Source organism: Paraburkholderia bannensis (assembly GCF_014200455.1).
In the GTDB taxonomy this organism is placed as follows: domain Bacteria; phylum Pseudomonadota; class Gammaproteobacteria; order Burkholderiales; family Burkholderiaceae; genus Paraburkholderia; species Paraburkholderia bannensis_A.
Genome location: NZ_JACHBW010000015.1, coordinates 1 through 56,456, shown reverse-complemented (window position 1 = coordinate 56,456; position 56,456 = coordinate 1). Strand labels below are relative to the sequence as shown.

General features: G+C 64.3%; 53 protein-coding genes and 1 rRNA gene (1 of these 54 running past the window's edge). 23 read left to right on the top strand and 31 right to left on the bottom strand.

The window, feature by feature from the left end:
* A protein-coding gene (locus tag F4827_RS23890; protein ID WP_183728249.1) for a DNA/RNA non-specific endonuclease crosses the window boundary here: on the top strand, positions 1 to 51 show its end. The gene continues 726 nt to the left of window position 1, outside the view; only the last 51 of its 777 coding nucleotides appear in the window; its start codon lies beyond the left edge, outside the window; the stop codon is at positions 49 to 51.
* 71 nt (positions 52 to 122) lie between these two features.
* On the opposite strand, the gene F4827_RS23885 is transcribed toward F4827_RS23890, so the two are convergent.
* Both F4827_RS23885 and F4827_RS23880 read right to left on the bottom strand, forming a co-directional pair.
* Positions 123 to 707, bottom strand: a complete 585-nt coding sequence (locus tag F4827_RS23885) for a YSC84-related protein (RefSeq protein ID WP_183728246.1) — start codon at positions 705 to 707, stop codon at positions 123 to 125.
* A gap of 34 nt (positions 708 to 741) precedes the next feature.
* On the bottom strand, positions 742 to 1,692 hold the full coding sequence (locus F4827_RS23880) for a peptidoglycan DD-metalloendopeptidase family protein (RefSeq protein WP_183728243.1): 951 nt from the start codon (positions 1,690 to 1,692) through the stop codon (positions 742 to 744).
* Between the two features lie 294 nt (positions 1,693 to 1,986).
* On the opposite strand from F4827_RS23880, the gene F4827_RS23875 reads away from it, so the two are divergent.
* The gene (locus tag F4827_RS23875; RefSeq protein ID WP_183728240.1) at positions 1,987 to 2,247 is read left to right on the top strand and encodes a hypothetical protein; all 261 of its coding nucleotides are present in this window, start codon (positions 1,987 to 1,989) and stop codon (positions 2,245 to 2,247) included.
* 33 nt (positions 2,248 to 2,280) lie between these two features.
* Here the strand turns inward: F4827_RS23875 and F4827_RS23870 are convergent, their stop codons facing one another.
* The 3 genes from F4827_RS23870 to F4827_RS23860 all read right to left on the bottom strand — a co-directional run bounded on the left by F4827_RS23870 (position 2,281) and on the right by F4827_RS23860 (position 5,181).
* A complete protein-coding gene (locus F4827_RS23870) occupies positions 2,281 to 3,519 on the bottom strand; it encodes a dienelactone hydrolase family protein (protein ID WP_183728237.1) in 1,239 nt (412 codons plus the stop codon).
* Positions 3,520 to 3,563: 44 nt separating this feature from the next.
* Complete coding sequence (locus F4827_RS23865; protein WP_183728234.1) at positions 3,564 to 4,208, bottom strand: HAD family hydrolase; 645 nt, start codon at positions 4,206 to 4,208, stop codon at positions 3,564 to 3,566.
* 166 nt (positions 4,209 to 4,374) lie between these two features.
* A complete protein-coding gene (locus F4827_RS23860) occupies positions 4,375 to 5,181 on the bottom strand; it encodes a Crp/Fnr family transcriptional regulator (RefSeq protein WP_183728231.1) in 807 nt (268 codons plus the stop codon).
* 92 nt (positions 5,182 to 5,273) lie between these two features.
* Here F4827_RS23860 and F4827_RS23855 point away from each other — a divergent pair, with 92 nt between their 5' ends.
* Positions 5,274 to 5,840, top strand: a complete 567-nt coding sequence (locus tag F4827_RS23855) for a DUF962 domain-containing protein (RefSeq protein WP_183728229.1) — start codon at positions 5,274 to 5,276, stop codon at positions 5,838 to 5,840.
* A 9-nt stretch (positions 5,841 to 5,849) separates the two neighbouring features.
* On the opposite strand, the gene rarD is transcribed toward F4827_RS23855, so the two are convergent.
* Positions 5,850 to 6,743: an EamA family transporter RarD gene (rarD, locus tag F4827_RS23850; RefSeq protein WP_183728574.1), complete on the bottom strand. Its 894-nt coding sequence runs from the start codon at positions 6,741 to 6,743 to the stop codon at positions 5,850 to 5,852.
* A gap of 400 nt (positions 6,744 to 7,143) precedes the next feature.
* On the opposite strand from rarD, the gene egtD reads away from it, so the two are divergent.
* Positions 7,144 to 8,124, top strand: coding sequence for an L-histidine N(alpha)-methyltransferase (egtD, locus tag F4827_RS23845; RefSeq protein ID WP_183728226.1), 981 nt, complete (start codon positions 7,144 to 7,146; stop codon positions 8,122 to 8,124).
* A gap of 66 nt (positions 8,125 to 8,190) precedes the next feature.
* Here egtD and F4827_RS23840 read toward each other — a convergent pair whose 3' ends face one another.
* Entirely contained in the window at positions 8,191 to 8,487 is a 297-nt protein-coding gene (locus F4827_RS23840; RefSeq protein WP_183728222.1) for an acylphosphatase, read from the bottom strand.
* A 155-nt stretch (positions 8,488 to 8,642) separates the two neighbouring features.
* Between F4827_RS23840 and hpnA the strand changes: the two genes are divergently transcribed.
* Positions 8,643 to 9,674: a hopanoid-associated sugar epimerase gene (gene hpnA, locus F4827_RS23835; RefSeq protein WP_183728219.1), complete on the top strand. Its 1,032-nt coding sequence runs from the start codon at positions 8,643 to 8,645 to the stop codon at positions 9,672 to 9,674.
* Between the two features lie 142 nt (positions 9,675 to 9,816).
* Complete coding sequence (locus F4827_RS23830; protein WP_183728216.1) at positions 9,817 to 10,458, top strand: hypothetical protein; 642 nt, start codon at positions 9,817 to 9,819, stop codon at positions 10,456 to 10,458.
* A 100-nt stretch (positions 10,459 to 10,558) separates the two neighbouring features.
* On the opposite strand, the gene F4827_RS23825 is transcribed toward F4827_RS23830, so the two are convergent.
* Positions 10,559 to 11,737 carry a glycosyltransferase gene (locus F4827_RS23825; protein ID WP_183728213.1) on the bottom strand — a complete coding sequence of 393 codons (1,179 nt, stop codon included), beginning with the start codon at positions 11,735 to 11,737 and terminating at the stop codon, positions 10,559 to 10,561.
* Positions 11,734 to 12,603, bottom strand: a complete 870-nt coding sequence (hpnC, locus tag F4827_RS23820) for a squalene synthase HpnC (protein ID WP_183728210.1) — start codon at positions 12,601 to 12,603, stop codon at positions 11,734 to 11,736. Before hpnC ends, F4827_RS23825 begins: the two co-directional genes overlap by 4 nt.
* A 555-nt stretch (positions 12,604 to 13,158) precedes the next feature.
* Between hpnC and ispH the strand changes: the two genes are divergently transcribed.
* On the top strand, positions 13,159 to 14,103 hold the full coding sequence (gene ispH / locus F4827_RS23815) for a 4-hydroxy-3-methylbut-2-enyl diphosphate reductase (protein ID WP_183728207.1): 945 nt from the start codon (positions 13,159 to 13,161) through the stop codon (positions 14,101 to 14,103).
* A gap of 12 nt (positions 14,104 to 14,115) precedes the next feature.
* Complete coding sequence (gene hpnH / locus F4827_RS23810; protein WP_183728204.1) at positions 14,116 to 15,267, top strand: adenosyl-hopene transferase HpnH; 1,152 nt, start codon at positions 14,116 to 14,118, stop codon at positions 15,265 to 15,267.
* 127 nt (positions 15,268 to 15,394) lie between these two features.
* Here the strand turns inward: hpnH and F4827_RS23805 are convergent, their stop codons facing one another.
* The 3 genes from F4827_RS23805 to F4827_RS23795 form a co-directional block, all read right to left on the bottom strand.
* On the bottom strand, positions 15,395 to 15,601 hold the full coding sequence (locus F4827_RS23805; protein ID WP_027820406.1) for a YbdD/YjiX family protein: 207 nt from the start codon (positions 15,599 to 15,601) through the stop codon (positions 15,395 to 15,397).
* Positions 15,602 to 15,636: 35 nt separating this feature from the next.
* Positions 15,637 to 17,724 (bottom strand): carbon starvation CstA family protein, encoded by a 2,088-nt coding sequence (locus tag F4827_RS23800; protein ID WP_183728201.1) that lies wholly within the window; start codon positions 17,722 to 17,724, stop codon positions 15,637 to 15,639.
* Positions 17,725 to 17,898: 174 nt separating this feature from the next.
* A complete protein-coding gene (locus F4827_RS23795) occupies positions 17,899 to 18,828 on the bottom strand; it encodes a glycerophosphodiester phosphodiesterase family protein (RefSeq protein WP_183728198.1) in 930 nt (309 codons plus the stop codon).
* A gap of 139 nt (positions 18,829 to 18,967) precedes the next feature.
* Between F4827_RS23795 and F4827_RS23790 the strand changes: the two genes are divergently transcribed.
* Positions 18,968 to 20,410 (top strand): cache domain-containing protein, encoded by a 1,443-nt coding sequence (locus tag F4827_RS23790; RefSeq protein ID WP_183728195.1) that lies wholly within the window; start codon positions 18,968 to 18,970, stop codon positions 20,408 to 20,410.
* Between the two features lie 19 nt (positions 20,411 to 20,429).
* Entirely contained in the window at positions 20,430 to 21,068 is a 639-nt protein-coding gene (locus F4827_RS23785) for a response regulator transcription factor (RefSeq protein ID WP_183728192.1), read from the top strand.
* Positions 21,069 to 21,175: 107 nt separating this feature from the next.
* Here F4827_RS23785 and F4827_RS23780 read toward each other — a convergent pair whose 3' ends face one another.
* Complete coding sequence (locus F4827_RS23780; RefSeq protein WP_183728189.1) at positions 21,176 to 21,784, bottom strand: phospholipid-binding protein MlaC; 609 nt, start codon at positions 21,782 to 21,784, stop codon at positions 21,176 to 21,178.
* A 207-nt stretch (positions 21,785 to 21,991) separates the two neighbouring features.
* Between F4827_RS23780 and F4827_RS23775 the strand changes: the two genes are divergently transcribed.
* Positions 21,992 to 24,622, top strand: coding sequence for an MMPL family transporter (locus F4827_RS23775; RefSeq protein ID WP_183728185.1), 2,631 nt, complete (start codon positions 21,992 to 21,994; stop codon positions 24,620 to 24,622).
* Complete coding sequence (locus F4827_RS23770) at positions 24,619 to 25,701, top strand: VacJ family lipoprotein (protein ID WP_183728182.1); 1,083 nt, start codon at positions 24,619 to 24,621, stop codon at positions 25,699 to 25,701. The genes F4827_RS23775 and F4827_RS23770 overlap by 4 nt, the downstream gene beginning before the upstream one ends.
* A gap of 106 nt (positions 25,702 to 25,807) precedes the next feature.
* Here F4827_RS23770 and F4827_RS23765 read toward each other — a convergent pair whose 3' ends face one another.
* The 10 genes from F4827_RS23765 to F4827_RS23720 all read right to left on the bottom strand — a co-directional run bounded on the left by F4827_RS23765 (position 25,808) and on the right by F4827_RS23720 (position 34,394).
* Entirely contained in the window at positions 25,808 to 26,194 is a 387-nt protein-coding gene (locus F4827_RS23765) for a type II toxin-antitoxin system VapC family toxin (RefSeq protein WP_183728179.1), read from the bottom strand.
* The gene (locus F4827_RS23760; protein WP_183728176.1) at positions 26,191 to 26,439 is read right to left on the bottom strand and encodes a type II toxin-antitoxin system Phd/YefM family antitoxin; all 249 of its coding nucleotides are present in this window, start codon (positions 26,437 to 26,439) and stop codon (positions 26,191 to 26,193) included. The genes F4827_RS23765 and F4827_RS23760 overlap by 4 nt, the downstream gene beginning before the upstream one ends.
* Positions 26,440 to 26,602: 163 nt before the next feature.
* Positions 26,603 to 27,088, bottom strand: a complete 486-nt coding sequence (locus tag F4827_RS23755; protein WP_183728173.1) for an acyl-CoA thioesterase — start codon at positions 27,086 to 27,088, stop codon at positions 26,603 to 26,605.
* Between the two features lie 129 nt (positions 27,089 to 27,217).
* The gene (locus F4827_RS23750; RefSeq protein WP_260175409.1) at positions 27,218 to 27,928 is read right to left on the bottom strand and encodes a phosphorylase; all 711 of its coding nucleotides are present in this window, start codon (positions 27,926 to 27,928) and stop codon (positions 27,218 to 27,220) included.
* 17 nt (positions 27,929 to 27,945) lie between these two features.
* Positions 27,946 to 30,003: a squalene--hopene cyclase gene (gene shc / locus F4827_RS23745; protein ID WP_183728166.1), complete on the bottom strand. Its 2,058-nt coding sequence runs from the start codon at positions 30,001 to 30,003 to the stop codon at positions 27,946 to 27,948.
* A gap of 15 nt (positions 30,004 to 30,018) precedes the next feature.
* Positions 30,019 to 31,269 carry a hydroxysqualene dehydroxylase HpnE gene (gene hpnE, locus F4827_RS23740; protein ID WP_183728163.1) on the bottom strand — a complete coding sequence of 417 codons (1,251 nt, stop codon included), beginning with the start codon at positions 31,267 to 31,269 and terminating at the stop codon, positions 30,019 to 30,021.
* Positions 31,269 to 32,120, bottom strand: coding sequence for a presqualene diphosphate synthase HpnD (gene hpnD / locus F4827_RS23735; RefSeq protein WP_167070384.1), 852 nt, complete (start codon positions 32,118 to 32,120; stop codon positions 31,269 to 31,271). Before hpnD ends, hpnE begins: the two co-directional genes overlap by 1 nt.
* 336 nt (positions 32,121 to 32,456) lie before the next feature.
* Positions 32,457 to 33,413, bottom strand: coding sequence for a sensor domain-containing diguanylate cyclase (locus F4827_RS23730; RefSeq protein ID WP_183728160.1), 957 nt, complete (start codon positions 33,411 to 33,413; stop codon positions 32,457 to 32,459).
* The gene (locus tag F4827_RS23725; RefSeq protein ID WP_027820393.1) at positions 33,410 to 34,033 is read right to left on the bottom strand and encodes a chemotaxis protein CheC; all 624 of its coding nucleotides are present in this window, start codon (positions 34,031 to 34,033) and stop codon (positions 33,410 to 33,412) included. Before F4827_RS23725 ends, F4827_RS23730 begins: the two co-directional genes overlap by 4 nt.
* Positions 34,026 to 34,394 (bottom strand): response regulator, encoded by a 369-nt coding sequence (locus F4827_RS23720; protein WP_027820392.1) that lies wholly within the window; start codon positions 34,392 to 34,394, stop codon positions 34,026 to 34,028. Before F4827_RS23720 ends, F4827_RS23725 begins: the two co-directional genes overlap by 8 nt.
* Before the next feature lie 763 nt (positions 34,395 to 35,157).
* On the opposite strand from F4827_RS23720, the gene F4827_RS23715 reads away from it, so the two are divergent.
* Both F4827_RS23715 and F4827_RS23710 read left to right on the top strand, forming a co-directional pair.
* Complete coding sequence (locus F4827_RS23715) at positions 35,158 to 37,482, top strand: hybrid sensor histidine kinase/response regulator (RefSeq protein WP_183728157.1); 2,325 nt, start codon at positions 35,158 to 35,160, stop codon at positions 37,480 to 37,482.
* A 102-nt stretch (positions 37,483 to 37,584) separates the two neighbouring features.
* Positions 37,585 to 38,382, top strand: coding sequence for a hypothetical protein (locus F4827_RS23710; RefSeq protein ID WP_183728155.1), 798 nt, complete (start codon positions 37,585 to 37,587; stop codon positions 38,380 to 38,382).
* A 63-nt stretch (positions 38,383 to 38,445) separates the two neighbouring features.
* On the opposite strand, the gene F4827_RS23705 is transcribed toward F4827_RS23710, so the two are convergent.
* The 3 genes from F4827_RS23705 to arsC all read right to left on the bottom strand — a co-directional run bounded on the left by F4827_RS23705 (position 38,446) and on the right by arsC (position 41,164).
* Entirely contained in the window at positions 38,446 to 39,000 is a 555-nt protein-coding gene (locus F4827_RS23705) for an NADPH-dependent FMN reductase (protein WP_183728152.1), read from the bottom strand.
* 336 nt (positions 39,001 to 39,336) lie between these two features.
* Positions 39,337 to 40,713, bottom strand: coding sequence for a gluconate:H+ symporter (locus tag F4827_RS23700; protein WP_183728148.1), 1,377 nt, complete (start codon positions 40,711 to 40,713; stop codon positions 39,337 to 39,339).
* A 94-nt stretch (positions 40,714 to 40,807) separates the two neighbouring features.
* Positions 40,808 to 41,164 (bottom strand): arsenate reductase (glutaredoxin), encoded by a 357-nt coding sequence (gene arsC, locus F4827_RS23695; RefSeq protein ID WP_183728145.1) that lies wholly within the window; start codon positions 41,162 to 41,164, stop codon positions 40,808 to 40,810.
* Between the two features lie 593 nt (positions 41,165 to 41,757).
* Here arsC and parA point away from each other — a divergent pair.
* Positions 41,758 to 42,420: a ParA family partition ATPase gene (parA, locus tag F4827_RS23690; RefSeq protein WP_183728142.1), complete on the top strand. Its 663-nt coding sequence runs from the start codon at positions 41,758 to 41,760 to the stop codon at positions 42,418 to 42,420.
* A gap of 24 nt (positions 42,421 to 42,444) precedes the next feature.
* Entirely contained in the window at positions 42,445 to 43,506 is a 1,062-nt protein-coding gene (locus F4827_RS23685) for a ParB/RepB/Spo0J family partition protein (protein WP_183728139.1), read from the top strand.
* Between the two features lie 112 nt (positions 43,507 to 43,618).
* Here F4827_RS23685 and F4827_RS23680 read toward each other — a convergent pair whose 3' ends face one another.
* Entirely contained in the window at positions 43,619 to 44,974 is a 1,356-nt protein-coding gene (locus F4827_RS23680; protein WP_183728136.1) for a replication initiation protein, read from the bottom strand.
* 1,830 nt (positions 44,975 to 46,804) lie between these two features.
* Here F4827_RS23680 and F4827_RS23675 point away from each other — a divergent pair.
* Complete coding sequence (locus F4827_RS23675; protein WP_183728132.1) at positions 46,805 to 48,010, top strand: DNA-binding protein; 1,206 nt, start codon at positions 46,805 to 46,807, stop codon at positions 48,008 to 48,010.
* Between the two features lie 88 nt (positions 48,011 to 48,098).
* Here the strand turns inward: F4827_RS23675 and F4827_RS23670 are convergent, their stop codons facing one another.
* The 3 genes from F4827_RS23670 to F4827_RS23660 form a co-directional block, all read right to left on the bottom strand.
* Positions 48,099 to 49,091: a tyrosine-type recombinase/integrase gene (locus F4827_RS23670; RefSeq protein ID WP_183728129.1), complete on the bottom strand. Its 993-nt coding sequence runs from the start codon at positions 49,089 to 49,091 to the stop codon at positions 48,099 to 48,101.
* 94 nt (positions 49,092 to 49,185) lie between these two features.
* Positions 49,186 to 49,590, bottom strand: a complete 405-nt coding sequence (locus tag F4827_RS23665) for a DUF2471 family protein (RefSeq protein ID WP_183728126.1) — start codon at positions 49,588 to 49,590, stop codon at positions 49,186 to 49,188.
* 130 nt (positions 49,591 to 49,720) lie between these two features.
* Positions 49,721 to 50,443 carry a helix-turn-helix domain-containing protein gene (locus F4827_RS23660; protein WP_183728123.1) on the bottom strand — a complete coding sequence of 241 codons (723 nt, stop codon included), beginning with the start codon at positions 50,441 to 50,443 and terminating at the stop codon, positions 49,721 to 49,723.
* Between the two features lie 124 nt (positions 50,444 to 50,567).
* Here F4827_RS23660 and F4827_RS23655 point away from each other — a divergent pair, with 124 nt between their 5' ends.
* Both F4827_RS23655 and tdh read left to right on the top strand, forming a co-directional pair.
* The gene (locus F4827_RS23655; protein ID WP_183728120.1) at positions 50,568 to 51,767 is read left to right on the top strand and encodes a glycine C-acetyltransferase; all 1,200 of its coding nucleotides are present in this window, start codon (positions 50,568 to 50,570) and stop codon (positions 51,765 to 51,767) included.
* A gap of 17 nt (positions 51,768 to 51,784) precedes the next feature.
* Complete coding sequence (gene tdh, locus F4827_RS23650; protein ID WP_183728117.1) at positions 51,785 to 52,816, top strand: L-threonine 3-dehydrogenase; 1,032 nt, start codon at positions 51,785 to 51,787, stop codon at positions 52,814 to 52,816.
* Positions 52,817 to 52,829: 13 nt separating this feature from the next.
* On the opposite strand, the gene F4827_RS23645 is transcribed toward tdh, so the two are convergent.
* Positions 52,830 to 53,486, bottom strand: coding sequence for a YceI family protein (locus tag F4827_RS23645; RefSeq protein WP_183728114.1), 657 nt, complete (start codon positions 53,484 to 53,486; stop codon positions 52,830 to 52,832).
* A gap of 194 nt (positions 53,487 to 53,680) precedes the next feature.
* Here F4827_RS23645 and F4827_RS23640 point away from each other — a divergent pair, with 194 nt between their 5' ends.
* The 4 genes from F4827_RS23640 to F4827_RS23625 form a co-directional block, all read left to right on the top strand.
* A complete protein-coding gene (locus tag F4827_RS23640) occupies positions 53,681 to 54,319 on the top strand; it encodes a TetR/AcrR family transcriptional regulator (RefSeq protein WP_183728111.1) in 639 nt (212 codons plus the stop codon).
* Positions 54,320 to 54,398: 79 nt separating this feature from the next.
* On the top strand, positions 54,399 to 54,896 hold the full coding sequence (locus tag F4827_RS23635) for a nuclear transport factor 2 family protein (RefSeq protein WP_183728107.1): 498 nt from the start codon (positions 54,399 to 54,401) through the stop codon (positions 54,894 to 54,896).
* 291 nt (positions 54,897 to 55,187) lie between these two features.
* A complete protein-coding gene (locus F4827_RS23630) occupies positions 55,188 to 55,652 on the top strand; it encodes a hypothetical protein (RefSeq protein ID WP_233178527.1) in 465 nt (154 codons plus the stop codon).
* Between the two features lie 353 nt (positions 55,653 to 56,005).
* Positions 56,006 to 56,456: ribosomal RNA gene (locus F4827_RS23625) — 16S ribosomal RNA — on the top strand; the annotation flags it as partial.

The window sequence follows — 56,456 nt, the reverse complement described above, 5'->3', positions numbered from 1 at the left end:
AACGTGGCTTTCAACGGCTACGCGTTTTCCGTGCGCAAATGGGGCTGGTAAACGCGACGCAATAAAAAAGGGCGCAGCGCGGGAACGGTGCGCCACGCCCTTCGCCGCAGAGCGACTCTGGCTCAGATGTCGAGTCGCGAAACCTTCGAGCCTTCCAGGGAGACGCCTGCCATCAGCCCGGCGTTGGTCAGCACGATGGCTTCGATGGGATTGACAGCTGTTGTCGTGTCGATGGTGCCGTTCGCGCCCATCTTCACGAGCGCGACGGTGCCGTCCGCGCCCGCCGCCCAACCGCTGCTGTTACGGAAGCGGTCATACGCGCCTTGAGTCATGAAGGCGTAGAAAACCGCGCGCGACTGTGCGCCAAGCTGGAAACCCAGCGAACCGGCGGTGGTGCTGAAATAGCCCACCGACCGGCCTCCCGCGCGCAACGCGCCCTTGCCATACTGGCCGCCGACCCCAATGCCCGCGCCGATGACCTCCGGGAACACCAGTACGGCGCGCGCTTTCGAAAGCAGTTCGCGCGAGCCCTTCACGGTGCTATAGAGACGGGTGAGCGCCCCGTCCACGCTGGCGTCGATCTCGCGGCGCGCATGCAGATTTTCCTCGGACGATCCGGCGGTCGTCGGCGTCATGGTGCAGGCAGCGAGGCCCGTGAACGTGACGACGCCAGCGGCGCCGGCTGCGAGAAATTGTCTTCGATTCATCTTTTCCACTTTCATTTGCACTCCAGAACAAACGTTACGATTGTGATCGCGGCAGCCAGTCTTGCGGGTCGACAGGCTTGCCGTTTTCTCGGACTTCGAATAGCAGCGTGCCGACACCGGCTGAATCGGCACCACTCGTGGCGATCGTCTGGCCAAGCTTCACCGCGTCGCCTTGCTTGACCAGCAGGCGGCCATTGCGTCCGTAGGCGGTAAGCAGGTGCGTGTCGTGCTTGACGATGATGAGCTTGCCGTAGCCCTGAATGCCGCTGCCGGCGTACATCACGCGTCCGGCCGCGGCGGCTTTGACCGGCTGTCCGGGTGCGCCCGCGATGACGATGCCGCGCGATTTGCCGGGAGCGAAGCGGGTGGCGACGTTGCCGTTCATCGGCCAGGCGAGCCGGGCGGCGGCCGCGTGGGGAGGTTTGGCCGCAGCCGGTTTCGCCGCAGGCGGCCTGGCGGCGGGTTCGGAGGCCGCTGAACCCACAGAGGCCGCTGAACCCACAGAGGCAGCAGGCGCCGCTGGCGCAGCGGCGACAGGCGCGGGCGGCGACGAAGCCCCCGCACCCTTCGCAGGCGGCTTGACGCGCAGCATCTGCCCCACTTTCACCTGGGCCGATGCAGGCAACTTGTTCCAGGCGGCGATATCGGCGGCACGCTGGCCATGCGCGGCGGCGATGTGATAGAGCGTGTCGCCGGCCTTCACGCGATACATGTCGCTGGCCGCACGCGCCCCAGGCACTTCGGCCACGACTTTGGATGCAGGCACGACGATGGGCGCGGAAAACGGCGCAGCGGATGCGCTCGCACCGGTCGGCGCAGCCTCCGCCGTATCCGCGCCCCCTTCATCGCCGGGACGGCCCAGCGTCTGCCAAGGCGTGAACGTGCAGGCCGCCAGCAGCGTCACGCAAGCGGCCAGCACCGCCGTCGCGGCGAGCCATTGCGCCCGCGCCCGCGCAACACGCGAGATCCAATGCGAAATTCGCATGCTCAGACCGGCCACGATGTTTGCGCAGCCGCGCTCGCGATGGCGGCAACCTTGTCTAGAATTCCCATGACGCACTCCTCGTTCAAACTCAGGTGCGTCATCATCATCGGTTTGCCGCGAAGTGCAGCGGTTTCGCGATTCGGTCTTGATCTGCGTCAGCGTTGACGCAAAACGGCCTCGCAGACATGACCGTGGGGCCACATGCGCTTCAGGTTCGCTTCACATTTGATGGCGGCGCGCAGCGCTTCTTATAATGCGAGCCCAACGTGCATCGCGCTCAAGGAGGAATAGAAGGTGTTCGACGCATACGCAAACGACGACGATGTCCTGAACGTGCAGGGCGACGCGCTCACGCTCACCAACGGCACCACGCGCGTGACGCTGGCCGGTACGCTCGAATTCACGCGCGACAAGCGCGGGCTCGCCGCCGCGCTCGCGCTGAAGGCGGCGCTGGACAACGTGGTGGCGAAATTGCAGGCCGATCCGCATCTGCCCGCGCAGGTGAAGGTCGAGCCGGACGCGAAGCCCGGCGTCATCGACAATCCGTTCCAGTAAGACGGGTTACGCAATCACATCACGAAGGCAAGCTCAGTACGGCTTGCCTTCGCTGCTTTTCCACGCCGCCATGAGCGTGTTCGACGGCAGGGTTTCGTCGAGCAGTTTCTTTGCGCTTGCGATGCCCGCAATCGGCAGCCCGGTCGGGTCGATCGCGCCGATCTGCGCGAGCACCGAAGCCTGGTCCCAGTAGATGTGCTCGTTGTAGAGCTTCGCGCCGCGAAAGCAGATCACGGCGAGCATCGGCACTTCGAAGTATTTGCCCGTGGGCGCGAGGCCCGGCAGCAGCCAGTCGATCTCGCGATCGTGCGTGCAGCAGAAGATGAACTCGTCGACCACGCGATCCGAGCCGATGGTGCGCGAGATCGGGATCAGGCGCGTGTCCTCGGGGTTCGAATGCACGAAGTGGTGCGTGTAGAAGCGCTTGAGTTCGTCGTAGCCCACGCCGCCCGTCATGGTCGGAATGTGGTTGACGTAGGGCTGCGCGACCATGGTCGGCATCACGTCATCGGGATTGCGTGCGACGAACTCGTGGTAGCAATGCGCTTCCCAGAGCGCGTTGAAATCGTAGATCGGGCCCATCACGCGGCGCAGCATCGCGAGCGAGCGCGAATACGCCATCATCGCGGCGGCCTTGTCGAATTGCGGGCGCGCGGGCGAGGCGAAAGCGTGATCGCAGCCCGCATAGGTGTACAGCTCGACGCCCGGCTTGGCCGCCAGCGCCGCTTCGATACGCGCACGCGTGGCGGCGTCGCACGATTTGTCGTCCGCGCCGAAGTGCAGCATCAGCGGGCAGCGGATCGTGCGCGCTTCGTCCAGATAGTGTTCGAGCCCAACCGCGTAATAGCCGATCGCGCAATCGACATCGGTGCGCGCGGCCGCCAGGTACGCCAGCTTGCCGCCCAGGCAGAAACCCAGCGCTCCAACCTTGCCGCGCTGCGACGGGTGCGCGCGCAGCGCCGCGAGTGTCTGCGCGATGTCGTCGAGCGCGAGATCGACGTCGAAGCGCTCATACAGCGCGAGCGCCTTGGTCATATCCGCGCCGTCGTAGCCCAGATCGACGCCCGGCTCCAGACGCCAGAACAGGTCGGGCACCATGACGACGTAACCCTCTTCGGCGTAACGGTCAGCGGTTGCGCGCATGTTCGCGTTCACGCCGAAGATCTCCTGCAGCAGCACGAGACCGGGGCCACTGCCCTCGGGCGGCAGTGCCGTGTAGGCGCGGAATTCGCCGCCGTCGCCCGACTTCACCGTGGTCCATTGTCCGTTCATGGGGTCGTCTCCTTGGGTCTTCGTGGGGTCGGGCCGAGCGTTCTTTATGCCGTTGCGCCGAATCCGCCCGTTGGCAGGAGCGGCGGCAACGGCGCTTCGCCGCGTATCCAGGCGTAGTTGGCGAGCTGCGCCATTTCGCGGTCGCCACGGCTGTCGCCATAGGCATAGAGCGTGGCGGGCGCCTTCTCGCCCCACCAGGCGCGCAGCCGCGCGACCTTTTCCGGGCCCCAGCAGTTGCGGCCCGCAAGGTGGCCAGTGTAGACGCCATCGCGCCATTCCAGCTCGCTCGCCAGCACCGTTTCGATACCCACCGTCGGCGCCCATTGGCGCAGATACACCGAAGGCGACGCGCTCACCAGCACGACTTCGTGGCCCAGCGCCTGATGCTCGCGGATGCGCACCAGCATCTCCGGGCGCAGCAGATCGAGCAGACGCGTTTGCGCGAAACGTTGCGCGGCGGCTTCCAGCTTCTCGCGGCGCACCGCGCCCAAGGCCGCGAGCAGAAAGCGCGCCTTGGTCGGCCCGCGCTGCGACCAGCCTGGCGCAATGCCAATCAGCCAGGGCAGGCAACGCAGCGCGGCCAGCGCGAAGCGCGTGGCGCCGGCGGCGTCGAGCATGAAGGCGCGAAAGCTGTCGGACGTGGTGATGGTGCCGTCGAAATCGAAGGCGACAATGACGCGGTCGGTCATGAAGCGGTATCGGAAAGCGCCACGCTCAGGCGGCAGGTTGATCGAAGCAGACGGGACAAGCCCGCTGTAAGCCCGCGCCATTGTCGGGGCAAACGGCGCACGGCTGCAATGGCGCGCGCTATTACGTGAATCGCGTGCGTCGTGTACAGGGCGCACTCACGTGAAATCAGCGCGCCTGCTGCTCCAGACGAGCCGCATCGACGATTTCGATCTCACCGTAACGCAGCGCCAGCAGTCCGTCGCGCTCGAACTGGCGCAGGATCTGGTTCACGGTCTGACGCGACAGCGCCAGCATCAGCGCGAGGTCTTCCTGCGGCACGTGCACGATGGGCCGCGCCGTGTGCGCGTTTTCGGTCACGCTCGCGGCCGCGCTTTTCGCCACGTCGCTGGCTGAATCGCGGCCCGCTTCGCCGTAGCCCGCCGCCAGCAGCAATAAACGCCGCGCGACGCGCGGTGCGGCGGGCAGCAGCGCGCTCTCCTCGATGGCGTCGAAAGCAAGGCGCAGCTTCTGCGCCAGCAGCAGGCCGAACTCGTGCCAGTACGCGGGCGTCTCGTCGAGCAGCGCGCCCAACGCGGCGCGCGGCACGTGAAAGAGCGAGGTGTCGCGCTCGGCATAGGCATCGTGGGTGCGCACGCCCGAATCGAACAGCGCGATCTCGCCGAACCAGCTCGCCGGGCCCATCAGCGCGAGCAGCGCCTCGCGCCCGCACAGGCTCGCCGCGCCCACGCGCACCGCTCCTTTCAGCACGCAATAGACGCCGTCGGCGGGATCGCCGCGCAGGAACAAGCGCTCGCCCGCACGCAACGCGCGCACGCGACCCGCCGCGCGCAGGCTGTCGCGCAGCGGCGCGGGCAGGCCGACGAACCAGCTGCTGCGTTCCAGCGCCGCTGCCAGCGCGGGAACGGCACGCAGGGCAGGCGCGGCGGCGTGAACCGGTTGGCCGGAGGCGGAGGCGTCGGAATGCGAAGTCATCGATACATCGTCAATTCGAGATTGTCGGCTAGCCGAAGGTCTGGGGCGGTGCGCCCGACGATCATAATGACTTTGGAGACAAGGGGACATCCATGAGAAACCTGACCGATCAGCTCGCCCAATACGCTGAATACCATCGCGACACACGCAACATCGCCACGCATTTCGTCGGCATTCCGATGATCGTGCTGGCGCTCGCCGTGCTGCTTTCGCGGCCGGTGCTATGGGGTGCGGGCGGTGCGGGAGGTGCGGGCTGGCCGCTCGCCGCCGTGCCGCTGTCGCCCGCGTGGCTGCTGTTCGGCGCTTCGACACTCTATTACCTCGTGCTCGACGTGCCGCTGGGGATCATGATGGCCGTGGTTGCGGCGCTGTGCCTGACGTTCGGCGCGTGGCTCGCGCAGCAGGGCGCGGCCGCCTGGCTTGCGGGCGGCATCGGCCTGTTCGTGGTGGGCTGGGTGTTCCAGTTCATCGGCCACGCGGCTTACGAGCATCGCAAACCCGCTTTCGTGGACGATCTGGCGGGCCTCGTCATCGGGCCGATTTTCGTGCTCGCCGAGGCGCTGTTCGCGATCGGCTGGCGGCCCGCGCTGCTCGCCGCCATCGAGGCCAAGGCCGGTCCCACGCGCATCAATCCGCCGCGCGGGCACGCGGCGCGATAAAGGTGCGGATCAGCCCGAGTGGCGCACGAGCCGCGCGCCATGCAGCGCCGTCAGCGCCACGGCAATCCAGATCGGCACGTAAGTCGCGAGCTGGCGCAGCCCCAGATGCTCGCCGAGCAGCGTGACGGAGACGATCACGAGCAGCACCGGCTCCACATAGCCCAGGATGCCGAACAACGCCATCGGCAGCAGGCGGCTGGACTTCAGATAGGTCGCGAGCGCGATCGTGCTGATCACGCCCAGGCCCGGCAGCAGCGCCCACGCGAGAAAAGCATGCTGGCCAAGCAGCGCCAGCGAGCCGCCCGCGTGCACTTCCAGAAACGCGACCGGCAACAGCAGCACCATTTCGACGGCGAAAGTGACGAGCGAATCCGCGTGGATCTTGCGGCGCAGCACGAAGTAAGGCGGGTAACCCAGCGCCGTCAGCAGCGTCGGCCACGAAAACGCGTGCGTGGCCCACAGTTCGTGCGCCACGCCCACCGCCGCGCAGGCCACCGCGGCCCATTGCAGCGGCTCCAGACGCTCGTGATAGTAGTAGCGCCCGACCAGCACCATCACCAGCGGCAGCATGAAGTAACCCAGCGACACTTCGAGCATGCGCCCGTGCAGCGGCGCCCACAGAAACACCCATAACTGCACGCCCAGCAGCGCGGCGCTTGCCACCAGCATCAAGCCGACGCGCGGCTCGCGAAGCGCGCGCGCGACCAGCTCCAGCAATTGCGGCAAGCGCTTGCGCAGCACCAGCAGCGCCAGCGCGCCTGGCGCGGTCCAGATCACGCGCCACGCGAAGATGTCGAGGCCGCCAAGCGGCGCAAGCAACAAGGTATAGGCAGACAGACACGCGAACAGCGCCGAAGCACCAACGGAAAGCGTGATGCCGCGCCCGGGGTCGTAGGTGTTCACCGGCTTCATCGGCGGATCACGGCGCGTGCCGTTGGCAAACGGGAGAAAAATCGGGACGAAACGTCCCCGCGCGCGGCCTTCGTGAAGACAGGCGGCACGAGAAAAAGCGTTGTCATGTGAATCGGCTATTGAATTAGGCGTGCTGTCGGGGCACGCGCGCCAGCCGGCATTCTAATGCCGCGCAAGCCCCGCCGCTGCGGCGGGCACGGCCGATGCGAGCGCTGCTATAGCAGCGAAACCCGCGATTTAGTCCGTGAATTGCCCCGCGCGATGGACTAGAACGAAAGTCTTTGCTGGAGAACTGCCCTTCGTCCGGCGCGTGGATTCATCGGAACTTTGACAGACGCACCCACCGAGAACACGCCCCGGCCGCCTGCCGTCCCATGCATCAGGAGCCCGCATGACCCTGCCCGCCTCCCGCCCCGAACCGCTCAATCCCGCCCACGCCGCTTTCGCCGCCGATGTCCGCAACGGCCTCATGCACGCGCCGCAAAAGGAATTGCCATCGATGTACCTGTACGACGAGGTCGGCTCGGCGTTGTTCGAAGTGATCACCGTGCTGCCCGAATACGGCGTCACGCGCTCGGAAGAGCGCCTGCTCACACGCTACGCCAACGAGATCGTCGAGGCATTGCCCGCCGATGTCACCGTCGCCGAACTCGGCAGCGGCAGCGGCCGCAAGACGCGCCGCATCCTCGAAGCACTGTGCCGCAAGCGCCCCACTTCGTATTGTCCGATCGAGATCTCGCGCACCGCCTTGCAGCTCTGCCGTCGCGAACTGGCCGATATCGAGCGCATTTCCATCGTCGGTTACGAGCGCGACTATCTGGCCGGTCTCGCCGAAGTGAGCCGCCAGCGCAAGAACGGCGAGCGGCTGCTGGTGCTGTTTCTCGGCAGCACGATTGGCAACTTCGCGCGCCTCGCGGCCACACGTTTTCTGCGCGAGATCCGCGCGATGCTGCGTCCCGGCGACACGCTGCTGCTCGGCACCGATCTCGTGAAGCCCGTCGATACGCTGATCGCCGCCTACGACGATTCGATCGGCGCGACCGCCGCCTTCAACCTGAACCTGCTCTCTCGCATCAACCGCGAACTGGATGCCGATTTCGATCTGCGCGACTTCGAACACGTCGCGCGTTTCAATCCCGACGCGCGCAGCGTCGAAATGCATCTGCGCGCGAAGCGTCAGGTCCACGCGCATGTGGGCGCGGCGCGCATCGATATCGACATGGCGGCCGGCGAGACCATCTGGACCGAGAGCAGCCACAAATACCACGCCGACGAAATCCCGGCGATTGCCGCCGATGCGGGCTTCACCTGCGCGCGGCAATGGGTCGAGAAGGAATGGGGATTTGCGGAGAGCCTGCTGGCAGTCGCGTGAGCTCACGCTGACCGCAACGAAGAAGCGGTGCGCTTTGCAGGGCGCACCGCTTTTTTTCGGAGTATTTCAGTGCTGCTCGAAACGCTCGTAACGCTTTTCGGTGTTGCGCTCTTCGCTCTCCACCGATTTCACGCGCGCGGCGGGCGGCCCGTGACGCAGCCACGAGAGCATGCGGTCCACCTGGTTCGCCGAGCCCTGAATCACGGCTTCGACCGAGCCGTCTTCCAGATTGGCGACATAGCCGCGAATACGCAGCGCGTGCGCCTGACGCACCGTCGCGTGACGAAAACCCACGCCCTGCACCGTTCCGCGCACGCGCACGTAATACGTTTCAACACGCGCATCCAGATCCGGTTCGCTCATGTTTCGATCTCCTGATTCCATTGCCTGCGGCATACGGTCGGCATTGTAGACGCCTGCGCGCGCACGCGCCGCACCCGCGCCACGTACAATCCGTGCCACTACGGCGTGCGGCCATCGGCCCGGCGCCCATCATCGAACCCGAATGCGAAAACAGAATGACCGACACATCCCGCGCTAACCAGGACCTCGTGCTGATCACCGGCGCGTCCGGCTTCGTCGGCTCGGCCGTCGCCCGTATCGCGCTGGAAAAAGGCTTTGCCGTGCGTCTGCTGGCGCGCGCGACCAGCCCGCGCAAGAATCTCGAAGCTCTCGAAGCCCTCGGCGCACAGACCGTCACCGGCGACATGCGCGACGCAGCCTCGATGCGCCGCGCGCTCGACGGCGTGCGCTATCTCTTTCACGTGGCCGCCGACTATCGCCTGTGGGCGCCCGATCCGCTCGAAATCGAGCGCGCCAATCTCGAAGGCGCCGAGGCCACCATGCGCGCCGCGCTCGCCGCGGGCGTGGAGCGCATCGTCTACACCAGCAGCGTGGCGACGCTCAAGGTCACGAGTTCGGGCGATTCCGCCGACGAAACCTCGCCGCTCAAGGCCGATCAGGCGATCGGCGTGTACAAGCGCAGCAAGGTGATCGCCGAGCGCGCCGTCGAGCGCATGATCGCGCAGGACGGTCTGCCCGCCGTGATCGTCAACCCGTCCACGCCAATCGGCCCGCGCGACGTCAAGCCCACGCCCACGGGCCGCATCATCGTCGAGGCGGCGACCGGCAAGATGCCCGCGTTCGTCGATACGGGCCTGAACCTCGTGCACGTCGACGACGTGGCGAACGGCCACTTTCTGGCGCTGGAGCATGGCCGCATTGGCGAGCGCTACATCCTGGGCGGCGAGAACCTGCCGCTGCAGCAGATGCTCGCCGATATCGCCGGGATGGTCGGGCGCAAACCGCCGACCATCGCGCTGCCGCGCTGGCCGCTCTACCCGCTCGCGATGGGCGCGGAAGCCGTCGCGCGCATCACGAAGCGCGAGCCGTTCGTGACCGTCGATGCGCTGAAGATGTCGAAGAACAAGATGTACTTCACGTCGGCGAAGGCGCAGCGCGAGCTGGGTTATCGCGCGCGGCCCTATCGCGAGGGCCTGAAAGATGCGCTCGCGTGGTTCGGCGAAGCGGGCTATCTGGGCAGGAAATAAGTCTGGAACAAGGGCTTCTGGCCAGTCAAAAGCAGCTCGCAGCATCAATTGTTACAACTTTTGTTGCGACCTCCTTACAACGACCTCCGACCGGTTCCCGCGCTCTGTGGGTAAAATCGCGGGTCTTACCAGAGAAGCTCGCATGAATCTTCAAGACCAGATCGGCGCGATCGACGTGGGCGTCGATCAACTCATTCAGGCCGTCAGCGCCGCGCACGCGCCCGGCGCGACCGACGCAACGGCCCCGCATTCGACGGCTTCGACCGCATCTATCGACGCGGCAGCAAACCCGGCAACCCACGCGCCGGAGACCGCCGCGCATGCCGAACCGCAAGCGTCCGCCCAGGCCGACGCCGCCGTGGAACAGACGCAGCCCGACGCACCGGAAGCCGCAAGCGAAGTTGCAAGCGAGGTTGCAAGCGAAGTCGCCGCGGCCGCCGAAGCACCGGCCGCCGACGCCCGCGGCACGCTGGAAGTCGGTCGTCCCGGCCAGAACGAGATCACGATGACGATCAACGGCCAGACCGTCTCGTTGCATCCGATGCAGGTGAGCCAGCTGATCGAGGAACTCGCGAACGTGCGCGCCTCGATGCAGCCCGAGCCGCCGGCCGCGATTCCGCCAGGCTGGCGCTTTGCCTCGACGAAGAACCCGATGATGGCGGTGCAGAAGCAGTCGAACGGCGACCGTCTGCTGGTGATGCGCCACACCGGCCACGGCTGGGTTCCGTTCACGTTCTCGCCCGACATGGTCGTGCAGATGTACATGATGCTGACGCAGCGCTAGTCCCCTGGTCCGTCGTCAATTAAAAAGCCGCCGCGTGCACAGCACGCGACGGCTTTTTTGCATCTGAGGCGCGAGGATGTGCGCGCCGCAGGCAACGGGTTCAGCGCCCTTGCGCCGGCGCCTGCACGCGCGCCTTCCACTGGCCGCCCTTGCCGCGCCAGAAGCGCCACGCCGAGGCAAACGTCGCGCCGACGTAAAACAGCGCGACCAGCGGCAGGAACGGCGCCCATAGCGGCGAGCGGCGATAGTAAGCCAGCATCGGCGAGTACGCGATACACATCAGCGCCCAGGCCAGCCACGCCGGCCAGCCCTTCGCGCCCAGCGCGAGCGCCACGACCGGCGGCGCGAGATAGATCACCGTCATGCCGACGAGCGTGCCCGCCAGCTGCCACGCCGAGTAATGCAGCTGCGTAAACGCGGTGCGCGCGATCATGTTCCAGATGTCCTTCCACGAATCGTAAGGACGCAGCGACACGCTCTTCGCGGCCACGTCCAGACGAATCGGGTGATGACCTTCGCCGCGATGCTTGATGCGCGCCGCGAGACTGCAATCGTCGATGAGTTCGGCGCGGATCGATTCGATGCCGCCCGCTTCTTCCAGCGCCTTGCGGCGCACGAGCATGGTGCCGCCCGCCGCCGCCGCCGTCTTGTTGCGCGGATTGTTGACCCACGAGAACGGGTAGAGCTTGGCGAAGAAGAACACGAAGGCCGGGATCAGCGCCTTTTCCCAGAACGAATCGCAGCGCAGTCGCACCATCAGCGAAACCAGATCGCGCTTTTCGGCTTGCGCGCGCACCACGAGTTGCGCGAGCGCGTCTTCCGGATGGCCGATATCGGCGTCGGTGAGCAGCAGGTAGTCGGCGTCCAGACCGAGCGTGCGCACGGCTTCGATGCCCTGCGACTGCGCCCACACCTTGCCCGACCAGCCCGCCGGCAGCGGCTTCGCGGTGACGACGGTGAGCTTTTCGGGACACTGCAGCGCGAGTGCGGCGGCGCGCGCGGCTTCGGCGGTGCCGTCGGTGCTGTGGTCGTCGATCACGATCACATGGAAGTCGCCGCCGTATTGCTGGCGCAAGAGCGACGTCACCGCCTCGCCGATCGCATCGGCCTCATTGCGCGCGGGCACCACGGCGCACGCCGACGGCCAGCCCGAAGCAGGCTCGATCACGGGCAGCGGATCGGCGGGACGCGCGCGCCAGAAGCCGCCGCGGCCAAGCAGCAGCACCAGCCAGATCAGCAGCGAAAGACAGGAAACGGCGAACAGAATCGTGGTCATCATGCGTTATTACTCTTGATCGAAGGCGTGCGCACGCCAATGCGGCGCGACAGCCACATGGCCGCCGTGCGCATCAGCACCACGGTCCAGTCGGAAACGCGCAGCGCGGGCCGCGCGCGAAATACGTCGTAGTCGGCACGCTCGATCACGTCGAGCATGCGCAGGCCGCCGTGCACCACGCTGCACAGTTCGAGGCTGAAGCGTTCCGGCACGCGCAGCGCCAGCGGCGCGCCGCTCAACATCAGCGCACGCACGTGGGCGATTTCGTGCCGCATCAGCGCGCGCCAGGCGTCGTCCACCACGCCCGCGGCGATCTGCGCCTCGGTCACGTTCAGGCGCTCGCGGTCGGCGCGCGGCAGATAGATGCGCCCGCGCCGCCAGTCGGCCGGCACGTCCTGCAAAAAGGTGATGAGCTGCAAGGCGGTGCAGATGGCATCGGAATCGGCGAGATTCGCGGGCGTCGCTTCGTCGATCAGATGCAGCATCAGGTGCCCGACCGGGTTGGCCGAGCGCCGGCAGAAGTCCATCAGTTCCAGACGGTCGGCGTAGCGCGTGGTGTCGATGTCCTGGTCGAACGCCGACACCAGATCGTAGAACGGCTGCAGCGGCAAACGGCAGCGGCGCACCACGTCCGCGAGCTTTGCGAACAGCGTCGGATGCACTGGCGCGGCGCGCCCTTCGGCCACGGCGTCGAGTCCGTCGCGAAAATCGGCCAGCCGCTGGTGGCGCTCCTCGCGGCTCCAGTCACCTTCGTCGGCGATGTCGTCGAGCGTGCGCGCGACGTGGTAGATCACGCCGACAGGCGCTCGGAGCGCCTTCGGCAGCAACAGGCTCGCTACCGGAAAATCGTCGTAGTGGTCGGGTTCCATCCAGGCATCCTGATTGGGGTCGGGCCTGATTGGGGTCGGGCCCGCGTCGCGCCGAGCGCTCCGGCAGCGGGGACGTTAGTTTAAGGGTTCCCGCGCCATGTTGCACCGCGCCATCGCCGCCGCCGATCTTTTTGTCCCTTGTTTCGGAAAATTGCAAACGGATTGCTTTCATTAATCTTTCACATCGCCACACGGCGGCGCGCTTGCCCCATCGCCGTCATGCGCCGCTCACCCGCTTGGCGCGGGACTGTCATCGCGTTCCCATCCCGCCGCGCGGGCTTGCGGGCGGGGTCAATACGACGTCGAATCCGGGGCAATAACAGGATTTCGAAAGGGTCGAACCACGATTCATGCCGATTATCGTCGCGTGCGCGCCGCACCTTCTCGCGCGCCACACAGCAAAGGTGCGGCGATGGGGTTAAAATGCGCGTCTGGTTTTTCCGCCCACCCCCAGGCGGATGCATGCATTCATTAGCACCTTATTAATATGATCGCCGCGGCGAGCAAGTCCGTTAGGGCTTTTCGTCATGCGCGGCAGTCGGAGTTCGCCACCCTATGCGAGTGATCCTTGCCCAACCCCGCGGCTTTTGTGCGGGGGTTGTCCGCGCAATCGAAATTGTCGATCGCGCACTGCAGAAGCACGGCGCGCCGGTCTACGTGCGCCATGAAATCGTCCACAACCGTCACGTGGTCGAGAACCTGCGTAACAAGGGCGCGCGTTTCGTGGAAGAACTCGACGAAGTGCCCGAAGGCGCCGTCGCGATCTTCAGCGCGCACGGTGTTGCCAAGACCGTCGAGCGCGCTGCCGAAGAACGTGAGCTCGACGTGCTGGACGCAACCTGCCCGCTCGTCACCAAGGTTCACGTGCAGGGCCGCCAGTACGTTGCGGCGGGCCGCACGCTGATCCTGATCGGCCATGCCGGTCACCCCGAAGTCGAAGGCACGATCGGCCAGATTCCCGGCACCGTGCTGCTGGTGCAAAGCGAAGCCGATGTGCAAAAGCTGGACCTGCCGCTCGACGCGCCGCTCGCCTACGTGACGCAAACCACGCTGTCGGTGGACGACACGCGCGGCATCATCGATGCGCTGGTCAAGCGGTTCTCCGACATCGTCGGTCCGGACACGCGCGACATCTGCTACGCCACGCAAAACCGTCAGGCCGCCGTACGCGATCTGTCGTCGCAAGTGGACGTGCTGCTGGTAGTGGGCGCAACGAATAGCTCGAACTCGAACCGGCTGCGCGAAATCGGCAGCGAATCGGGTCTGCCGAGCTACCTCGTGGCGGACGGTTCGGAAGTGAAGCCGGAGTGGTTTGCCGGTGTCACGACGGTCGGTCTGACGGCCGGTGCGTCGGCACCCGAAGAAATGGTGGAAAACGTGATCGACGCGCTGCGCGCGTTGGGGCCTGTCGAGGTGTCGACGATGGCGGGCCGTGAAGAAAAAGTCGAATTCAAGCTGCCGTCGAAGCTCTTGCAACCGCTCGTCGCACGCGAAGTTTAAGGAGGACACCTCTTGTCTATTCCGCTGCTCCAAAAAGTCCGCGTTGGCGCCTATATCTTCCGCCAGCATTTCGGCGGCAATAAGCGTTATCCGCTCGCGCTCATGCTCGAGCCGCTGTTCCGCTGCAACCTGGCCTGTAACGGTTGCGGCAAGATCGACTATCCGGATCCCATCCTGAACCAGCGTCTGTCGCTTGAGGAATGCCTCGGCGCGGTGGACGAATGCGGCGCGCCGGTGGTGTCGATCGCCGGCGGCGAACCGCTGCTGCACAAGGAAATGCCCCAGATCGTCAAGGGCATCATGGCGCGCAAGAAGTTCGTGTATCTCTGCACGAACGCGCTGCTCATGGAAAAGAAGATGGACGACTACGAGCCGAGCCCGTACTTCGTCTGGTCGGTCCACCTGGACGGCGACCGCGAAGCGCACGATCACTCGGTGTCGCAGGAAGGCGTGTACGACAAGGCCGTCGCGGCCATCAAGGAAGCCAAGCGCCGCGGCTTCCGCGTGAACATCAACTGCACGCTGTTCAACGACGCGCAGCCGGACCGCGTGGCGAAGTTCTTCGACACGGCTCACGCCATCGGCGTGGACGGCATCACGGTGTCGCCGGGCTATGCGTATGAGCGCGCGCCGGACCAGCAGCACTTCCTGAACCGCGACAAGACCAAGAACCTGTTCCGCGAGATCTTCAAGCGCGGCAACAACGGCAAGAAGTGGTCGTTCAGCCAGTCGAGCCTGTTCCTCGACTTCCTGGCCGGCAACCAGACCTACGAATGCACGCCCTGGGGCAACCCGGCGCGCACGGTGTTCGGCTGGCAAAAGCCGTGCTATCTGGTCGGCGAAGGTTATGTGAAGACCTTCAAGGAACTGATGGAAACCACCGACTGGGACAAGTACGGTACGGGCAAGTACGAGAAGTGCGCGGACTGCATGGTCCACTGCGGCTTCGAGGCCACCGCCGTGATGGACACGGTCGCGCATCCGCTCAAGGCGCTGAAGGTCGCGATCAGCGGCCCGAAGACCGAAGGCGCGTTCGTGAAGGACATCCCGCTCGAAGGCGCGCGTCCGGCTGAATACGTGTTCTCGCGTCACGTCGAAATCAAGCTCGAAGAGATCAAGAACTCGGCGAAGACGAAGAAGCCGGTGACGGTCGCGGCTAGCTAAGTTTTTCTTCGGCGCTATTACGGCGCTGAAGTAGAAAAGGGCGCAACGGTGAAAGCCGTTGCGCCCTTTGTGTTTTGGTTGCCGCGAAAAAAAGCACGATGACTCTTGCCATCGCGCTTTCGCTATTTCAGCAGCATTTCCCCGCGCCCGAACCATAGCGCGCGTTCTGCCGCTCGCGGAAAAACTCCTCGTAGGTCATGACCGGACGATCCGGATGCGTCGCGCGCATATGCGCGACGTAGCCGTCGTAGTCCGGCAGGCCGACCATCAGGCGCATGGCCTGGCCGAGATAGCGCCCGGCGGTCTGCACGTTGTCGCGAAGTTCCGAGAACATGATGCGCTCCGAAATAGCGTGGCTTTGCGGTGGACTTAGTGTGCGCCTTGACGCGCCGCGATGGTCGCGCCCGCAGGCAACGCCTCGTAGGGCGTCTCGTGCACGGTCGGACGATCGGCGCGGCGAGCGCGCGCAATCGCGATCAGGCCGTACACCACGATGCTCACCACCACGAAGATGAACAGGCCAGAGAGCGCCGCATCCACATAGTCGTTGAAGATCATGCGCTGCATCTGTTCCGCCGATTTTGCGGGTGCGAGGATCTTGCCCGAGTCGAGCGCCGCCGAGAGCTTCTGCGCGTGCGCCACAAAACTCACCTTCGGATTGCTGTCGAAAATCTTCTGCAGGCCCGCCGTGAGCGTGCAGATCAGCAGCCAGAACGTGGGCAGTGCGGTGACCCAGGCGAACTTCTCGCGCTTCATCTTGAACAGCACGACGGTGGCGAGCATCAGCGCGATACCGGCGAGCATCTGGTTCGAGATGCCGAACAGCGGCCAGAGCGTGTTGATGCCGCCCAGCGGATCGACCACGCCTTGATAGAGGAAGTAGCCCCACGCGGCCACGCACAACGCCGTGGCGATCAGGTTCGCGGGCAGCGATTCCGTGCGCTTCAAAGCCGGATGGAAGGTGCCCAGCAGATCTTGCAGCATGAAGCGTCCCGCACGCGTGCCCGCGTCCACTGCCGTCAGAATGAACAGCGCTTCGAACAGAATCGCGAAGTGATACCAGAACGCCATCATCGCCTCGCCGCCGATCACCTGGTGCAGGATCTGCGCCATGCCCACAGCCAGCGTCGGTGCGCCGCCAGCGCGCGCGACAATGGTGGTTTCGCCCACGGCATGCGCCGTTTGCGTGAGCATGTCCGGCGTGAGCATGAAGCCCCAGTGGCCGACCGTCTGCGCCACCGCGTCCGGCGTCGTGCCGAGCACCGCGAGCGGCGCGTTCATCGCGAAGTACACACCCGGCTCGATCACCGAAGCGGCCACCAGCGCCATGATCGCGACGAACGATTCCATCAGCATCGCGCCGTAACCGATGAAGCGCGCGTTGGTTTCGTTATCGAGCAGCTTGGGCGTGGTGCCCGAGGAGATCAGCGCGTGGAAGCCCGACACCGAACCGCACGCGATCGTGATGAAGAGGAACGGGAACAGGTTGCCCGACCACACCGGACCGCTGCCGTCGATGAACTTCGTGAACGCCGGCATCTTCAGTTCAGGCGCGACAATCAGGATGCCGATGGCCAGCGCGAGGATCGTGCCGATCTTGAGGAACGTGGAGAGGTAGTCGCGCGGCGCGAGCAGCAGCCACACCGGCAGCACCGAAGCCACGAAACCGTAGCCGATCAGAATCCACGTCAGTTGCGTGCCGGTGAACGTGAACCAGGCGGCCAGCGTCGGCGAATCATGCACTTGCTGGCCGAACGCGATCGACGCCATCAGCAGCACGAAGCCGATGATGGAAATCTCGCCGATCCTGCCCGGGCGGATGTAGCGCACGTAAAGGCCCATGAAGATCGCGATGGGAATCGTCGCGGCCACCGTGAAGGTCCCCCACGGCGAATTCGTCAGCGCCTTCACCACGATCAGCGCGAGCACCGCGAGAATGATGATCATGATGAGGAAGGTGCCGAACAGGGCGATCACGCCCGGAACCGGCCCGAGCTCCATCTTCACGAGGTCGCCGAGCGAGCGGCCGTCGCGACGCGTGGAGAGGAACAGCACCACGAAGTCCTGCACCGCGCCCGCGAACACCACGCCCGCGAGAATCCACAGCATGCCGGGCATATAGCCCATCTGCGCGGCCAGCACCGGGCCGACCAGCGGCCCCGCGCCCGCAATCGCCGCGAAGTGATGGCCGAACAGCACGTATTTGTTGGTGGGCACGTAGTCGAGCCCGTCGTTGTGGCGCACCGCCGGCGTCATGCGCAGGCCGTCGAGTTGCAGCACCGTGCTCGCGATGAAGCGCGAGTAGAAGCGGTAAGCGATCAGATAAACGCAGACCGCGCAAATCACGATCCACAACGCGGAAATGCGCTCGCCGTGTGCGAGCGCGATGGTGCCGAACGCGAATGCGCCGAGCAGCGCAACAAGCGTCCAGACGACAAGACTGGATGTCCGACTCATGGCGTCTCCTGTGTCATTTTTTTAATGGGTGATCTTGTGCCCGCCTTCTTCATACTAGACAAAGAATGAGCGGAGCGTGGCGCACAGTATTCGCTTTCACCGCGCCTCCCACAACCGGACAACTACGTAAGGCGGCTACGTAGTACTACGTAGCCGTTGATGCGCGATGGCGCACTACGGGCAGCGATAGCCTTGTCGCAGAGCGTCGCGAACCGGCGCGATCTGGCGCGGCGAATCGGCCAGCACGGCATCCACGCCCGCGCACGCCGCCGCCTTGTAATCCGCCGCGTCATTCACGGCAATCGCGACGATGTGCACATTTGCGTTCGTGCGAAAACACTGCACGGCTTGGGGCGACCACAGTTGCGCTTCGGCGACCGTGGAGTGCGCCTCGCCCAGCGTGAAGCGCTCGGTCAGGTCGAGCGAGCGCCGCCATTCGAAGGCCGCCCACGTACCCGCCGACGGCGGCGCTTCACACGTCTGCGCAAGCGCGACCTGCGCGAGCCGTCCGCGCGTTGCATCGCGCGATTCGAACACGCGGGCGCGCGGCCACGCCGCAAACGCCTGCTGATAAGCGGCTTCGGTGGAATAGAGCAGCACACGGTTCCACGCACCGGCCTGGTCGAGCACGCGCGCCACGGCGGCGGCCTGCGGCGCGGCGGGCAGCGCTTTCATATCGAGGATCACGGGCGTCGCGGCAGGAATGACGGCGAGCGCTTCGGCAAGCGTCGGAACGCCTGCGAACGTCTGCGGCTTGAAGCGCGCGGCCGCGTTCACGCGCGCAAGTTCTGCGGCAGTTCTCGAAGCAACCGGGCCGTGTGCGTCGGTCAGTGCAGCCAGATCGGCAGGGCGATAGAGCACCGGCACGCCGTCGCGGCTTAGCTGTACCGTGAGCCAGATGGCGTCGGCGTGATTCGCGAGCGCCGAGCCAATCGCGAGCAACGTGTTCTCGGGCGCGTCGCCCGTGCCGCCGCGATGCGCGATGACGAACGGCACCGTTTGTCTGTGCGCGTCGACCGACGCTGCCGGACCGCCCGCGCACGCGGCCAGGATCGACGCTATCGAAACGCCCATGGCAACACGCAGAAACATCGATTGCATCATGATCGGCTCGCAAAAAACGGAGATTCGTGAAATCGTTGCGCGCGCATCCATCGCGCAAAGCAGGCAAGGTCGCGTGGAATTTGCCTGCTCTGACAGACGCGCCCGGTTATGCTTGCACACTCTGCCTCCGAACGCCGCCATGCCTGCCCCATTTTTCTTCAATGACCGGCTGAAGACAAAAATCTTCCTGCTCGCGGTTGTGCCGTTTCTCGCCGCGATCGCGAGCATCGGCATCGGCGTGCGGCAGCAGGCGACCGCGCTCGCGCGCACGCAGCACGCCACCATGCAGGCGGCGTATCTGTCGAGCAAGGAGATCGAGCTGCGCCATTATGTCGAGCTCGCCACCAGCGCCATCGCGCCGCTTTACGATCCCGACGCCGCGACCACCATCGCGCCCGCCGATGAGACGGCCCGCCAGCGCGCCGCGCTCGCGGTGCTGCAAAAGATGGACTTCGGCCCCGACGGCTATTTCTTCGTCTACGACATGCATGGCCGCTCGCTGATGCACCCGCGCGAGCCGGGCCTCGTCGGCCAGGATTTATGGAATCTGCGCGATCCGCAAGGCGCGCTGACGATCCAGCAGCTCGTGAGCGCGGCGCAGCACGGCGGCGGTTACGTGCGCTACATGTGGCATCGGCCTTCGACGGGCAAGCTCGCGCCCAAGCTCGGTTATGTGGTGGCGCTGCCGCGCTGGGGCTGGATGGTCGGCACGGGCATCTATCTCGACGATGTGGATTCCACCCTCGCCCATATCGACGAACGCGCCTCCGCGAATATCGAACGCACGCTGCAATGGCTCGGCGTGATCGCGCTCGCGGGCGTGGGCGTGTTCGCGCTCGGTGCGCTCGTGCTCAACGTGAGCGAGTACCGCAGCACCGACGCCAGGCTCAAGCGTCTTGCGCAGCAGGTCGTGGAATCGCAGGAACAGGAGCGCGCGCGTCTGTCGCGCGAATTGCACGACGGCATCAGCCAGATGCTGGTGTCGGCGAAGCTGCTGCTCGAATCGGCGCTCGCGCGTTTCGAGCGCGGCGAAATCCGCGTGGCCGCCGCCGAGGCGTCGCTGTCCACCGGCCTCACGCGGCTCTCGGACACGCTGCGCGAAGTGCGCCGCATCTCGCATGCGCTGCGCCCGGCCATGCTCGACGATCTGGGTCTGGCCGCTGCGCTCGAACAGCTCACGCGCGAACTCGCCGACGAATCGTCGATGGAGATCGGCTTCACGCTGGAAGGCGAGGGCGGCGCAAGCCCGCTACATCGCACGAAGCCCTTGCCCGACGCCGTCAACACGGTCTTGTTCCGCATCGCTCAGGAAGCGCTCACCAACATCGTGAAGCACGCTCATGCGCGCCGCGCGGCGCTCACGCTCGATATCGAGCAGGATGGCGTGACGCTCGCCATCGCCGACAATGGGCGCGGCTTCGACGTCGCGCTCACGCAGGCCGATCCGCGCGCGGGCATGGGACTGCGCAACATGCGCGAGCGGCTGGAACCGCTGGGCGGCCAGCTTTCCATCAGCTCGAAGCCGGGACATACAGTGCTGACCGCGTGGGTGCCGATTCGCCCGGGCAGCGCCCGCACATAAAAAAGCACACAGAGACACCATGAACGAATCAGCCAAAGCGGCGCGCCTCGTGCTCGTCGACGATCACCCGCTGGTGCGCGACGGCCTGCGCGCGCGGCTCGAAGCCGTGCCGGGCCTGGAAGTCGCGGGCGAGGCCGGCAACGCCGATGAGGCCATCGCACTCGCCGCCGCGCTCGAACCCGATCTCGCACTGATGGACGTGGGCATGGCCGGCATCAACGGCATCGCGCTCGCGGGCATTTTTCACGAGCGCTTCCCGGCGATCCGCGTGCTGATGCTTTCCATGCACGACAACGTCGAGTACGTGACCCAGGCGTTGCGCGCGGGCGCGAGCGGTTATGTGCTCAAGGATTCGCCGGGCGCGGAGATCGTGCGCGCCATCGAGGCCGTGCTGGCAGGGCAGACGTTTTTCAGCGCGGGGCTGGGCGCGCGCATGATCCAGGCGTCGCTCAAGGAAACGCCGATCGAGCGCCTCACGCCGCGCGAGCGCGACATTCTGGACGCGCTCGCCGAAGGTTTATCGAGCAAGCAGATTGCGCAGCGCGCGGGGCTGTCGGTGCGCACGGTCGAAACGCACCGGCTCAATCTCAAGCGCAAGCTCGATATCGACGGTCAAGCGGAGCTTATCAAGTTCGCGGTGGAAAACCGCAGGAAATGAGCGTACGAAACACGTACAAAACCGATGCTCAAAACGCACACGGCGCGCACTCCCGTAAAAGAGTGCGCGCCGTGCCGTCTGATTACCGCGCGAACGACTAAGCTGGATTAGCTGCGCGCGTTGTGATCGACGAGGAACTTGATGAGGCCGTCGATGCCGCCCTTGGCGATCTGGTCGGCGAACTGGGTCTGATAGACCTGGATCAGCCACGCGCCCATCATGTTGATGTCGTAGATCTTCCAGCCGTTGCCGGAACGTTCGAGCCGGTAGTCGATGGCGTCGTCGCCGCCGTTGCTCAGCACGTGCGACTGCACGACGGTGTCCTTCGCGGCCGCGCCGGTGTTCGACGGTGCGAACTTGAAGTTCACCTGGGTGTCGCGAAGTTGCGCGAGCGACGATGCGTAGGTCTTCACAAGCAGGAGTTGAAATTGCTCATACAACTTTTGCTGCTGCTCGGGCGTGGCCGTAGTCCAGGCCTTGCCGATGGCGATACGCGTGGTGCGCTGGAAATCCGTGGCGGGCACGAAATGGGTCTCGACCACTTTCGTGATCTGGGCCATGTCGCCGCCGCGGGCTTGCGGATCGGCCTGCATCGCCTTCACGGTGCCTTCAACGGCGGCCTTGACGACGGCGTCCGGCGACGACTGGGCAAGAGCGGCGCCCGACACGCCCGACAGGAAGGCGGCGGCGATAAATGCGGTCAGATAACGTTTCATACGCGATTTTGGAACAGTGAATATCAGGTGCCGGTGGGAAGGGGCAAGGTTGCGGCGCAAGCCACGCTGCGATCCCGCCCCGGCTGACCCAGTATAACGGCTTTACCGCCTGCACTCGTGTGCGCAAGGCGCGCCTTGATGGGCGAGGCCGGTATACTTGAGCGCTTCACATCAGAACTAGTTAAACGACAAGGCCCCCTCGCCTTTATGCTGAAGCCATTCATCATCCACCTCGTCGCGTGGTCTGTGCGCCGCGCGGCGTGGGTCATCACACTCGCGCTCGCGCTCGCCGTCATCGGCAGCGTGTACGTCGCGAAGCATTTCAAGATCAACACGGACATCAGCGGCCTCGTCGAGAATAACGCCGAATGGGCCGCACTCAGCGACGCCAAGGACAAAGCCTTCCCCCAGCGCAGCGGCTCGCTGCTGGTGGTAGTCGAAGCCCAGGCGCCCGAACTCGCGGACGCCGCCGCCGACAAGCTCGCCGACGCCCTCAAGCAGGACAAGCGCGAATTCAGCGCCGTCTCGCAACCGGCGGGCGGCCCGTTCTTCGAACACAACGGCCTGCTGTTCCCGTCGACGCAAACGGTGCTGTCCACCACGGGCCAGCTCGTGCAGGCGCGGCCGCTGATCAACCAGCTTGCGAAAGACCCAAGCCTGGCCGGTCTGGCGGGCACGCTCACCACCACGCTGCAATTGCCGCTCACGATCGGTCAGGTGAAGCTGCCGCAAATGGCAAGCCTGCTCGGCAGCGCGGCCAATACCGTCGATGACGTGCTGGCTGGCAGGCCCGCTGCGTTCTCGTGGCGCGCGCTGGTGGACAAGGACGCCGCGACCAAACCCGCGTTCTCGTTCGTCACCGTTCAGCCGGTGCTCAATTTCGCCGCCCTCGAAGCAGGCGCAAGCGCCTCGCAGGCCATCCGCGCTACCGCGGCCTCGCTGCATCTCGATACCGAGTACGGCGCACGCGTGCGACTGACCGGCGAACAGCCGCTCGCCGACGACGAATTCGCCTCGGTGCAGGACGGCGCCGCGCTCAACGGCGCGATCACGGCCATCGTCGTGCTCGTGATCCTGTGGCTCGCGCTGCGCTCGGGACGTCTGATCGGCGCGGTGCTCGTTACGCTGGTGGTCGGCCTGATCGTCACGGCGGCGCTGGGTCTGGCGATGATCGGCTCGCTCAACATGCTGTCGGTGGCCTTCATGGTGCTGTTCGTGGGGCTGGGCGTGGATTTCGGCGTGCAGTTCGGCGTGAAGTATCGCGAAGAACGCTTTCAGGACGACCGGCTCGACGTCGCGCTGCTCAAGACCGCGCGCCTGATCGGCGTGCCGCTCACGCTCGCCGCCATCGCCGTGGCCGAAAGTTTCTTTTCGTTCCTGCCGACCGCCTACAAGGGTCTGTCCGAACTCGGCCAGATCGCGGGCGTCGGCATGTTCGTCGCGTATATCGCCAACATGACGCTGCTGCCCGCGCTCATCAGCGTGTTCAAGCCAAAGGGCGAGCGCGCTTCGCCGGGCTTTGCGTTTCTCGCGCCGGTGGACAAGTGGCTTGCGGAGCATCGCAAGCCCGTGCTGATCGGCACGTTGATCGTGGTGGTGGGCGCGTCGCCGCTGCTGTATTTCCTGCGCTTCGATTTCAATCCGCTGCATCTGAAGGACCCGCATACGGAGTCGATGGCGACGCTGATCGCGCTGAAGAATTCGCCCGTCATTTCGATCAACGATGTCAGCGTGATCGCCCCGACGCTGGCCGATGCCGACAAGATCGCCGCAAAGCTCGAAAAGCTGCCGGAAGTCGGCCGCGCGACCACGCTCAGCTCGCTGATCCCCACGGACCAGCAGCAAAAGCTCATGCTGATCGCCAGCGCCGCGCAGCAGTTGATGCCGGCGCTCACGCAGCAACCCTCGTCGCCTGTCACCGACGCCGTGCGCGTCGATACACTCAAGCGCGCGGCCAACCAGCTGGCGCTCGCGGCAGGCGATCATCCGGGTCCGGGCGCAGCCGAAGCCAAGCATCTCTCGGATGGCCTGATGAAGCTGGCGGCCGCCAGCCCGGTGCTGCGCGACAAGGCCGAAACGGCCTTCAGCCTGCCGCTCAAGCTCGCTTTCGCGCAGCTGGAACGCCTGCTCCAGCCTTCGGAAGTCACGCGCGAGAATCTGCCGCCCGAAATGGTTGGCGACTGGGTGTCGTCGATCACCGGCCAGGCGATCGTCGATGTCGCGCCGCGCGTGCCCGCGGGCGTCGATCCGAACGACGACGTCATGCTCGCGCGCTTTTCGCACGCCGTGAAGAAGGCGGAGCCGGGCGCGATCGGCGGCCCGATCTCGATCCTGCACTCGGCCAACGTGATCATCCTCGCGTTCCTGCAGGCGGCGTGCTGGTCGGTGCTGCTCATCACGGCGCTACTGTGGATCACGCTGCGCCATTTCGGCGACGTGCTGCGCACGCTGATTCCTCTGCTGGTATCGGCGCTCGTGACGCTAGAGTTGTGTGTTGTGTTCGGTATCCAACTCAATTTCGCCAATATCATCGCGCTTCCCCTGATGCTGGGCGTGGGCGTCGCGTTCAAAATCTATTTCGTGATGGCCTGGCGCGCGGGGCAAACCGGCCTCCTGCATTCGAGCCTCACACATGCGGTGCTGTTCTCGGCCGCGACCACCGCCACGGCGTTCGGCAGCCTGTGGCTTTCGCACCATCCGGGCACGTCGAGCATGGGCAAACTGCTCGCACTGTCCTTGTTATGTACGCTGATTGGCGCCGTGGTGTTCCAGCCGGTGCTGATGGGCAAGCCGCGCGCGAAGCGCGCACGATCGCAAACGCAGGGGATCGATCAATGATGAAGAAAAAAGCCGCGCTCACCATGGCGGCAGCGAGCCTGACGCTCCTCGTGACGTCGGGTTGCGCAACCGGTCCTGAGCGCAAGCCGGGTGACCCGTTCGAACCCGCGAACCGGGCGATCTTTACGTTTAACGACGCGCTCGACACCCATATCGCGCAGCCGATCGCGAAGGGTTACCAGAAAGTCACGCCTCAGCCGATGCGCCAGGCGATTTCCAACTTCTTCTCGAATCTCGGCGACATCAGCAATTTCGCCAACGATCTGCTGCAGTTGAAGATCACCGACGCAACCGAGGATCTGATGCGTCTGGCGATGAACACGACCTTCGGTCTGGGCGGCCTGATCGACTTCGCGACGGCCGCCGGGCTGCCCAAGCACCATCAGGACTTCGGTCTGACGCTGGGGCACTACGGCGTGCCGGCAGGTCCCTATCTGGTGCTGCCGGTGTTCGGGCCAAGCTCGATTCGCGACGGTATCGGCATGGGCGTGGACGTGAAGTTCAACCTGCTCAACTACATCGAGCCCGCGGTGCGCAATCCGATGTATATCGCGCAGTTCGTCAGCACGCGTGCCGACCTGCTGGGCGCTACCGACCTGCTGCAACAGGCCGCGCTCGACAAGTATTCGTTCGTGCGCGACGCGTACCGCCAGCAGCGCCAGTCGAGGATCAACGGCTCGCAGAACAATAACGAGCCGCTGCCGGATTACGGCGATCCGGGCGGCACCGACGACAACGGCGGCGGTGCGGGCGCGGGCAAGTCGAAGAACGGGCTGCCGAATTATGAGGATCCGGGTGATTCGGGTGCGGCTGGGTCGGGTGGCTCTTCGTCGAAGAACAACGGCTTGCCGAATTACGAAGACCCGGGCGAGGGCAGTGCGGCTGCGCCTGCGGCCGGTGCTGCGGGTGCAGGCGCAGGGGCGGCTGCCGCGGCGGGTACGGCAGGTATCGCTGCGGGTACGGCGGCGTCCGCGCCGGTTGCCGCTTCAGCTCCGAAGGCGGCTTCTGGAGCTGTGCCGGCGAAAGCGGCTTCGGCTCCGGCAATGGCCACGCCCGCGCAACCGGCCTCGGCGCCTTGAACGCGATGTGATGCCTTCGCCCGCGCGAGCGGGCGAGCGCAGATGTCAAAAAACCCGGCAAGGTCATCGACCTTGCCGGGTTTTCTTCCTTAAGGGACGCCTCGAATCAGACCAGAAAAATTGTGTCGCTGTATCGCGCTACCTGTGGGTCATGCGTAATTAATCGAAGCGGCTCGCTCAGCGCCTGAGCAACCAGAAGCCTGTCGAATGGATCCTGATGGTGCAACGGCAGCTCCTCAACCGCGACCGCATGTTCTGCCTCAACAGGCAAGATCCGGTAACCGGCGCGCCGGAAGTAGTCCAGTGCTGCTTGTCCAGACACAGGCATATCACCGCGTTGGAGAGCGAATTTGATGCCGATTTCCCAGATAGAAGCAGTACTGACGAAGATCGTGCTGCGGGGTGCCAGAATCAGCTCTCTCGCCATCGCAGAAAGCTTCGGGCTATCCGCTATCGCCCAAAGCGCGATGTGAGTATCAAGGAGAATGTTCAACCGGCGTCCCCATGAAACAGCGAAGCGACGGCGTCGTTGTGCGCGTCGATATCGTCAGGCACTTCGAAAGCGCCCCTGGCAACGCCGATGCGCTGTTCGACTGGTACAGCCGGCTCCAAAGGAACCAGGCGGGCAACCGGCCTGCCACCTCTTGCGATGATGATTTCAGCCTCACGTCCCGTCTCCACATCTTCAACGAGACGCGATAGGGACGACTTTGCTTCCAGCATATTGACGTAGTTCATCGCAACTCCCAGAGTTTGCACTTAGTCTAGTCTAGCTAAGATTTGCATACAAGCACCCGCTTAGAGCAGTATTTGACCTGCTGCAAAAGCTCTGTAGATGTCAAAAAACCCGGCAAGGTCATCGACCTTGCCGGGTTTTCTTTTCAGCGCACAGCAGCGCAGCTCAATGCACTGCTTCGTCTTCCTGACGTTCCTCGCGCGCGATTTCGTTCTGCGCCGCCAGCGCCGTTGCATCCATCGCCGAATGCACCGTCTGGCGATACAGCTCGTACGCTTCTTCCGCGTAACGAATGCGGTCGCGGCCATGCGGCGCGGGCTTGCCATCGGCGCCCATATTCACGAACACCATCTTTTCGATCGTCAGAATGCTCTTGCGCGTGACCTTGTTGCGCACTTCGCAACGCAGCGTGATCGAGGTGCGGCCAAAGTCGGTCGCAACGATGCCGAGTTCGATGATGTCGCCCTGACGCGCCGAGCTCACGAAGTTGACTTCGGAGATGAGCTTGGTCACGACGCGCTGGTTGTCCAGCTGGCAAATCGCGTAGATGGCCGCTTCTTCGTCGATCCAGCGCAGCAGGCTGCCGCCGAAGAGGGTGCCATTGGGATTCAGGTCTTCAGGCTTGACCCACTTGCGGGTATGAAAATTCATTTCTGGTCCTCCCATGCTTGATCCGCCCCCAGATGATGCGGAAGCAAATCCAAGGTTAACGCTGAGATAGTACCAGAGATAAGGGTTTTCCCTAGTATTTCAATATTCGCGATGCATGGAGTCCAAAAATCAGCGCGGGAAAAAAGCGCCAGACTCGCTCAACACCCGCCGCGCGCCTGCCAGCGCCTTGCGCGCCGCGCCGGCATCCGCCGCCACGCGCAGCAGCCCTCCCAGTTGCCGCGGATCGCGCGCCAGTTCACGCAGGATCGGCAGGACCGCCGTCGAGCCGTCGTCGCGCAGCCCCGCCATCGCCGCCTTCGGCAGACTGCGCCAGGCGGGATCGACCACCGCGCGGCACACCGCGAACGGCAGGCCGCGAGCGGCCGCCGCTGCGGCGGCCAGATGCGATTCCATGTCGACGGCCAGCGCGCCGCCGCTCGATTGGTGAAGCGCGGCCTTGTCCGCCGCGCCCGTGAGCGGCGCGGCCACCGCCGCCTCGACGCCACGGCGCGTCTGCGCAGCCAGCGGCGAGGCCTGCAGCGCCGCCGCCATCCGCTCGCTCCACGCCTTGTCGCATTCGAGCCGGCCAAACGGGCCGTCGACAGCCTCGGCGATGATCACCGTGCCCGGTTGCAGATCCGGCCCGAGTCCGCCCGCCGTCCCGAAGCTGATGATGCCCACCGCGCCACGGTCCAGCGCCGCCGTCAGCGCGCGTTCCAGCAGATCGGCGCGCGCCGCGTAGACGGCTTCGATGCCGTCGCGGCCCTTGCCCGCCGCGATACTCGCTTCGAACGCTATGCCGGTCACGGCGATCACGGGCAGCGCACCACGGGTTTGCATCGTTGCGACCGCCGCCATCACAGACCGGCCTTCACGAGCGTCGTGCCTTCGCGCTTGAGGTTGCGGTAACGCGCGAGCGCCCACAGCGGGAAGAACTTGCGATAGCCGTGATAGCGCAGATAGAACACGCGCGGGAAACCCGTCGCCGTGAAGCGCGTTTCATCCCACAGGCCATGCTCGCGCTGCGTTTGCTGCAGCCACGCAATGCCGCGCGCGACCGCCGGATGGTTCACTTCGCCCACGGCCATCAAGCCGAGCAGCGCCCACGCGGTCTGCGAGGCCGTGCTGGCCGCGCGCTCGTAGCCGCGGTAGTCGAGCTTGTAGCTGGTGCCATCTTCGCCCCAGCCGCCGTCGTCGTTCTGGATCGCGATCAGCCACTGCGCCGCGCGCCGCATGCGCGAGTCGTGATGTTCGAGGCCCGCCGCGTTGAGCGCGCACAGCGCCGTCCACGTGCCGTAGATGTAGTTCATGCCCCAGCGGCCATACCAGCTGCCGTCGGCTTCCTGCTCGGCGAGGATGTAGTGGTAGGCGCGCCGTGCCGGTTCGCTCGCCACCGGCAATTCGCCCAGTTGCGCGAGCATCGACAGGCAGCGGCCCGAGACATCGGCGGTCGGCGGATCGAGCAGCGCGCCGTGGTCCGAGAACGGGATGTTGTTCAGATACTCGTGGGTGTTTTCCGGCTCGAACGCGCCCCAGCCGCCGTTGCTGCTCTGCATGCCCACGACCCACTCGCGCGCGCGTGCCATCGCTTCGTCGAAGTCGCTGGTCTTGTCGAGTTTGTCGATGCGATCCATTGCGGCCACCACCACCGCCGTATCGTCGACGTCGGGATAGTGCGGGTTCGCGTACTGGAACGCCCAGCCGCCCGGGCGCACATCGGGGCGGCGCGAGATCCAGTCGCCGCGCACGTCGAGAATCTGCAGCGGCAGCAGCCATTCGAGGCCGCGACGCGCCGCCGCGCGCGCACGCGCGTCGCCGGTTTCGATCAGCGCATGGGCCGCCAGCGACGTATCCCAGATCGGCGAAAGGCAAGGCTGCACGTAGGCTTCGTCGGCGTGGATCGTGACGAGCTTTTCAATCGACTGGCGTGCGATCGCGCGATGCGGGTGATCGGCGGGATAGCCGAGCACGTCGTACATCATCACGGCGTTGGCCATGGCGGGGAAAATCGCGCCAAGGCCGTCTTCGCCGTTCAGGCGTTCGTCGACGAAAGCCACGGCGGCGTCGATCGCGCGCTGGCGCAGGTACGACGGAAACAGCGGATCGGCCACGCGCAGCACGCCGTCCACGGCGCGGAACAGGCCGAACCAGGCGGGGCTCTGATGCGGCGCGCGCTCGTTCAGGCCGGTGCTCACCGGCGCGCTGCGGAACAGTTCGTCGATACGTACGCCGCGCGGGTTCTTCGCCACCGGGCGCTTCGCGTTCAGCACCAGCAGCGGCACGATCACGGTGCGCGCCCAGTACGACACCTTCGAGAGGTGGAACGGGAACCACTTGGGCAGCAGCATGATCTCGACCGGCATCATCGGCACTGCGTACCAGGTGACCACGCCGAACAGCGCGAGCAGGATGCGCGTGAAGACGTTGGCCTTTTCCGCGCCGCCTGCCGCCAAAATCGCTTCGCGCGCGCGCACCATGTGCTGCGCGTCTTCGGCGTCGCCGATCATCTTGAGCGCGAAGTACGCCTTGATGCTCGCGCTCACGTCCATGTCGCCGTCCGTGAAGAGCGGCCAGCCGCCGCCGGGCAGTTGGATGCGGCGCAGGTAGCGCGCGATCTTGCTTTCGAGTTCGAGGTTCGCTTGCTCGCCCAGATAGTGGACGAGCAGCACGTATTCGGCGGGAATCGTGGCGTCGGCTTCGAGTTCGTAGACCCAGTGGCCATCGGCGTGCTGGTCGGCGAGGATCGCGTCAGTCGCGCGGGCCACGGCGTCGTCAAGACCCGCAGCCAGGCTGGCGTCGTGCGCCAGTTCTTCGGCGGACGCGGCACCGTGCGGTGCGTCGCCGTCAAACGCCAGCGCGGCGGCGCGTGCGTGTGCAGGGTCGTCGGCCGGCATGGCCTGGGAAAGATCGTTCATCGATACATCCTGGTGTCAAGACAGGAGCAGATCCGCGGCCTTGCGGCCCGAGCGGATTGCGCCTTCGATCGACGCGGGCAGACCGGTAGCCGTCCAGTCGCCCGCGAGCGTCAAATTGTTCCAGCGGGTGCGCGCCGACGGGCGGCGCAGTTCCTCTTGCGGCGTGGCGGCGAACACCGCCTGCGCATCGCTTGCGATCTGCCACGCGGGCAGCGGCTCGACGGGCAGCGACGCGGCGGCCGCCACATCGGCCCAGACGCGCGGCGCGAGTTCATCGGGTGCGAGGCGCAACAGTGTGCCCGCATCGTGAATCGTCGCGCTCAGTCTGCCGGGCGCGGCGTTGAGCCAGCCCGCCGTGCCGTTGATCAAGACCATCGGCATGGCAAGCCCGGGCGGCGGATCGACGGCGAAATGCAGCGTGATGATCGCCGTGTGCTCCAGCGGCGCCTGAAGCTGCGGCACCAGCGCCGAGGCCGCGGCGCCCGGCACCGCCAGCACAACGGCTTCGTCTGCGCCCAGCAGCACACGGCCACTGTCGAAATCGAGCGCGATGGCGCGACGCGACGCATCGTCGAATGCAATGCCTTGCAGCGGCGAATCGAGGCGGATGGCCGCGCCGCCGTGTTGCAGCATGCGCAGCGCCGGGTCGATGAAGGCGCTCGAAAGGCCATTGCGCGCCGTTAGCGGCCGGAAAGCCTCGCCGCCGATGGAGAGCGCTTCGCGCAGCATCGCGCTCGCCAGTTCCGCGCTGGCGTCGCGCGGCTCGATATTGAGCGCGCAGAGATAGAGCGGACGCAGCAGGCGCTCCCAGAGCGGCCCCGCGCACGGCATGGTCTGCGCGACGGTGCGGCCGGGCCTCGCGAACAGCAACGGCAGCACGGTCAGATAGTCAGGCAGGCGCGTACCGGGTACGCGCGCATTGGCGTCGGCGATCCACAGCGGCAGGCGCGAGCGCGAAAAACGCACGCTCCAGCGCGAGCGCGCCGCCAGATCCATGAACGCGAACGCCGGCTCGTCCGGGCCGGTGAACGCGTCGGCGGCGCCGATCGCGCGCGCGTAGTCGAGCGTTTCGCCGTGGCCCGCCAGCACCACGTGGTTGCCGCTGTCGAGCGTGGCCGCCAGCGTGCGGTCATAGTACGAACGGCATCGTCCACCTGCCTGTCCAGCGGCTTCGTGCAGTGCGATCTGCACTCCACGCCGCTGCAACCGGACGGCCGCCGCGAGACCCGCGAGCCCCGCGCCGATCACGTGGACGAGGCGTGGCATTAGAACAGCGCGTAGCGCGCCACGATCCACATAAGCCGCGCGCGCGGTTTGACAACCTTCGGGCGCGGCAGGTCGAAGCCGCGATCCACGGTGCGTTCGAGCAGCACGCGATAGACGCCCGACATGATGCGCGGCGCCTTGACCTGCACGCGCGGCGTGCGGTCCATGATCGCGTCGGCTTCAGCGAAATGCTTGAGCGCGCGCTCGACCAGCGTCGCGCATACGCGCGGCAGCGACGGATCGGCGGCGATCTGGTGTGGCGTGGTCGCCGCGATGCCTTCGCGCGCGAGCAGTTCGCGCGGCAGGTAGCAGCGGCGGATATCGGCGTCTTCGTCGATGTCGCGCAGGATGTTGGTGAGTTGCAGCGCCCGCCCAAGGTGATGCGAGAGCAGGCGGCCAGGCTCGTCCTGCATCCCGAAAATTCTCACCGACAGGCGGCCCGCCGCACTGGCGACGCGGTCGCAGTACAGGTCGAGCGTGTCTTCGTCGGGGGCGCAGATGTCTTCGGCGGCGTCCATCGCCATGCCGTCGATCATCGCGTGGAAATCCTCGCGCTGCAGGCCGAAGGTATGGATGTGACGCGTGAGCGCCGCGAGCGAGGCGCGCGGCGTGCCGGCATAGCACGCGTCGATATCGGCGCGCCATTGGTCGAGCCCTGCCGCACGCTCGGCGCGCGGCAGGTCGCTATCCGCGATGTCGTCGACAGCGCGGCAAAAGGCGTAGACCTGATACATGGCGTCGCGCTGCGCAGCCGGCAGGATTCGCATCGCCAGATAAAACGAGCTGCCCGACGAAGCGGCGGCGGCATCGGTCTGATGTGTATCGTCCACGACGAGGTTGGAAACGGCCAAGACGATCTCCGCTGGGGGGCGCCCTCGACGGGGCGTTACAGATATTCGGGCCCGCGTGCCGCGGGTCGCCCGCGCGCGCGGACACGCGCGAGGCACCGGCCCTGTCGGAACGCCGTTCAGGGTCCGAGGCCGGAAACGGCCAAAAGTATATCAACCTTTGCCTGCCGCCGCAGTCGGGGGCATTCAGGAAACGCTCAGGAAACAGGGACCGCAACGGGCGGCGAGGGACGCCAGCCCGTGATATCGCGCATTGCGCGCGAATCTTGTTGCGATCATCGGCTAATTTCGCCGATTTCCACAGCAATCGCCCTGCAAGCTGCGATCGCTATCGAGCCGTTAGTTCAGCTCGTGCAGCAGCACCACCGAGCGGTTGCGACCCTGGCGTTTGGCGCTGTAGAGCGCGGCATCGGCCTCGTTGATCATCGCTTCGTAATCGTTCGAGCCCGGCCGCGCCGAAGCCGCGCCCACGCTCGCCGTCACGGCCACGACGTCGCCCTGCACATCCACCGGCGTGTCGCCGATGGTATGGCGGATCTTTTCGGCTACGTGCATGGCGTCGTCGAGCGGCGTGCACGGCAGCAGCAGCGCGAATTCCTCGCCGCCGAAGCGCCCGAAAATATCTTCCTTGCGCACCACGCCCGCCACGCGCTGCGCCATCGTGCGCAGCACCGTGTCGCCGGCCACGTGACCGAATTCGTCGTTGATCTTCTTGAAGTGGTCGAGATCGAACAGCAGCACGGACATATCGCCGCCGTAACGCTGCCAGCGCGAGAACTCCTCGGCGAGACGCGTTTCGAAATAACGCCGGTTGCCGATGCCGGTGAGCCCGTCGCGATCGGCGTATTCGCGCAGCTTGGCGACGGCCTCCTCGCGCTCGCGCTGCACCATGCTCACATGGGTGACGTCGGTGATCGTCACACAGACGGCGATCACTTCACGATCGCGCATGAGCGGCATGAAGGTGCAATCCTGCTGCATGTAATCGACGCCGCCCGTGATGGGCCGGTCGTGATCGAAGCGGAACAGGTAAGGGCGCTGCTCCCACGAGCTGAACGCAAAGCTGCCGAGCTGGAACACGCTCTCGACCTTGCGCGCGAGCCAGGCGCGGGGCAGTTCAGGGAAACGTTCGAAGACCGGGCGGCCGATCACCTCTTCGGCCGGCACGCCGCTGTGGTCCTGCATGAAGCGGTTCCACATCAGCACATTCATCTCGCGATCGAGCACGAAGATGCCGAAACCAACACGCTCCGCGACGAGGTCAGACAGCGAAGGCGATGAAGCAGGGGTAGTCATAGGCTATGGAGCATGGCGTCAATGGCGCGGCTCACATGATAAATCGACTCCTCGGCCATCAGCATGACGAGATGCGCGCGAAAGCGCTGGTCTTCCAGCGCGAAATTGACCTCGACGAGCAGCGCCAGATCCCAGGCCAGCAGCCCCGGCTGGAACACTTCGTCGAGCGTGACGGCCTCGCCGAGCAAGCCCGGCTGCGAAAACACCGGCAGGCGCCCGAGCTGGTCGAGCATCGACGATACGCATGCACCCGTCAGCACGTTCGCCACGTCGAAAATCAGTTCCTGTTCCGTCAGCGCGTCCCACGCCGATTCCGCGAACGGGCCGCCCACCAGCGCGCCCAGTTCGCCGATCTCGCCGCTGCGGCAGATCACCAGCGCCTCGCCCTTGATCTCGGAGCGAAAGCCCTGTCGCACCGCCGTGACCGGACCGTCGATGCCAGTCATCTCGCGCAGCGCCTGCGCCGCCTCGCGCACCGCCACCACGCGAACGCGCGGCACCGATAGTTCGATAAACGCATTGAGCAGACCCGACAGCCGCGTGGCCGCCTGGCCCATGCCAAGATTGGCGATCTCCTGCAGGGCGTCGCGCTGCAGTTCCGTGAACACTCGATCAGGCATACAACCCGTACTCCTTCAGGATGGGTAGCAGCGCTTCCTGGGTGACCGGCTTCGGCACAAACGCCATCGCGCCAAGCGCCAGCGCGCGCTCCTGGGCGCGCGGCTGGACATCGGCGGAAACGACGATCACGAAGGTGTTGAGGTCCTCGTGCTGGAGCGCTTCGAGGACCTGGAAGCCCGTCATGTCGGGCATCGTAAGGTCGAGAAACATGACCGGCGCACGCCCGGCGCGATAGTGCGCCAGCGCTTCTTTCCCGTTCGACGCGTAGGAAATCTCGACGTCCCAGTCCTCGGGAAGCGCCTTCGTGAGCACCTTGCGGGCTAGCAGCGAATCGTCGGCGATCACGATGGGTAAGGACATGGATATGCGGAGTGAGTGTGCGTTGGACGGAATGCGTTAAGACGTATTAACGGCGGCGCGCGCAAAAGCTTTAGGGGCGCGCGCATTTTATGCGTAAAGCATGGAATCGTCCGCGTTTCGGCGGCCAGCCGACCAGCCTTTCGCCGTTTCGACGAAAGGGACGGGCGGGCGCCCGGACAGTCGATGGGAAGCAGCAAAGCCGTCAGCGTGCGTGACGCCGGGCGGCCCGGCAGCAGCGGCGACCCTCGCCAGTCTGACGGAAGCAACCCCTTTTTATGCCGTGTGTTTTCGGTTTTCCATCCCGGCTTACAGATCGAAAACACCAGACGGCGCGGTAGACAACATCCAAGTCTGGAAATGTTATTTAGCGTGTTCGGGATTTTCGAAGCAAATGGAAACAAATGCAACTCGACGATAATCGTTCAGCGAACGAAAACGACTTATTTTCAAGGATTTCGGGAAATAAATGATCGATCCCTTAATTGAAGTCCGCAGATTATCCTTTTGTGTACGTTTGCGCTACATGGATTTTCGCGCAATCGACATCTCTGGCGGAAAAATCGCCTTACTTTGCCTATACCGGTTCCGAATGAATGCGTCCGCATGCTATCTGCATATCTGCATGGCTGAGTGAAGGCTTCTTGAACACGGCGATGAACAGGGCGACGAACACGGCGAGGCCAGCGCGGTCGTTTATCATGTGAACAGCAATCTCAAAAGCGATGTCAAACGCTCCGCAGCGTCTTCCAGCCTTCTCCGTACGATGATTCCCGACCGGCCCGCAGGGCCAGACGACCGTTTGCAGCCGTCCCCGCGCACCGACGAAGCACCTTTTCCGGCGGCGCCCGGCCACGACTTCACGGTGCGCCGGCGCACCCTGATCGCGCTGTTGCTCGCCGCGATCGTGCTGCCCTGCGTCTACGTCGCGACGATGGCGTGGAGCGATCTGCGCACGCGCGAGGCCGATGCGACCGACGTCACGCTGCGCACCGTGCGCGTGGCCGAGGAGCATGCGCTCAAGGTATTCGACATGAACGACGCGCTCGACGCGCGCATCGTCGATGGCGTGGAAGAACTCGACGACGACGGCATCCGCGCGAACGAAGCGCAGATCCACGAGAAGCTCGACGCGATTGGCGGCGGCTATCCGCAGGTGGCCGCCGTGTCGATCTTCGGTCGCAATGGCGAGCTGCTCGCGAGCAGCCGTTACTCGCCGCCGCCGCCCATCTCGATTGCGACGCGCGACGACTTCGTGGGCATTCGCGCCGGCCATGTGCTCGATCACGTCTCGCGCGTGATGGTGGGACAGGTGAGCGGCGAAACCGTGTTCAACACCGGCATCGCGCGCCACGACGCCGCCGGGCAGTTCGCCGGTCTCGTCTCGGTGGCGCTGCGCCCCCATTACTTCAACAAGTTCTATAGCGAGTTGCTCGGCGACGACTCGCCGATGGCGCTCGGCCTGGTGCGCAGCGACGGCGCGATTCTCGCGTTCGAACCGCCGCCGCGCGCTGCGGCCCCTGCGCACGCGGCGTCTGGAACGCGGCCAGCGTCCGGCGCCGTGGTTCCCGAGACCATCACGCCCGGCACGCCGTTCGCCGCGGCACTCGCGCTCGGCAAGGATTCCGGCGTCGTGCGCATGCATTCGCAGTTGCTCGGCGGCAATGCCATCGTGGCGTTTCGCCGGGTGGGCGCCTACCCGGTCTACGTGACCTGCGCCTATCGCGCCTCGGCGATCTGGGCCGGATGGTATCGGCATCTGAGCGTGCTGCTGATTTCGATGTTCACGCCGTCGATTGCGCTTTGGTGCGTGATCTGGCTGTCGCTGCGCCGCCTCGCCGCCGAAGAGGAAGCGTGGGAGCGCTGGCAGGCCGAAGCATCGATGCGACGCTCGATCGAATCGGCCTACCGGCAGTCGCGCAAGATGGAAGCGCTTGGCAATCTGGTCGGCAGCGTCGCGCACGACTTCAACAATCTGCTGATGATCGTCTCCGCCAATGTGCAGATCGCGCGTCGGCGCGGCACGGCGGGTCTGGAGCGCGAGCTGTCCGCGGTCGAGCGCGCGCTCAAGAGCGGGCAGTCGCTCACGCGCCAGTTGCTCGGCGTCGCGCGCAAGCAGCCGCTGCGCAACGAAACCATCCACGTCGGCCGCTGGCTGCCCGCATGCCGGGAACTGCTGCGCGCGTCGCTCGGCGCGAAGGTCTCGCTCGTTGTCGATCTCGATGAAGACGTCTGGCCGGTGCTGGTCGACGTCGCCGAGTTCGAACTCGCGCTGATCAATCTGGCCGTGAACGCGCGCGATGCGATGCCCAACGGCGGCCGCTTCACGGTGCACGCGCGCAACATGGCGTTCCGGCCGGGGGAGGGCTTCCCGCTCGACGGCGATTTCGTGCATGTTTCACTGGAGGACACGGGGGTCGGCATGTCGCCCGATGTGCTCGCCCGCGCCTTCGAACCGCTTTACACCACCAAGCCGAAGGGCATGGGCACCGGTCTCGGGTTGCCGCAGGTGTTCGCGTTCTGTGAGCGCTCGGGCGGGCTTGCCGCGATCGACAGTGCGATCGGCGCAGGCACCTCGGTGCATCTTTATCTGCCGCGCGCGGCCGCCGCGCCGGCGCCGAAACGCGAACCCGCGCCGCGCGAGGACAGCACGAATCCGCCGCAAGGTCTGCGCGTGCTGCTCGTCGAGGACAATGACGAAGTCGCGGCGGGCACCGAGGCGCTGTTGCAGATGATGGACCATCACGTCACCTGCGCGAGCGACGCGGCGAGTGCGCTCACGCTTATCGATGCGGCGCGTGCGGATCGCCTGGATGACGCCGACGCGCCGTACTTCGATCTGGTGCTGTCGGACATTCACATGCCGGGCGAGATGAACGGCATCGATCTCGCGGAAGCGCTGCAACAGCGCGACCCCACGCTGCCCGTGATCCTTGTGACCGGCTACGCGGAAGAACTCGAACGCGCGCGCCACGTGGACGTGCGCGTACTGTCGAAACCGTTCGATATCGCGCTGCTTGAGAAGATGCTCGAAGCGATCCGGCGCGAGCGCCAGACGCGCGGACAGCGGGAGCGCGACGCGACGCTCTAGATCGCGCGGCTGGTGAAATCGTGCGATTGGGTGGCGCGCGCCGGATCCGTGGCATGCGGATTGCGACACCATTGCGCTGTAACCATGAGGAGTGAGTGAGCCATGAGACAAACCGTGACCGGTCTGTTCGAGACCTATGACGCCGCTCAGCATGCGCAGCAGGCGCTGCTCCAACGCGGTTTCCCGGCGAGCGACATCGAATTGCCCGTGCATGAAGCCGGCGTGCTGGCGGGCATCGAGCGGCTCGTCTCCAGCTTTTTCTCTACGACCGGCGATGTGCGCGCCAATGCGGGCGCGGTGCCCGAACCCGCGCCTCATGCACCGGGCACGGCTGGCGCCGCCGCGATGCCGGAAGGCAACGTGTTGATTGGCGTGCGGGTCAGCGACGAGGCACACGCCGAACTCGCACGCGAGACGCTGCGAGACGAACGCGCGCTCGAAGTCGCGATTCGCGGCGGAAGCTGGACGTGGGCATCGGCGGACGCCGATCCGGTCGTGCGCGAACATTCGGCGCTCGAAGAACTGGGCCTTGCCGGTATCGCCGAAGCGATGCGACGCCGCTCGGCTCCGGGCGAGAGCGCCGGGTCTCAGGCGCCACTGGCAGCGGCGAGTCCGGAACACGCGGCCGCCGAGGGGCGCCCGTGGAATGAGGCCGAAGCGACGGTGCTGGCTTCGGCCAGTGCGCCGGGCGCAGGCGCGGTGATGGGTTCGCCGGTAGCGGCTCGGGAGACACACGCGCGAGTCGAGGTGCCCGGTGCGCCCCAGGCCACCCAGGCGTCCAGCACGAGCGCGCCGCGCATTCCCGACGAATTCATCGAATACGAAGAAGACTCACACGATCACCGTGCGTCCGACGCGCCGGATCGCCCCGTGACCGGCACGCCTCCGACGTTGCATTGATGGTCTTGAAGGCGAGGGCGCATGCGTCTGGCGTGTGAGCCCTCGTCGCTTCCTTGTCACCGCTCAGCGGCCGAGTTGCCGCTTCACCCATTCCGCATAGCGATCGACGAAAGTCTGCAGAAATTTGCGCGTGTCGTCGTTCACGATCTCGCCTTTTTCGTTGATCCGGCTCGCGTCGTGCTTGATGAACATTTCGGGCTGGCCGAGGGTCGCCACATCGAGATACGCCAGCACATTGCGCAGATGCGCCTGTGAAAGCGCCGTGCCGATCGCGCCCGGCGACGTGCCCAGCACCGCTCCCGGTTTTCCGGACCACGAATTCTTGCCCCACGGGCGCGAACCCCAATCGATCGCATTCTTCAGCACGCCGGGAATCGAGCGGTTGTATTCGGGCGTCACGAACAGCACCGCGTCGGCGGCTTCGATCTTTTGCTTGAACTGGCGCGCGACTTCGGGAAAGTCGGCGTCGTAATCCTGGCTGTAGAGCGGCAGCGCGCCAATGTCGAGAAACTCGAAAGAAAAATCGGCAGGCGCCAGTGACGTCACGGCATGCGCGAGCTGACGGTTGAACGATTCCTTGCGCAGACTGCCAACTACGACCGCAACTTGATAGGCCATCTCAGTGTCCTCCTCGGGGTTCTCGAAAGCGCGCGCGAAGCGCAGGGTAGCTCGAACCGACATCATAGGCGCGAGTGTCGAGTCGCCTATGCCTGAGTGTCCGGCGAGGAGGAGGGGTTGTGGACAAGTCGTGCGATGGCGGATTTATCCACAGATTTCGTGGATAACCTTGTGAGCAACTTTGCGCGAAGGCCCGTGCCATCGGCAAAGTATCGGGATCGCGAGGGCGGAGGAGGGCGCCTCTGTTTTGTGCAGCGTCGTCGCGGCGCGCTTTGACTCTCTGGGCGCGCTGCGAGGCAAGCGGTGGGGCAGGGCCAGGCGGCCCTGCGCGTGCTCTCAGCCGAGCACACCCCAGAGCGCGAGCGTGAGGACGAGGCCGACCACGGACACAATGGTCTGCAGGATCGACCAGACGAAAACCGTTTGTTTGAGCTTGAGACCGAAGTACTCGCGCACCATCCAGAAACCGGCGTCGTTGACGTGGCAGAAGAACACCGAACCCGCGCCGATGGCGAGCGCCATCAGCGAATTGTGCGTCGCGCTCAAGCCCGTGACGACAGGCGCGACGATCCCGGCCGTCGCGGTCGTTGCAACCGTCGCCGAGCCGGTAGCCTGACGCAGCGCCACGGCGATCAGCCATGCGAGCAGCAGCAGCGGCAGATGTGCGCCGACGGCGATCTTGCTGATGGTCGTGCTGATGCCGGCCAGCAAGAGCGTCTGCTTGAGACCGCCGCCAGCGCCGATGGTCAACAGCAAACCGGCAATCGGCGGCAAGCTCTTGCGCAGGATAGTGCCGACGCGATCACGCGCCATGCCGCGCGACCAGCCCAGTGCAACGATAGCAAACAGAACGGTGAGTCCCAGCGCGATCAGCGGCTCACCGAGGAAGTTGAGCACGTTGAAGGCAACGGTATCGGGATGAAGCGCGAGCTTTGCGACGGTGCGGCAGAGCATCAGTAGCGCGGGCAACAGGATCGTCAGCAGGGAAACGCCAAAGCCCGGCGCAGCCAGTTGCGGATCATGGCTCGTGAAAAGTTTGCCAAGATCTTCGGGCTCGGCCACCTGCATGCGGCGCGACAGCCACGAGCCGTAGAGCGGGCCCGCGAGGATGACCGCCGGAATCGCCACGAGGACACCCAAGCCGAGCGTAATGCCGAGATCCGCGTGCAACGCGCTGACGGCAATCAGCGGACCCGGATGCGGAGGCAGCAGGGCATGCAAGGTCGTCATGCCCGCCAGCGCCGGAATGGCGATCCGCAGGATTGGCTGCTGCGAGCGGCGCGCCATCACGAAAATGATCGGCACCATCATGACAAGGCCGACTTCGAAAAAGAGCGGCAAACCAATGATGACCGCAACAAGCGACATCATCCAAGGCAAGGTGCGCGGCGTCGAATGATCCAGCAAGGTGGAAACCAGCCGGTCGGCGGCACCCGATTCAGCCATCAAGGCACCGAGCATGGCACCGAGGGCGATGATGATGCCGACGTCGCCTAGCAATGCCCCCGCGCCTTTGCTGAAGGCGCTAGCCACGCCTTCGAGTGGCACGCCTGCGGCAAAGCCCGCCGCGAAAGTGCCGACGAGAATTGAGAGGAAAGGCGCGAGCTTGAGGACGCTGATCAGAATGATGATGAGCGCGAGACCGAGCACGCAGGAAAGAATCAGGCGTGTGTCGTGGAATGACCACGCAGATAGGGTAGCAAGGGACTCCACAGGATTCTCGATGATCGTTCAGGTGTCACTGCGGTTAGGGGAGGGGCGGAGTGCGGCATCGCCCGAGGCTTGGATCGATCTGTGCGCCGGTCTGTCAGGCAAAAAGTGCGGCGACGTTTTCAGGAGGGCGACCAATCACTGCGCGGCCATTGCGAACGACGATCGGGCGTTGGAGCAGGATCGGGTGCTTCGCAATCGCTTCGTAGCGTTGCTCGTCGGTCACGCCCTCTTCGCCGAGTGCGAGTTCCGTGTATTCGGTTTCGTTTGTACGCATCATGTCGCGAAGCGGGCCGCCGAGCAGCGCATGCAGCGACTTGAGTTGCTCGACAGTGAGCGGGTTCTTCAGGTATTCGACGACTTCAACGGGCTCATTGGAGGCGTTGGCAGTGGCCACCAGTTCGCAGGTTGCGCGGGACTTCGAGCAGCGAGGGTTGTGATAGATGGTGATCATGGCCTTGGGGCAGGGGAGTCGAGTGGGGAGGGGAGCGGCCCCGAGAGGCACGCGTCTGGCGGCAGTGATTTTACCGGCGGGTTCCCAAATGGAACACCGCGAGATTCAGCTACTGGCGGGCGGATATCGACAAGGCCACACGCTTTATGCGCATAAAGAATCGCGGCAACTGATGGGACGCTGAAGGACGGAAGGGGAGTGGCGCGTTAGATGCGGACGGTGCCAACGACATTTTCCTGAGCTTTATGCGCATAAAGCTGGCTCGTGATCGCGAGTGCGGGCCTGTCGCTGAGCACTTTCGTGACGCTCGTTCCACCTCGCTGACATCACGCACCGCTCATCGGTCCCGTGACTTTATGCGCATAAAATCTCTGGCGTAACTCAGCACGTCCTCTGCCGACTCCCTACGCCTGCTGCCCTTGGCGTTTCAACCTCATCAGCCTCCTCGCCGCCTGTCGCGCGAGGTTTATGCGCATAAACCTCGGCCAAACGGCCACTGATCCGCCTCTGTACGACGAAAATCAGGCGTCTACCGTTGAATCACAACTCAATCCAGGTAAAATTCAAAACAATTAGCAAAAGGAGAAAATCAATTGGCAGCAGAGATAATCGCAGTCACGCAGCAGAAGGGCGGGGTCGGCAAGAGCACGATCGCGATGCATCTCGGCGCAGCATTTCATGAAAGAGGGAAGCGTGTACTTGTGGTCGATGCCGACGGCCAGAACACGCTGGTTCACTGGGCAAGCGCGTCCGCTGACGGCGATGTCGGCATTCCCTTTCCAGTGGTCAATCTCTCTGAAGCCGGTGGCCAAATCCACCGCGAGATCAAGAAGTTCATCGGCGACTACGACATCATCGTCGTCGACTGCCCGCCGTCGATCACCGAAAAAGTTTCGGGCGTTGTTCTCCTCGCCGCGAGCATTGCCGTTATTCCCACGTCGTCATCGCCGGCCGATTACTGGTCGAGCGTTGGCCTCGTGAAGCTGGTTCAGCAGGCGCAGGTCATGAATGAAGACCTCAAGGCCGTGTTCCTGCTGAACAAAACCGAAGAGAAGCGCATGCTCACGCGCGAGCTCAAACGCGCGCTTGAGGAACTCGGTTTTCCTTTGCTCAAGACGCAGATCCCCACCCGCGAGGCGTACAAGCAGGCGATGGCCCTCGGCCAGACCGTACTGCAGATGAACGATCGCGGAGCGCGGCTCGCTGCGGTCGAAGTCCGCGCCTGCGCCGACGAGATCGCAGAGATGCTCTCCTGACTTTATGCGCATAAAGGAACCTGAATGAAGTCCTCTCAATTTGCCAAGGGTTTCCAGGCCCGGCCCGACACGACGAGCAGCGAAAAGCGTACGGCGCTCGACCGCCTCAACGCCATCGACGGTCTCGTCGAGGAGAAGCCGAAGACGCGCGAGCCGGTTGGCCGTGCCAGCCAACCCGAACCGATGGCCAACGCGGTGGACGACGATCTTGTCGCGACCGAGCACGAATCCGCCGAATATCGCGCGTGGCGTATCGAACAGGGCTATCGACCCGGTCAGATCATCGAATTGCCGCTGAAAGCCATCAAACCCAGCCCGTTCAATCCGCGCCACTTTTACCTGAAGTCGTCGATCGCGGAACTGGCTGTCAACCTTGCGAAGCAGGGGCAGCAGCAGGCGATCCACGTGATCCCCGACTACGCTGCACCGGGCAGTTACTTCGTGAGCGATGGCGGACGTCGTGTGCGTGCGCTGAAGGAAGCCAACAAGGAAGTCGTCAAGGCGATCGTTGTCGATCTGCCCATCGGCCTGGAGAGCTACAAGCTCGGCTACGACCTCAACGTCCAGCGAGACTCGCAAACGGTGTTCGACAATGCCGTAGTCTGGAAGCGCTTTATCGATGACAAGCATTTCCAGAGCCAGCGTGAGTTGGCCGAACATCTCGGCCTCGATGAATCGACTGTCGCGGTTGCGCTCTCAATCGGCAAGTTGCCGGAGACGGTGATGCAGGAGATGGTTGCGCGCCCGGATCGCTTTGGTTCGAACATGGCGTATCAGGTCGGGCGATACCATGGCGCACGGGGCACGGAGGCCACGCTGCGGCTTATCAACCGCATCCTCGCCGACGACCTGAGCACGCGTCAGGTCGCCGACATCGTCAAGGGCCGGGCGACGCCGCAGGAAAATCCCAAACCGGCAGGGCGGCAGCGCTACGCGCAGCGTATGGAAATCAAATTCGACGGCGTGTCGGTTGGCGACCTGAAATCGTATGGCGACGATCGTCTGGAGTTGCGACTCAAAGGACTGACCAAGGACCGGCGCGATGCCATCCTTCACCAGATCGAAGAGATGCTCAAGGCCAGGTAAAGGGCGGTCAGCCAACGAAAAAGCGGTCTTCACGTGCAATGCGTGAAGACCGCTTTTTACTGAAACATCCGTTCCTGCGCTGCCGCTGTGGCGCAGCGCACGAAACCATCGATCAAGCCGCGCGCGACTGACTCAACGTGAAAGCGAGCAGATCGCCATCGGTCGGCTCGCCCCAGGTCTTGCGGGCCAGCCAGTCAAAGAACGCCGTTTCACCGAGTTTCGATTCGAGACCGCGACGACGCCAGTCATCGCGCAGATGCGCTCCCATGCCCGGCAGTTCATCGTTCTCGAACGACGTGCGCGCAATCTCGCGCTCAAGATCGCCTTGCTCCTCGTAGAGCGCGCGCGCTTCCTTGCGGCGGTAGGCGGCGTACTCGTCCATCAGTCGCGCCTTGGGATCGTCGGCCGCAACCGCGCCCGCGATCGCACGGCCCGATGCCGCGGCATTGGCCGCATCTTCGACCGGCGGCGCGTAACCCTTCTTCAGCGCATCCTTGAAGAGCGCCGCGGCGCTCCGCACGGGCGGCAGACTTGTGCTGCGCATGCGCTGCTCAGTCAGCTGCAGCGCCGCGCGAATGCGATTCTCTTCGCTATCCGCGTAAAGCGACTGTGCTTCCTTGAGCGGGATGCCGATCTTCACCATGCGGTCGACCAGCGTGCTGTCGAACACGTTCGGATGCTCGTCGAGCGCCAGCATTGGCTGCTTGCGCTCGGTGACCCGGAACTGGATCTCGGCGACGCGCCGTCCTTCACGGTGTTCGATAAGCTCGACGAAGATATTGGTGACGGCATTCACTTCGGCGATAGCGGGACGCAGGTAGTCGCGCTTGAAGTACTTGTACTCGCGCTTGGCCTCGTCGCCGGCTTCGGTATCCGGCGTGCCGGACAGAATCGGGCGCCACCATTCCCACGTCTCGCGCATCGTCAGATGACTCGGGTTCGTGAGGTAGCGAACGCAGATTTCGTAGAGCGCCAGGCCCGCGCTGCTGCGCAACTGGCTCTGGAACTGCAGGCTCAGACGGGCGTACTGAACCGGGTCCAGCAGCTTCTTCTTGATCTTGGGGGCAAACGAGAATTCGACCCACACGCGGCGCGTGGTCGGATCTTCGAGAATTTCCGCGTCGGCGATCAGCGTGGAGATGCCCCACTTGCGGCCGGGCTTCTGGCTTGACGTGCCCTGGCTCCACTCGACCTGCACCGACACCATGCGGCGCAGATGCTCCTTCACGAGCGCAGTGTCGTTCGAATCGAACGCTGAGTTCGCGACGATGTCGGACAGCAGCGCGCGGTAGGTGTCGCCAGCCTCGTCGGCCTGCTGCGCGACGGCGAGCAGAACATTGAAGAGCTTGCGGGTGAGCAGGGTGATCTTGCCGCTTTTCGGCTGAATCGCGATCGCCTCGACGGCCTTTCGCAGTTCGGCCGAGCTGGGGCTCACCACATCGGTTTTTTTCACGCGCTTCGTGGCCATGCGTCGGGTCAAGGTGAGATTTCGCGAAAGGATACCGTCTGTGGTGAAACGCGTCTATAGGGTGCCTCTCACCATTGCGGGTGATGACGCTTTCCTATGAGCACCTCACCGCGCGACGCTCCCGGAAAGCCTCACCTTTGCGCAAGTCGCCTGGCAGCAGGGCTCCCGGCAGATACTGGCCTGTCGGGTGAAGCCTCTCTCGCACGCCAATTTCCAGGGTGTCAGTTTGATCCCGAAGATCCTCACCTTAAAAAATCCTGGCGCGCATGCAACACCTGGAGGGGGCGTGCGAACGTCGGGTCTGCATCGATTCGAGATCCAAAAGATCGTGGAAAGGGTCTCGCGCAGCCCCGACATCGGTTCGACAAGCCGTCTTTCTCACAAAAGTCAGCGATATCGCTGTTTTCCGCGAACCGTAGTCTCCACCGACTCCCGAAAAGCCTCACCTGTCGCATCGGCTGGCATCCGGGCGCGTGGGCTCCGAAGTCTTTCCAGCAGCGGCATGGAGAGCCCAATACTCCCGAAAAACCTCACCTTTGTACCATCCCGGCCGGCCGCGCCGACCCCGTTCTGCGCCCCCGGAAAAGCTCACCTTCGAGCCATCAGCAAGAAAAAGCTAATGAATTCTGAGGGTTATCCACAAGCTCAGTAGATGGAAAATCGAATCAACGTCTCCCGGAAGATCTCACCTAGACGGATCGCCGAAGCCGTGGTCGTGACCCGGAACCCTCCTAAAAGGCTCCCGAAAATTCTCACTTTGGGCTGGCTACATCGAAGCCAGCCCAATTGCAGCGCCTTTGATTTTCAAGCTTTTGCGGTTAGTGAATACCAACTATCTCCCGAAAAACCTCACCCCAAGAGATAAACCGGCAAAATCAAGCTCCCGAAAAAGCTCACTTAAAGCCTTTCCAGCGCCCAGAAACATCAGATCCCGTCGCGCCACAGACAGCTCCCGAAAAAACTCACCTCAAGCTCCAAAACCAGCCGTCGATGAGCAAAAGCGAGAACGTTCGCCAGTCAAAGCTCCGACTCTTGCCCTCCCGTAAAAGCTCACTTGAAGCCCTGAAACGGCCGAATTCGGTCAAAATCGGCCTTCGGGTCCCGGAAAGCATCACCTTCGACAGGCGTTTTTTCCCGATACCTCTCACCGAAGGCTTTCAGGTCACCAGATTGGCGGCAAAAATCGATGATATGGGCGACCCCGAATCCGCTCACCGTTGCATTTTCAGTAACAGAGGCCCCTCTACCGGTATATACGGGGATCGCGGTGCACCAGCTCCCGTAATCGCTCACCCTTGCCGGGAAGTCAAGAATGGGGAGTGCCCCGAATCCGCTCACGTTCTATCCCGCAGCCCCTCACCGCCTTCCCCGAAGCCCATCACCCGAACGTCCCGCAAAGCCTCACCAACTGTCCCGTAAAGCTTCACCCGATCGCTCTGTAAACCACGCCTGGTAAGGGTTTGCGGTGGCGTTAACGTCTTTAACGGGTATCAATGGTGTTTACTTTTATTACTCTCTAGCCTTTCCTACCCCGAGAGCCTCCTGAGATATCCACATCCTCTCCCCTTGAGAACCGCTCATGACATCAACAAGGCCCGCGTGAAACATTGTCTATAAATGGCTCGTCACTAGAAAGCCAAACGTTTACAATTACTTAGGCAGTAAACTTCGCTTTGTTTCACGAACAGGTTAACGCAGGCGCGAGCTGGCACGCGATTTTGGGTTCACTAAAGGCCAAGATTCTGGACATCGATAGCGCCCCCAGGAAAGTCGTATCGAAAAATACGTAATTTGTTATTATTCGATCCGTTATCCCTCGCCGAGACGACCATGATCCGCGACGAAGAACGTCAGGCCCTTCGCGACGAACTCGACAAACTGCGCAAAGATGGCGCACGACGCCAGGAGCTCTCGCTCCATGCATGCAAACGGCTTTTTTTCGATTTCGGCATTCGCCCCTCGATGGCAACCGTCCGCGATCTGACCCAGACCGGCAGCGCCAGCGATATTCCCAAAGACATCGAACTGTTCTGGCAGCGCATTCGGGCTGCATCGAAAGTGCGCGTCGGCAGCGGCGCCATCCCTGCGGCGCTGGAAGAACGCGCAGGCGAACTCCTTGGCGCGCTGTTCGAAGAAGCCCGTGTTCTGGCGAGCCAAACACTGGAAGAGGAGCGCGAAGCCATCGACGCCAGCCGCCGGGATGCCGAACAGGCGCTTCGCGACGCGGAAACCCGACGTCTCGCGGCCGACGAGATGCTCCAGCGCAGTGAAGCCCGCACGGAAGCTGCCTGGGCTCGGGTGCGCGAACTGGAAAATCAGCTCGCAGCTGCCTCGGCGCACGGCGCCTCGCATCAGGACAGCCTTCAGATCACGGTCCGTCGTCTGGAAGCCGAAAACGAATCACTCCAGAAGCGCATCGAGACCGAACAGTCCACCAACGCGGCGTTGCGGGACCGGATCGACGGTCTGCATGAGGAAATGCGCCGCAGCACCGAGCATTACGCCCAGCAGATCAAGGACGCCCTGGCCGAAGCCGAGCGCCGCGTCAAACCTATGCTGGTCGAACTCGATTCGCTGCGGACGATGTCATCGACGTGGCAAGCCGCCCAGCGCGATGCAAGCCGCAAGGAATTCGATTTCATCCAGCAACTCGCGACCGCCAAGGCCCGTGCCGACCGGCTCGACACGGTCTTGCGCGAGCGTTCGGACGAGGTGGATGGTTTGACCCGGCAGGTGACGGCGCTGCGCGCACAGCAGGGGATCGATGTCGCGGTGGCTGGCGTGTTGTGTGCGCTGGCGCAGGCGGGCCGGCTCACGGAGGCCGAACTCGCCCAGATTGGCACCGTGGTGGACGGTCACGTGAGCTTGCCGGCGCACTGCCCGAATTGCGAGGAGGGCGAGCCGGAGCTGTCGCAGGTGGAGGGAGGGTTCGAGCTGTCCTGCCCGGAATGCGAGCACGCGTCGGGCGCAGGGGCTTCGCGGCTGCAGGTCGTTGCGCGATTTGCAGCTGGAAAAAAGCTCACTACGGCCCGCTGAGGTGAGTGTTTACGGGAATCGGGGTGACAGGCGGCCGTGAGCTTTTACGGGACTTCTTCTGCGCGAGAAGCCCGTGCGGCCTCGATGTCTACGCTTTGTCGGCAACACGCAATGCGGCTTCGCGATCGGCCCAGACGCGCCACGAGCGATGAAGGCGGCCAGCCGAAATCGGTTGTAGAAAGCCCAGCCACTGGCCAACCTGATCCGGATCCACGCCACGTTCGAACAGATCGGCCGCAAAGCTGTTGCGCAGCGTCTGGGGACTGGCGCGCTCCGCGCGCGTCTGGGCGACGCCTGCCTCTTCCATCAAGGCGTCGATCGCGCGCAGTACCGTCGCCTTGTGCATGGGTCGCCCGCTGGGCGAGCCCGGAAACACGAGTTGCCCGGGCAGGCCCGCGAGGCGCCGCGCCTCCAGCCATGCCCCCATCACGTCGACCGCGAACGGTGCGAGTTTCGTGCTGTGCGTGAGGGCTGGATTGTCGGCTTCGATCGTGATCCATTCCGACCCGATCGATGTGGCGTCGAGCCTCAGCGCAATCGCGTCGCCAGTCTTCAGCCCGCCGCCCAGAAATACCGCAACGAGCGCGCGGTCGCGCCGCTCGCGCCAGCGCCGTGCCGCCGATTGCTCGGTAAGCGGTGCGAAGAGCCGGGCGATCACCGCCGCGCGTTCCGTCGCAGTAAGAAAGCCGGTGGGTTCGTTTTCACGCGCATTGCGCCAGGCGGCTTCGCCATCCTGGGCGATGAAACGCGCGGGGTTCGTGGATGCCAACTCGATCTGCCGCACATGGTCGAGTACCCGCTCGATCAAACGAAGGTAGCGCAGCCGCTGGGGCTTTTTCACCTCCAGCCCGGCGACGAATTCAGCGATCGTGCCCGTATCCACCGAAACGATGGTCTTGCGCTTGAGCGCGAGCCATTCGAGAAAGCGGCCCCACTGGACACGGTAGATATCGGCCGACGAGCGGCGCAGATCCTGTGCGGCCAGCCAGGCATCAAAGGCCGCAGCGGGATCTTGCTGCCAGTCGGTGCGCTGCTGGTCGAAGAGATCGCGGGACGAGTGGGACAAATCGGAGGCGGTCATCACTGTCCTTCCGTTAGTTGCGATGCAGAAGGGAATTCTAGCGAAGCCAGGAGACACGTGGCGTCCAGCAAGCGATCGACGGCGGGCGACATGATCAGCCGCCCCATGCGCGCGAGCGTTTGACGGCTGCCCTGCGGCGCGCTTCGCGCTGGGCTTCTTCGGCGCTGCGCGCGGCATATTCATAAGCGCTCACAGCGAACGCGAACACGGCGGGGAGGGCATTGGATTGTCCGAAATCGACGGTTTCGTCGGTTTCCGGATAGGCGAGATCGTCTGGACGCTGGAACAGGCCGAGCATCAGCGCATCATGACGGCTGGCAAAACCGAGATCGGCGAGCGCTTCCGCTTCGATCGCGTGTAACAGGCGCCAGCTCAGCGGCACCTGCTGGGCGATATAGCGATGCGCGATGTTGCGCACGATCTGCTCAAGATCGCGCGCGGCCGCCTGAAAGCGCAAGGCGGCCAGATCCTGCTCGTTCGGGATGCGCGAAGTGTGCATGGGCGGCTCCGGTCGTTCTTTTTACTGTATGAATATACAGTACTTGAAGCGATCGTGCAGCCAGGAATATCAGGTTTGGCCGTTCAGCCAGCGACGCCAGCCGTGCATCAGCGGTGAATCTAGCAGCAAATCAGCCGTGAATCACCACCAGCAGCGCGCGCGCTTCACCCTTGCCGATATTGCGGATCGCGTGCGGCTGGTCGGCGATATAGCGCGCCGTGTCGGCGGATTTCAGCCGCTCGACGGAGCCCGCCGCTTCCACTTCGATTGCGCCTTGCAGCACTGTGAGATGCTCGCGCGTGCCTGGCTCGTGTGCGTTCGACACCAGCGAACCGCCCGGCTTGAGCGTCAGTTCGTACCATTCGAAGTTGCCGGCCAGTTCGATCGGGCCCCATACGCGCAGCTGATAACCCGCATCGTGACCGAGCAAGGTGGGTATATCGTGTGGGCCGGCCACTGCGATCGCGTCGGGCGCCTTGGGCGCGGCAAACAGCGAATCGAGCTTCACGCCCAGCGCATTGGTCAGACGCCAGGCCACGGCGATGGTCGGATTGGCCTTGTCGCGCTCGATTTCCGAAAGCATGGATTTCGACACGCCGGCCGCGCGCGACAGCTCGTCGAGTGTCATTTTGCGTTCGCTGCGCAGCCGCTGGATCTGCTCGCCGACTCGCGGCGGCGCGGCGGGCGTCGTTTTCGCTGGCAGCCCCGATGGTTCTGCCGCGGCGCTGGGCGATGGCTGGGCCTTCGCGAGGCGGGATTTACGCACAGCGGCGGGCTTCGCGGCGGCCGTGCCTGTTTCATCGTCGACCGGTTTCTTGAGCTGCGTGCCCGCGCGAGCGCCTGAGCTTGCCATTCCTTGCCTCATCGTTTAGAGTCTGTTCGATATACCGAACTTGAGTTCGAAAAAACGAATAAATTCGCTCAAAGCTGACGGCGACTATAACAGCCGCAGCTTGCCCTGTCAGGAGCACGATGCCATGAGCCAATCCTACTTCGACCACCTGCGCGCGACTCTCGATCAGATCCGCGCCGATGGTTTCTACAAGAGCGAGCGCGTGATCGACACGCCGCAATCGTCTGCCATTGGGCTCGCCGACGGCAGCAAGGTGCTGAACTTTTGCGCCAACAATTATCTGGGGCTTGCCAACGATGCGCGCCTGATTGCAGCGGCGAAAGACGGGCTCGATCGCGACGGATTCGGCATGGCGTCGGTGCGTTTCATCTGCGGCACGCAGACGGTGCACAAGCAGCTGGAAAGCGCGCTCGCCGCCTTTCTGGGCACCGAGGACAGCATTCTCTATTCAAGCTGCTTCGACGCCAATGGCGGCCTCTTTGAAACGCTGCTCGGCGACGAAGACGCGATCATCAGCGACGAACTCAACCATGCGAGCATCATCGACGGCGTGCGGCTCTCGAAGGCGCGGCGCTATCGCTACAAGAACAACGATCTCGCCGATCTGGAAGCGAAGTTGCGCGAAGCCGACGCCAGCGGCGCGCGCTACAAGCTCATCGCCACCGACGGCGTGTTCTCGATGGACGGCATCATCGCGGACCTTAAGGGCATCTGCGATCTGGCAGACCGCTACAACGCGCTCGTGATGGTGGACGACTCCCACGCGGTGGGTTTCATCGGCGCGAACGGCCGCGGCACGCCTGAACATTGCGGCGTCGCGCAGCGCGTGGACATCATCACCGGCACGCTCGGCAAGGCGCTGGGCGGTGCGTCGGGCGGCTACGTCGCGGCGAAGAAGGAAGTCATCGAGCTGCTGCGCCAGCGCTCGCGCCCATATCTGTTCTCGAACACGCTCGCGCCCAGCATCGCCGCCGCCTCGCTGGCGGTGCTCGAACTGATCGCCAGCGACGAAGGGGCGAATCTGCGCGCACGCGTACAGGCCAACGGCGCGCACTTCCGACGCGAGATGAGCGCGCTGGGTTTCTCGCTCGTGCCGGGCGAGCATCCCATCATTCCGGTGATGCTCGGCGACGCGCAGATCGCCTCGAAAATGGCTGACGCCTTGCTGCACGAAGGCGTTTATGTGATCGGCTTCTCCTACCCGGTGGTGCCGAAGGGCCGCGCGCGCATCCGCACGCAGATGAGCGCGGCGCATACCCCCGAGCAGGTCGAGCGCGCCGTGGCGGCATTTGCACGCGTGGGCAAGCAGCTTGGCGTGATCTGAAAGGACAGCGAAATAAAATGAAAGCACTCGCCAAACTCGAACGCGGACCCGGCCTCACGCTCACCGACGTCCCGAAGCCCGAAGTCGGCCATAACGATGTGATGATCAAGATCCACCGCACGGCGATCTGCGGCACGGATATCCACATCTGGAAATGGGACGACTGGGCGCAAAAGACCATTCCGGTGCCGATGCACGTGGGCCACGAATACGTGGGCGAAATCGTCGAAATGGGCCAGGAAGTGCGCGGCTTTTCGATTGGCGACCGCGTCTCCGGCGAAGGCCACATCACCTGTGGCTTCTGTCGCAACTGCCGTGCGGGACGTCGCCATCTGTGCCGCAATACCACGGGCGTGGGTGTGAACCGCGAAGGCGCGTTCGCCGAATATCTCGTGATTCCGGCCTTCAACGCGTTCAAGATTCCGCCCGAAATCTCCGACGATCTCGCCGCGATCTTCGATCCGTTCGGCAATGCGACGCACACTGCATTGTCGTTCAACCTCGTGGGCGAAGACGTGCTGATTACGGGCGCGGGGCCGATCGGCATCATGGCCGTGGCAATCGCGAAGCACGTGGGCGCGCGCAACGTGGTAATTACCGACGTCAATGACTATCGCCTCGAACTCGCGCGCAAGATGGGCGCGACGCGCGCAGTCAACGTCGCACGCGAATCGCTGCGCGACGTGATGGCCGACCTGCATATGACCGAAGGCTTCGACGTGGGCCTCGAAATGTCGGGCGTGCCGAGCGCATTCACGGCCATGCTCGAAGCGATGAACCACGGCGGCAAGGTGGCGTTGCTCGGCATTCCGCCCGCGCAAACCGCCATCGACTGGAATCAGGTCATCTTCAAGGGTCTGGAAATCAAGGGCATCTACGGCCGCGAGATGTTCGAGACCTGGTACAAGATGGTCGCGATGCTGCAAAGCGGACTGGATCTGTCGCCCATCATCACGCACCGCTTCAGCGTCGACGATTACGAAAAGGGCTTCGCAGCCATGCTTTCCGGCGAAAGCGGCAAGGTCATTCTCGACTGGACCGCAGCCTGAATTCCTGCTTGCGCTATTGAGCAACCGCCGCGCCCGCTGGCGGCGGCTGCTCGAATTCCGCCTCGATGCGTACGTCGATCGCATCGCCCACCGCCGGATACCACGTCGTCAGCCCGAACGCTGAGCGGCTGAACGTCCCGTGCGCGGAGAAGCCCAGCGTGGGCTGTTTCGTAAGCGGATTCGGCGCGTAACCGTTAAACGTCACGTCGAGCGTGACCGGTTGCGTCGCGCCGTGCATCGTCAGATTGCCCGTCAATGTCCCCATCAGCTTGCCATTCGCCGCGCCGGTGCGCTCGAAACGCGTGCTCACGAAGCGGATCTGCGGATAACGCTGCGTATCGAGCATCTGCGCGCCTTTCACCATGCGATCGAGTACGTCGACGTTGGTGTCGAGGCTGGCGGCATCGATATCGACTTGCACTGTTGCCTGCTCCAGCGCGTGCGAAGGCCAGTCGAGCCGCGCGCTAGCGCGGTCGAAGCGCATCACGAAGCGCGTGTAGTGCAGATGATCGACATCGAAGACGATGCTCCAATGGTGCGGATCAAGCGTGTACTGGCCCGCTGGCACGGCCGCTTCGGTGGAGCTCACGCTATGCGTTACCACACGCAGCGGCGTGCAGCCGATCACCCCGGCGCACAGCAAGGCGATCAAGGCTCGACGTCGATTCATGGTGTCTCCGTAATGGAAGGCGCGAGGGCAGCGTAAGAATAGAACGGTTTGAGCCACTGGCTTCCTCCCATTGTCCGCTGTTAGCGCAAACGCCGTGCGCCGCATGGCGCGAAATCCGTACTTGACTTGGGAGAATGATCGTTCTACATTTCGCATTACGGAGAACGATCATTCCACCTCGGCACGACCAGATCATGAATCAGACTGCCATTTCCCCTGATGTATCGCCCGATGCGCGCGAGCGCCTGCTCGAAGCCGCCGAAGCGTTGATTTACGCGGGCGGCATCCATGCGACGGGCGTCGATGCGATCGTCCGCGCCGCGGGCGCTGCGCGCAAAAGCTTCTATACCTATTTCGAATCGAAGGATGCCCTCGTTGCCGCCGCACTCACGCGCCGCGACGAGCGCTGGATGCGCTGGTTCATCGACGGCACGCTCAAACGCGGCCGGACGCCGCGTACGCGGTTGCTGGCCATGTTCGACGTGCTGCGGGAGTGGTTTGCCTCCGAGGGCTTCCACGGTTGCGCATTCCTGAACGCAGCGGGTGAAACCGCCCAGGCCGACGATCCTGTGCGCGAAGTCGCGCGCATGCACAAGGCGCGCCTGCTCGCTTTCGTTGCGCAGCAGTGCGACGCCTGGCGCCTCGCCAGCGGCGTGGATGGCCGCGTGGCCGCGCGGCTCGCGCGCCAGTGGCTGATCCTGATCGATGGCGCGATCGGCGTGGCGCTCGTGAACGGAGACGCCGACGCCGCGCTCGATGCACGCGCGGCGGGATCGCTGATGCTCGACGCGCTTGCGCCTGAAGGTGCTGAAGCCTCACGCGCGCGCCGCTGACGATTGAATCTACCGCTTCGTTCGAATCAGGCGGGCCATGTCGGCTCGCCGCCCTGCCGCTAGAGAAAGGAGCCTGACCATGAGTATCACCGCCTCAGACACCACTTCCGCCGAAGCCCGTCCGCCGCTGCCGCCGTTCACGCGCGAAACCGCGATCCAGAAAGTGCGCGGCGCGGAGGACGGCTGGAATACGCGGGATCCGCAGCGCGTGGCGCTCGCCTATACGCCGCAAAGCATCTGGCGCAATCGCGCGGAATTCGTGACGGGGCGCGAGGCGATCGTTGGATTTCTCACGCGCAAGTGGGCGCGCGAACTCGATTACCGGCTTATCAAGGAGTTGTGGGCCTACACCGACAACCGCATCGCGGTGCGTTTCGCCTATGAGTGGCACGACGATTCGGGCAACTGGTTCCGCTCGTACGGTAACGAGAACTGGGAGTTCGACGCCAATGGGCTGATGGCGCATCGTCATGCCTGCATCAACGACCTGCCGATCCACGAGGCGGACCGTCTCTACCACTGGCCGCTCGGTCGCCGTCCCGACGATCATCCGGGGCTGAGCGACCTCGGTCTCTGAGCGCCGCGTTCATCGCCGCGACGCACTGCGCTGGCAAGATGGTCTGAGCCGCAGGTGACGCGATCGCAGTCGTTACGCCCGCCGCGATCCGAGTAAAACCTCGGTACGCGCGTGGGCGCGGCTGCTGTAAAGTCTGCAGTCACCGAAAGGCAGAACAACAGCAAACCAACAACAGATCCAGCAGCAGACGCACCGGAGCGATTCGGCGAGCGCGAGGACGGAGAGCCCATGCGGTTTTGGCAAGTGCGCGGTGGCAGGACAGGGAGAAAGACGATTGCGGGTGCAGCGCTCATGCTGCTGACGCTCGGCGCGGCAACGAGCGCGCGTGCGGCCGACTGGTGCGGCGCGGGCCTGTGGGTCGACGCGATGGTCGGCTCGTATCACATTCATCCCGACAAAGACTTCGAGCAGTTCAATCCGGGCCTCGGCGTCGAATGCTGGCCGAGCGACCAATGGGGCGTCACGGTGGGCGGTTTCCGCAACTCGCTGCGTCGGCCCTCGTTTTACGGCGGCGGCCTCTGGGCGCCGGAATTCCTCCATTGGGGCTACGTGCGCCTCGCGGCCATGGGCGGCATCATCTCCGGCTACAACTACGGTAACTGGGGACTTGGCCACAATCACACGATCGGGCCCGTGGCTGCGCCTGTCGTGATGGTTGCCTATAAACGGGTGGGAGTGAACTTCATCGTCATTCCGCCGATTCCGTCTGACGATTTGCCATTCACGGTCGGGTTTCAATTGCGCGTGAAGTTCTGAGCGTTTTCCAAGGATTTTGGCTCGTTGAAATAATTTCTTCAAAATCGCTTGACGAGCCGATCTGCGCCCTGCATAATTCGCCTCCTCCTGCTGATGCAGCGACGCAGAAAACACCGGAAGGCCTGATTTTCCAGATGTTTTCAGCGAATTGATCTTTAAAAATTTACAGCCGATAAGTGTGGGCGCTTGATTCGATTGAGCTCCCCGCCGTGATCATTCTTGATCTGGCGGGATAGCAAAAGTATCAAGAGTCTCACATTAAAAAGTAAGTCAGGTTTTTGAAGCAATTCAGATACCTGTCAGCTTTGAGTGAGCGACTGGTTTCTAACGAAACCAAAAACAGTAACAGGTTTGAACTGAAGAGTTTGATCCTGGCTCAGATTGAACGCTGGCGGCATGCCTTACACATGCAAGTCGAACGGCAGCACGGGGGCAACCCTGGTGGCGAGTGGCGAACGGGTGAGTAATACATCGGAACGTGTCCTGTAGTGGGGGATAGCCCGGCGAAAGCCGGATTAATACCGCATACGATCTACGGATGAAAGCGGGGGATCTTCGGACCTCGCGCTATAGGGGCGGCCGATGGCGGATTAGCTAGTTGGTGGGGTAAAGGCTCACCAAGGCGACGATCCGTAGCTGGTCTGAGAGGACGACCAGCCACACTGGGACTGAGACACGGCCCAGACTCCTACGGGAGGCAGCAGTGGGGAATTTTGGACAATGGGCGAAAGCCTGATCCAGCAATGCCGCGTGTGTGAAGAAGGCCTTCGGGTTGTAAAGCACTTTTGTCCGGAAAGAAATCCT

Bases quoted from the DNA above. Each gene is read 5' to 3' on its own strand.
- F4827_RS23790 (WP_183728195.1), top strand. From the start codon at position 18,968: ATGCCTGCCCCATTTTTCTTCAATGACCGGCTGAAGACAAAAATCTTC.
- F4827_RS23780 (WP_183728189.1), bottom strand. From the start codon at position 21,784: ATGAAACGTTATCTGACCGCATTTATCGCCGCCGCCTTCCTGTCGGGC.
- F4827_RS23760 (WP_183728176.1), bottom strand. From the start codon at position 26,439: ATGAACTACGTCAATATGCTGGAAGCAAAGTCGTCCCTATCGCGTCTC.
- F4827_RS23715 (WP_183728157.1), top strand. From the start codon at position 35,158: ATGATTCCCGACCGGCCCGCAGGGCCAGACGACCGTTTGCAGCCGTCC.
- F4827_RS23665 (WP_183728126.1), bottom strand. From the start codon at position 49,590: ATGCACACTTCGCGCATCCCGAACGAGCAGGATCTGGCCGCCTTGCGC.
- hpnC (WP_183728210.1), bottom strand. From the start codon at position 12,603: ATGGAACCCGACCACTACGACGATTTTCCGGTAGCGAGCCTGTTGCTG.
- F4827_RS23785 (WP_183728192.1), top strand. From the start codon at position 20,430: ATGAACGAATCAGCCAAAGCGGCGCGCCTCGTGCTCGTCGACGATCAC.
- F4827_RS23855 (WP_183728229.1), top strand. From the start codon at position 5,274: ATGAGAAACCTGACCGATCAGCTCGCCCAATACGCTGAATACCATCGC.
- F4827_RS23675 (WP_183728132.1), top strand. From the start codon at position 46,805: ATGATCCGCGACGAAGAACGTCAGGCCCTTCGCGACGAACTCGACAAA.
- F4827_RS23830 (WP_183728216.1), top strand. From the start codon at position 9,817: ATGAATCTTCAAGACCAGATCGGCGCGATCGACGTGGGCGTCGATCAA.
- F4827_RS23865 (WP_183728234.1), bottom strand. From the start codon at position 4,208: ATGACCGACCGCGTCATTGTCGCCTTCGATTTCGACGGCACCATCACC.
- hpnE (WP_183728163.1), bottom strand. From the start codon at position 31,269: ATGCCACGCCTCGTCCACGTGATCGGCGCGGGGCTCGCGGGTCTCGCG.
- F4827_RS23635 (WP_183728107.1), top strand. From the start codon at position 54,399: ATGAGTATCACCGCCTCAGACACCACTTCCGCCGAAGCCCGTCCGCCG.
- hpnA (WP_183728219.1), top strand. From the start codon at position 8,643: ATGACCGACACATCCCGCGCTAACCAGGACCTCGTGCTGATCACCGGC.
- F4827_RS23685 (WP_183728139.1), top strand. From the start codon at position 42,445: ATGAAGTCCTCTCAATTTGCCAAGGGTTTCCAGGCCCGGCCCGACACG.
- F4827_RS23660 (WP_183728123.1), bottom strand. From the start codon at position 50,443: ATGGCAAGCTCAGGCGCTCGCGCGGGCACGCAGCTCAAGAAACCGGTC.
- F4827_RS23775 (WP_183728185.1), top strand. From the start codon at position 21,992: ATGCTGAAGCCATTCATCATCCACCTCGTCGCGTGGTCTGTGCGCCGC.
- F4827_RS23730 (WP_183728160.1), bottom strand. From the start codon at position 33,413: ATGACTACCCCTGCTTCATCGCCTTCGCTGTCTGACCTCGTCGCGGAG.
- egtD (WP_183728226.1), top strand. From the start codon at position 7,144: ATGACCCTGCCCGCCTCCCGCCCCGAACCGCTCAATCCCGCCCACGCC.
- F4827_RS23670 (WP_183728129.1), bottom strand. From the start codon at position 49,091: ATGACCGCCTCCGATTTGTCCCACTCGTCCCGCGATCTCTTCGACCAG.
- F4827_RS23640 (WP_183728111.1), top strand. From the start codon at position 53,681: ATGAATCAGACTGCCATTTCCCCTGATGTATCGCCCGATGCGCGCGAG.
- F4827_RS23705 (WP_183728152.1), bottom strand. From the start codon at position 39,000: ATGGCCTATCAAGTTGCGGTCGTAGTTGGCAGTCTGCGCAAGGAATCG.
- F4827_RS23725 (WP_027820393.1), bottom strand. From the start codon at position 34,033: ATGCCTGATCGAGTGTTCACGGAACTGCAGCGCGACGCCCTGCAGGAG.
- F4827_RS23800 (WP_183728201.1), bottom strand. From the start codon at position 17,724: ATGAGTCGGACATCCAGTCTTGTCGTCTGGACGCTTGTTGCGCTGCTC.
- F4827_RS23840 (WP_183728222.1), bottom strand. From the start codon at position 8,487: ATGAGCGAACCGGATCTGGATGCGCGTGTTGAAACGTATTACGTGCGC.
- F4827_RS23630 (WP_233178527.1), top strand. From the start codon at position 55,188: ATGCTGCTGACGCTCGGCGCGGCAACGAGCGCGCGTGCGGCCGACTGG.
- F4827_RS23645 (WP_183728114.1), bottom strand. From the start codon at position 53,486: ATGAATCGACGTCGAGCCTTGATCGCCTTGCTGTGCGCCGGGGTGATC.
- ispH (WP_183728207.1), top strand. From the start codon at position 13,159: ATGCGAGTGATCCTTGCCCAACCCCGCGGCTTTTGTGCGGGGGTTGTC.
- F4827_RS23770 (WP_183728182.1), top strand. From the start codon at position 24,619: ATGATGAAGAAAAAAGCCGCGCTCACCATGGCGGCAGCGAGCCTGACG.
- F4827_RS23805 (WP_027820406.1), bottom strand. From the start codon at position 15,601: ATGTTCTCGGAACTTCGCGACAACGTGCAGACCGCCGGGCGCTATCTC.
- tdh (WP_183728117.1), top strand. From the start codon at position 51,785: ATGAAAGCACTCGCCAAACTCGAACGCGGACCCGGCCTCACGCTCACC.
- shc (WP_183728166.1), bottom strand. From the start codon at position 30,003: ATGAACGATCTTTCCCAGGCCATGCCGGCCGACGACCCTGCACACGCA.
- F4827_RS23720 (WP_027820392.1), bottom strand. From the start codon at position 34,394: ATGTCCTTACCCATCGTGATCGCCGACGATTCGCTGCTAGCCCGCAAG.
- F4827_RS23860 (WP_183728231.1), bottom strand. From the start codon at position 5,181: ATGACTTCGCATTCCGACGCCTCCGCCTCCGGCCAACCGGTTCACGCC.
- F4827_RS23680 (WP_183728136.1), bottom strand. From the start codon at position 44,974: ATGGCCACGAAGCGCGTGAAAAAAACCGATGTGGTGAGCCCCAGCTCG.
- F4827_RS23885 (WP_183728246.1), bottom strand. From the start codon at position 707: ATGAATCGAAGACAATTTCTCGCAGCCGGCGCCGCTGGCGTCGTCACG.
- F4827_RS23870 (WP_183728237.1), bottom strand. From the start codon at position 3,519: ATGAACGGACAATGGACCACGGTGAAGTCGGGCGACGGCGGCGAATTC.
- arsC (WP_183728145.1), bottom strand. From the start codon at position 41,164: ATGATCACCATCTATCACAACCCTCGCTGCTCGAAGTCCCGCGCAACC.
- F4827_RS23825 (WP_183728213.1), bottom strand. From the start codon at position 11,737: ATGATGACCACGATTCTGTTCGCCGTTTCCTGTCTTTCGCTGCTGATC.
- F4827_RS23710 (WP_183728155.1), top strand. From the start codon at position 37,585: ATGAGACAAACCGTGACCGGTCTGTTCGAGACCTATGACGCCGCTCAG.
- F4827_RS23655 (WP_183728120.1), top strand. From the start codon at position 50,568: ATGAGCCAATCCTACTTCGACCACCTGCGCGCGACTCTCGATCAGATC.
- F4827_RS23880 (WP_183728243.1), bottom strand. From the start codon at position 1,692: ATGCGAATTTCGCATTGGATCTCGCGTGTTGCGCGGGCGCGGGCGCAA.
- F4827_RS23795 (WP_183728198.1), bottom strand. From the start codon at position 18,828: ATGATGCAATCGATGTTTCTGCGTGTTGCCATGGGCGTTTCGATAGCG.
- F4827_RS23755 (WP_183728173.1), bottom strand. From the start codon at position 27,088: ATGAATTTTCATACCCGCAAGTGGGTCAAGCCTGAAGACCTGAATCCC.
- F4827_RS23750 (WP_260175409.1), bottom strand. From the start codon at position 27,928: ATGCAAACCCGTGGTGCGCTGCCCGTGATCGCCGTGACCGGCATAGCG.